Raw genomic sequence first — 57,671 nt, 5'->3', positions numbered from 1 at the left:
GTCGGCGGAGGCCCGTACGGCCGCCCCCACACGGGTGCGGGTGAGCACCCACGTACCGAACGCCGCGAGCAGCACGGCCATGAGGATGAAGCAGAGCCGGTACGCGGGGTACCGGTGACCCAGCAGCGTCACCGAGGAGTCGAGCGCCTCGGGGACGCGTACCGGCAGGTCGTCGGCCCCGAAGAACTCGATCAGCAGATTGCCGCCGATCAGGGCCAGTCCGAACGTCAGCAGTGCTTGCGCGAGATGCCCACGACGGGCCAGGGGAATCGTGGCCGCGGACAGACCGGCACCGGCGGCGGCAGCCGCCGCGGTTCCGGCCGCGAGTCCGACGGCGAGACCGCCCCAGGTCCCGTCGCTCAACTCGGCACCGGTATAGGCACCGATCGCGTACAACGTGCCGTGCGAAAGGTTCAGTACGCCCGCGGTGCCGAAGGCGAGACTCAGGCCGGCGGCGACGACGAACAGCAGCAGCCCGTAGGCCACCCCGTCCACCGCCGGCACAAAGTGGGCATCAAGGAGATCCATTTCAGCTGCCGAGCGTCGCCAGGTCCTGGACCATGACGTTGGCCAGCTGGTCACCGTCCTTGCGCACCTGGCGCAGGTACCACTGCTGCACCGGCGAGTGCGCCTTGTCGCCGAACTCCCAGGCGCCGCGCGGGCTGTCGATCTGGCCGAGACCGCCGATGGCCTTGTTGATGGTCTCCGGCGTCACCTCGCCCTTCTCGCCGGCGTCCGCGATCGCCAGGTCCAGCACGGCGGCCGCGTCGTACGAGGCCATCGCGAAGGTCGTCGGCTGGGTGTCGTGCTTGGCGGTCCAGTCGGCGGCGAACTTGCGGTTGGCCTCGTTGTCGAGGTCGGCCGCGTAGTTCAGGACCGAGTAGACGTCCTTCGCCGCGTCGCCCTGCGCCTGGAGGACACTGCCCTCGGTGACGAAGGCCGTGTACAGCGGCAGATCGGCGACGTCGGACTGCGCGTACTGCTTGGCGAAGTCGATCGCGGCCTTACCGGCGTAGAAGCAGTAGACCGCCTTCGCGTCCGTCTTCGCGATGTCCGCGAAGTACGGCATGAAGTTGGTGGTCTTCGGGAACGGCGTCCACTTGGTCTCGCCGTCCGGGTTGGCGAGCTTGCCGCCGACCTTCTTGAACTCCTCGGTGAAGCCGCGCAGTTCGTCGTAGCCACCCTGGTAGTCGGGGCCGATCGCGTAGACCGGGCCGTCCACCTTCTCCTTGATGTAAGGGGCGATGGCCTTGCCGGGCTCGTCGGAGAGGAAGCTGGTCGTCCAGACGTACTTCATGTCCTTGACCGGCGGGCGGGCGTTCGACCCGAGCAGCGGGATCTTCGCCTGGTTGATCAGCGGCAGCACCGCGTTGACCGAACCGCCGCCGACGAGACCGGTCAGCGCGTCGACCTTGTCCTTCTTGATCAGCTTGGTGGCCGCGGGTACCGCGGTGGGCGGACCGTCGCCCTCGTCGGCCACGACCAGCTCGGCCTTCCGGCCGCCCAGCTTGTTGTCATGGGTGGCCAGGTACAGCTCGAAGCCCTTGCGCAGCTCCGTGCCGACCGCCTCGTACGTACCTGACAGCGACGCCACCAGGCCGATCTTCACTGTGTCGTCGCCGGCGCCGCTGTCGCTGCTGCACCCGGTGACGGCTGCCAGACCGAGTGCGATGGCGGCTGCGCCGACCGGCCGGACTCTGCGGCGGCCTCGCGGGAGGGATATGTCGAAGAACATTGAGGGCTCTCATCGGGAGGAATGAAAAAACGGACGGAATCGAGCGGGCGGAACACGTACGGCGGAAGAACCGGACGATGGGGCTTGGACGACCCGGACGTCAGCGCGAGGGCTGGACGTTCGCGTCGCCGCGTACCTGGGGAGTCAGGGAGTCGCCGACCTGGTTGATCAGTTCGGACATCATGTAGCTGACCTCGCCGATGTCCGCGTCCCTGGTGGTCGTCACCAGCAAGGACGCGCCGCTCGACACGGCCATCGAGAACATGTAGCCGCCCTCCATGGCGGTCAGGCTGTGCTCGACGGGATCGGTGTTGGTCAACTGGGCGGCCGCGGAGAGCAGGTTGACGACACCCGACGCGATGGCGGCGAGCCGGTCGGCGTCGTCACGCTCCACCCCGGTGTAGGCCAGCGCCAGTCCGTCCACGGACACGGCTATCGCCTGCGTGACCTCCGGAATACGTCCGGCGAAGCCGCTCAGGATCCAGCTGAGGTCGGTGGGTGAGGTCGTCATTTTTTGCTCCGTTGGGTGTCGTCGTCAGTGGCGGAGCGCCCGCGGTGGCTCGTGCTCCTGTTGATCCCCTGTGCGTAGGCCGCGAGGACGTCTGAGACTTGCCGGGAGTCCCGGCGGCGGGCCGGCTTGGGTGCCCCGCCGGATCGCTGGTCGGCGCCGTCGCGCTTGCCCAGCTTGGGCCACTGCTGCGGCGTGTTGCGCTGCCGCAGCGGCAGTCCCGAGGAACTGACTCCGGCGATCCGGGAGACCGGCTCGGCGTGGACGGGGTGCTGGGACGGCTTGTTGGCGCGCTCGCGCTCGTCGCCCTGGGGGTTGCCCCTGGCGTCGCCGCGTGAACTCCCCGGACCCCGCGAGTCGGTCGACCCGTTGGATCCCTGAGACCCGCCGCCGGGGGCGGCCCCGGCTCCGGCCGGGCTGTAGTCGCCCGCGCCGACGGTCTGCCGGCGGCCGAGCTGTCCGGGCGCGGTGATCGGGCGCGGTGCCTCGTACCGCACACCGGGACGCTCCCCGGGCGCGCCCTGCGCGGGCGGCGTCGTCTCCTTCGGAGCCGGCGCCAGCACGTTGGCCGGCAGGGTGACCTCGGCGATCGTGCCGGGACCTGACGAGTCGCGCAGCTCGACGACGATGCCGTGCCGGGCGGCGAGCCGCGCCACCACGTGCAGACCCATGGAACGCACGTCGCCGATGCCGGACTTCGGCTCCAGCAGACCCTTGTTGAGGGTGGCGCGCCGTTCGGCGGTGATGCCGACGCCCTCGTCGACGATCTGTACGACCGCACGGTCCCAGAGCCGCCAGACCGCGACCCCGACCTGCTTGTCCGGGGGCGAGAAGCGCGTGGCGTTGTCGAGGAGTTCGGCCAGGATGTGCGCGACGTCGTGGACCACGCGGGCCGCGATGCCGATGCCCGACTCGATGACACCGAGCGAGACCCGGTCGAATCGCTCGATCTGCTGCGCGGCGGCCACGATCACCGTCGAACAGGAGATGTCCGCGGACCGGACCCGGCCGTGGCCGTAACCACCCAGCACCAGAAGGTTGTTGGTGTTGCGCTCCATGCGGATCGCGAGGTGGTCGAGCGCGAAAAGGATCTTCATGCGCTCGGGGTCGGCCTCGTCGCGCTGCACCGCGTCCAGCTCGGACACCATGACGGTGGTCAACTGGGCGCCCCTGCGGGCGACACCGACCAGCGTCTCGGCGAACTGCTCGTGGATGTGGGCCTGTTGGGCGGCCAGACGTACGGCCTCGTGGTGGACGGCGTTGAACGCCTCACCGACCTCGCCGATCTCGTCCAGACCCGTGGTCTTCACCGGGTTGCCGGACCGTTCGGCGACCTGCTCGGGCGTGGCACCGCTGAGCGCACCGGGTTGTGACAGGTCCGTCATCACCCGGGGCAGACCCGTGTGGGCCACCTCGTGGGCGGCGTTGCGCAGATCCCGCAGTCGGCGGATCATCACGCGGCCGAGCCGGACGGCGACGACGACGGCACCGATGAGCGTGAGCAGCACCAGCGTCACCTCGCCGCCGGCCAGCCAGGCGAGCGTGGTGCGCGTCTCGGTGACCGTGCCGAGCACGGAGTCGTCGATGCGCTTCTCGACCGAGCGCAGCAGGGTCAGCCGGTCGGCCGACGCCTTCTGCCACTCCTCGGACTTGACGGTGAGTTCCTGGTCGGGCGCGGTGCGGCCCACCTCGTCCTCGAGCCGGCGCGCCTCCAGGGCCTTCGTGCCCGAGAGCGTGCGCTCCAGCCAGGTCCGCCACTGCTGCGGGCCCAGGTCGAACAGCACGCTGGTCGCCTCGGTGTAACCGAGCCTGGTGGCGTCGAAGGTCCGCTTGGAGGCCTGGGTGAAGCCACCCGTGGCCTGCGCCCTCATCACCGCGACCTGCTGCTGGCCGATGTGCTCGGAGGCCCGCGACAGCGCCGCGGCGGCACGGATCCGGTCGGCCACGTCGGAGTCCACGCCGTCGGCCTGCGCGATTCCGTCGCGATAGTCGATGAGGTCGGCGATCACGATTCGGTAGCCGAAGGTCAGCGCGGTGACAGTGCTTCCTCCGGAGCGCACCTGGGCGCGCAGGGAGGGCAATTCATCGATGAATTGGTCGATACGGTCCAGAGCGCGCTGCGCGTTGCCCGGTACGGACGACAGGCTTCCGCGCTGAGAACGGAATTTGGCGACACTCTTGTCCGTCGCGTTGGAACTTTCGCGGAACGCGTCCGTATCTCCTTGAGTGGAGACCAGTGCGGTCGCGGACGCTCGCTCGCGCTGCAGATGGTGGGTCAACTCGCTGACGGACGAGGCGACATCGACCATGGCAGTGAGCCGGTTGGCCTGGAGCGCCTGGTTGGTCGCGGGAGCGAGGGCCAGCACCGCGAAGGTGACGGCCACTACGAGAGGCACGGTGACCAGCAGGACAAGGCGACGATTGATTTTCACTGCGCGGCTCCATCGCCGGAACCGGTGCTGAGTATCGGTGACACGCAGATACCTATTAACGGGTTGGGGGGTGTCGGTGGGGATCGCGAGTAGAACGTGTGCAACGTTACGGAAGGGACTGGCGAGGCCCCCGTGGCGCGGCTTGATCCTATGCTGTAGCACCTCGTTGCGGACGCGTTCATCCGCGAAAAATGACGGTGCCCAAGCGGCCACGAACGATCCAACTCGGCCCGAAAACAGCGCAGAAGAGGCCCGCGGATCCGTAAGCGGAATCAACGAATCGTTTCAACTCCGCACCCCTCGCCCCAGCCCACCGGCATATGACCGCCCCCCTCCGGACGGCCACCGGAATGTCCGCCACCGCGCTCCGGCGTGGCGACTTGACTGAAGCCCCAACTTCCGGAATGTCATTGCGGAAGGGGAAGATCACAGGGGTTTCAACTGGCGTCTAGGGGGCGGCATTTCGGTCGCCCGGGGACAAGCCGCAGTGGCCATGTGCCGCGCGGGTGAGGCGAGTTGGGGGTTCGCGCGAGGGCTCCGCGGGGCAGAACCGGTCGACTCCGGCGTCGCGGGAAGGGGGAAAACAAGACTGTCCTGATCGGTGTTTCCACTGGCCCCGAAGGTCTGTCCGCAATCGGTCATGGCGGGATCCGAACGCACGCGTCCGGCTCCGGAAGCCATCATTCCGCGAGGAGATCGCGTGGAGAAGCCGTGTGCGACCTGAGAGTGAATCAGTGCGAAGTGTGGAGTGACGTAAGTCACGTTACATCTGGCGGAGTTTGAGGAGTCCGCCCAAAGCCCCACCGCAGCTCATACGGTGACAACACCGGGCGTTCGGCCCGCCACGGGGCGGCGCCGAGAGGTGACGGAGGCGAGAGGCCCGACCGGCGACGCGCGGCACGGCCGAGGAGGGCGACGGCTCACGAGGGGGGGCACCCCGGACGGACGGGCGGCCTCCGGCGAACGGCATCCGCCCGACGCGCGCGGCACCTCACCGGGGCGCGACGCGCCCGGCGCCGGTCACGGAGAGTCGCCGGGCATGACAAAAGACCCCCTGATCCGGCGTCTCGCCTGATCAGAGGGTCTTTATGGCACCTGAACCACGGTGCCCCCGGCAGGATTCGAACCTGCGCACCCGGCTCCGGAGGCCGATGCTCTATCCCCTGAGCTACGGGGGCGTGTCGCCGTGGACCTTGGCGACAGGTGAAACCCTACCAGCCCTCATGGGGTCGTCGTGAACAGGTATTTGGCGTGGTGGGGGCGAGCGGGGCGGCGGCCACGCGTCCCCCGCGCGAGGGGGGAACTGGGGAAAACCCGGACGCGGCCCGGGAGGCGGACCTACTCTCAAGTTGTGTCAGGCGTGTCAGGCCGAGTGCTCGTTGTCGACGACAACAGGGTCATCCGGCAGTTGATCAGGGTCAACCTGGAGCTGGAGGGCTTCGAGGTCGTGACCGCGGCCGATGGTGCCGAGTGTCTGGACGTCGTCCACCAGGTCAGGCCCGATGTGATCACCCTCGACGTCGTCATGCCGCGCCTCGACGGGATCCGTACCGCCGCCCGGCTGCGCGCCGATCCGATGACCTCGCACCTGCCCGTCGCGATCATCAGCGCCTGTACGCGGTACGAGGTGGAGACCGGGATCGCCGCCGGCGTGGACGCCTTCCTCGCCAAGCCGTTCGAGCCGGCCGAGCTCGTCAGGGTCGTCCGCCAGCTGATGCGCCGGGAGGGCCCGCCGTCCTTGGACGGCAGGCATGAAGTCGGGCGTGCGGGCAGCACGCCCCGAAGCGCACGCGGCTGACGCGCACGGCCGGTACACGGCCGGCGCACGCCGCCCGTGCGCGCCTGTGCCGCGAGCCCGTGCGCGCCTCCGCGGAGCGGGAGACGGCGCGATCCCCTGGGACCTGGGGTGTTGCCCGTATCGCGAAACCGGTTCGCGAAGACGCCCCCCTCCTCCCATACGCTTGTCCCGTGACCCCCGCCGACCTCTCCCGAACCGTGCTGCACGCCGTGCGCCGCGCGGTCGACGAGGGCGTACTCGTCGGGCCCGTACCGGAGAGCGTCCAGGTCGGGCGCCCCGGACCGGGAGGCAGCGGCGACTACGCGACCTCGGTGGCGCTACGGCTCGCGGGCCCCGCCCGGCGCACGCCCCGCGACGTCGCCGAGATCCTCCGTACCGAGATCCTGCGCCGCTCGCCGGAGCTCTCCCGCGTCGACGTCACCGGACCGGGCTTCCTGAACTTCACGCTCGCCCCCGCCGGCCGTACCGCCCCCGTCCGGGCCGTCCTCGACGCCGGGATCCGCTACGGATACGGGGACACCCTCGCCGGCACCACCGTGGTCCTCGCCCCCGCCGGTGAACCGCGCGCGGCCGTCCTGACCGAGACCGTCCTGCGGCTGCTGCGCGCGCAGGGCGCCGACGCCCGCACCGGCGACGACGCCACGGAGTATCTGCCGGTACGGCCGGTGCCCGCCGCCCTCGCGGGCGACCTCTTCGCCCGCCTCGGGCCGGACGCCGCCCGCTGGGGCCTGCTGCGGCCCGCCGCCCACGACCGGCCCCTGACCGGCGACGGCCTTCTCGTACAGCACGAGAGCAACCCCCTGTTCACGGTGCGGTACGCCCACGCCCGTACCCGCGCCCTCGTCCGCAACGCCGCGGCCCTCGGCATCCCGGGGGACGGCGGCGCGGCGGAGGCCGTCGAACCGGAAGCCCACGCGCTTGTCGACAGCATCGGCGACCACCCCGGCGTACTCGCCGCCGCCGCCCGTCTGCGTGCCCCCGACCGGGTCGCCCGCCATCTCGAACGCACCGCGGAGGCGTTCCTGCACTTCCAGGAGACCTGCCGCCCGCTGCCCGTCGGCGACGAGAAACCCTCGGCCGCCCACCGGTCCCGGCTCGCACTCGCCGAAGCCGCCGGGACGGTGCTGGCCGGTGGCCTCACCCTCCTCGGCGTCGACGCGCCCGAACATCTCTGATGCGGTCCGCCAGTCGGCCGCATCCGACGCACATGAGAGAGCAATAAGACGATGAGCCGTTCCGCCCACCCCGCCGGTCCCCGCTACGGCGACGTGCACACCGAGGGCCACTACTCCCCGCCGCCCGCCGACCTCAACACGCTGGACGACAAGATCTGGTCGCGCACCGTGGGGCGCGACGAGGACGGTGTGGCCACCGTCGCCGGGCTGCCGGTGACCCGCCTCGCCGAGGAGTTCGGCACCCCCGCGTACTTCCTCGACGAGGCCGACTTCCGGGCCCGCTGCCGCGCCTGGACGGACGCCTTCGGCAAGGACGCCGACGTCTTCTACGCGGGTAAGGCGTTCCTGTCCCGGGCCGTCGTCCACTGGCTCAAGGAGGAGGGGCTCAACCTCGACGTCTGCTCCGGCGGCGAGCTGGCCACCGCGCTCGACGCCGGCATGCCCCCCGAGCGCATCGCGCTGCACGGCAACAACAAGTCCGTGCACGAGATCGAGCGGGCCGTCTCCGCGGGCGTCGGGCGTATCGTCCTCGACTCATTCCAGGAGATGGTGCGCGTCGCGCACATCGCGCAGAGCCTGGGCCGGGTCCAGCCCGTGCAGATCCGGGTCACGGTCGGCGTCGAGGCGCACACCCACGAGTTCATCGCCACCGCGCACGAGGACCAGAAGTTCGGCATCGCCCTCGCCGACGGACAGGCGGCCGAGGCCGTCCGCCGGGCGCTGAAGCTCGACGGCATCGAACTCATCGGCATCCACTCCCACATCGGCTCGCAGATCTTCGACATGGCGGGTTTCGAGGTCTCGGCGCGCCGCGTCGTCGGACTGCTGGCCGAGATCCGCGACGAGCACGGCGTCGAACTCCCGGAGATCGACCTCGGCGGCGGCCTCGGCATCGCGTACACCCCCGAGGACGACCCGCGCGAGCCGCACGACATCGCCAAGTCCCTCACCGCGATCGTCACCCGTGAGTGTGAGTCCGCCGGACTGCGCACCCCCCGGATCTCGGTCGAACCCGGCCGCGCGATCGTCGGCCCGACCGCCTTCACCCTCTACGAGGTCGGCACCATCAAGCCGCTGGAGGGGCTGCGGACGTACGTGAGCGTCGACGGCGGCATGTCGGACAACATCCGTACCGCGCTGTACGACGCCGAGTACAGCGTCGCGCTCGTCTCCCGCCGCTCCGACGCCGAGCCGATGCTGTCGCGGGTCGTCGGCAAGCACTGCGAGAGCGGTGACATCGTCGTACGCGACGCGTTCCTGCCCGCCGACCTGGCGCCGGGGGACCTGATCGCGGTCCCCGCCACCGGGGCGTACTGCCGCTCCATGGCGAGCAACTACAACCACGCGCTGCGCCCGCCGGTCGTCGCCGTCAAGGACGGCAGCGCGCGGGTGATCGTCCGGCGCGAGACGGAGGAGGATCTCCTCCGGCTCGATGTCGGCTAGCCGCATCGAAAGCTGAGATTGGCGTCTCGCATGACGGACGGAGGGTAGAAACTTCCGTCCGGTGCGTGAAACTGGTCCACAATCGCCAGGAGAGGGAATCGAGGTCGCATGATGCGTACGCGTCCGCTGAAGGTGGCGCTGCTGGGCTGTGGGGTCGTCGGCTCAGAGGTGGCGCGCATCATGGCGACGCACGCCGACGATCTGGCCGCGCGGATCGGCGCGCCCCTGGAACTCGCCGGGGTCGCCGTCCGCCGTCCCTCCAAGGTGCGCGAGGGCATAGACCCCGCGCTGATCACCACGGACGCGACGGCGCTGGTCAAACGGGGCGACATCGACGTCGTCGTCGAGGTCATCGGCGGCATCGAGCCCGCCCGCACGCTGATCACCACCGCCTTCGAGCACGGCGCGTCCGTCGTCTCGGCCAACAAGGCGCTGCTCGCCGAGGACGGCGCGACGCTCTTCGCGGCGGCCGAGAAGCACGGCAGGGACCTCTACTACGAGGCCGCCGTCGCCGGTGCCATCCCGCTGCTGCGGCCACTGCGGGAATCCCTCGCGGGCGACAAGGTGAACCGGGTGCTCGGCATCGTCAACGGCACCACGAACTTCATCCTCGACCGGATGGACTCCTCGGGCGCCGGTTACTCGGAGGCGCTCGACGAGGCGACGGCGCTCGGTTACGCGGAGGCCGACCCGACCGCCGACGTCGAGGGCTTCGACGCCGCCGCGAAGGCCGCGATCCTCGCCGGGATCGCCTTCCACACCCGCGTACGCCTCGACGACGTCCACCGCGAGGGACTGACCGAGGTCACCGCCGCCGACATCGCGTCCGCGCGGCGCATGGGCTGCACCGTCAAGCTCCTCGCCATCTGCGAGCGCGCCGCCGACGGCAGGTCGGTCACCGCGCGCGTCCATCCCGCGATGATCCCGCTCAGCCACCCGCTCGCCTCCGTGCGCGAGGCCTACAACGCGGTCTTCGTGGAGGCCGAGGCGGCCGGACAGCTGATGTTCTACGGCCCCGGGGCCGGCGGCCCGCCCACCGCGTCCGCGGTGCTCGGCGACCTCGTCGCGGTGTGCCGCAACAGGATCGGCGAGTCGACCGGACCGGGTGAATCCGCCTACACGCGGCTGCCGGTGAGCTCGATGGCCGAAGTCGTGACGCGCTATCACATCAGCCTCGACGTGGCCGACAAACCGGGTGTACTGGCCCAGGTCGCCACCGTCTTCGCCGAGCACGACGTGTCCATCGACACCGTGCGTCAGCAGGGCCGGCTGGACAGTGAAGGACTGGGCGGCGAGGCATCCCTCGTCGTCGTCACCCACCGCGCGCCCGACGCCGCCCTCTCGGGCACCGTCGAAGCGCTGCGCAAGCTCGACACCGTGCGCGGTGTCGCCAGCATCATGCGTGTTGAAGGGGAGTAAGGGACCCATGACGACCCAACGCAACAGCGGCCCGGCCGCGGACGGTGCCCGGCGGGGCACCCACCAGTGGCGCGGCATCATCGAGGAGTACCGCGACCGGCTGCCGGTCACGGACACGACCCCGGTGGTCACGCTCCGCGAGGGCGGTACGCCGCTGGTCCCCGCCCAGGTCCTGTCCGAAGTCACGGGCTGCGAGGTGCACCTCAAGGTCGAGGGCGCCAACCCGACCGGGTCGTTCAAGGACCGCGGGATGACGCTGGCCATCACGCACGCCAAGGAGGCGGGCGCCCAGGCCGTCATCTGCGCGTCCACCGGCAACACCTCGGCGTCGGCCGCCGCCTACGCGGTACGGGCCGGCATGGTCTGCGCGGTCCTGGTGCCGCAGGGCAAGATCGCGCTGGGCAAGATGGGCCAGGCGCTGGTGCACGGCGCGAAGATCCTCCAGGTCGACGGGAACTTCGACGACTGTCTGACGCTGGCGCGCGGGCTGTCCGACAACTACCCGGTGGCGCTGGTCAATTCGGTGAATCCGTCCCGTATCGAGGGTCAGAAGACCGCGGCCTTCGAGATCGTGGACGCGCTCGGCGACGCCCCCGACGTCCATGTGCTGCCCGTCGGCAACGCGGGCAACATCACGGCGTACTGGAAGGGCTACACGGAGTACGCCGCCGACGGCCCCGCGACCCGCACACCGCGCATGTGGGGCTTCCAGGCGTCCGGTTCGGCGCCGATCGTGCGCGGCGAGGTCGTGAAGGACCCGCACACCGTGGCCACCGCGATCCGGATCGGCAATCCGGCGTCCTGGCAGCAGGCGCTCGCCGCCAGGGACGACTCGGGCGGCTTCATCGACGAGGTGACGGACCGACAGATCCTGCGCGCCTACCGGCTGTTGGCCGCGCAGGAGGGTGTCTTCGTCGAGCCCGCGTCGGCCGCGTCCGTCGCCGGTCTGCTCAAGGCGGCGGAGGAGGGCAAGGTCGACCGCGGCCTGCGGATCGTCTGCACGGTCACCGGGAACGGGCTCAAGGACCCGGACTGGGCGGTCGCGGGAGCGCCCCAGCCGGTCACCGTGCCCGTGGACGCGGTGACGGCGGCGGAGCGCCTCGGACTCGCGTGAGCCGCCGCGCGGCCCGGTGAGACCCCCGCCGGTCTGCGGGGCCCGCACAAAGCGCACCAAGACCCTGCATAGGCGCACAGGAAGCCACGCGACACGCATCGTGCGCCTCCTGTGCGCCCTATGTCGCGACAGAACCTTCCTTCGATAGGCTGTACCCGACCCGCCCCGCCGCATATGCCGCGGTGTTGTTGCCCTCGTGGCCGTCGGGTGTTTCCGTACCTCGCCGAAACCCCGCAGTCTCGCAGCCTCGTCTCCCGTTCCGCCTTCCTCGCAGTCACACAAGGAGAGTCGTCTAAGCGATGGCCGGTCCCGCTTTCCGCGCCGCCGCCGTGCGGGTGCGCGTCCCCGCCACCAGCGCCAACCTAGGGCCGGGATTCGACGCCTTCGGCCTGTCGTTGGGGCTCTACGACGACGTGGTCGTACGCGTCGCCGACGCCGGCCTGCACGTCGACATCGCCGGCGAGGGCGCCGAGACACTGCCCCGCGACGAGAACCACCTGCTCGTACGGTCCCTGCGCACCGCCTTCGACCTGCTCGGCGGCCAGCCGCGCGGCCTGGAGGTCGTCTGCGCCAACCGCATCCCGCACGGCCGCGGCCTGGGCTCCTCCTCCGCCGCGATCTGCGCCGGGATCGTCGCCGCGCGCGCCGTGACGATAGGCGGCGACGCCAGGCTCGACGAAACAGCGCTGCTGGAGCTCGCCACCGAGATCGAGGGCCACCCGGACAACGTGGCGGCCTGTCTGCTCGGCGGATTCACCCTCGCCTGGACCGACGGGGGAGCGGCGCGGGCCATCCGGATGGAGGTCGCCGACTCCGTGGTTCCCGTGGTGTTCGTACCCGACCGGCCCGTCCTGACCGAGACCGCGCGCGGGCTGCTCCCACGCTCCGTCCCCCATGTGGACGCGAGTTTCAACGCGGGCCGGGCGGCCCTGCTCGTAGAGGCCCTGACCAGGCGTTCCGACCTGCTGTTCGCGGCCACCGACGACCGGCTCCACCAGGAGTACCGCGCTCCCGCGATGCCGCGGAGCGTGGAGCTCGTGAACCGGCTGCGCGCGGACGGCGTCCCCGCGGTCATCTCCGGCGCGGGCCCCACGGTCCTGGCGCTGACCGACGACAGTGCGGCCGACAAGGTCGCACGGCTGGCCGGCGAGGGCTGGGCGGCGCACAGGCTCGGCCTCGACGGCACGGGAGCGAGTGTTCTGCCGCTGGGTTCTCAGTGACGGTGGATTGCCGGTGAGTGAGAGGGGGAATGTTTGTTGGAGCCGGTAGTGTTAACCTCAAGTCTGCACCCGAAGTCTTTGTGGCTCGGTGCTTCGCGTCCCCATTCGGGACCACCATTCTTCCGGGAGCCTCCCCAACTGCCTGAGCAGCCTGCCTGAGCAGTTTTGAGCACGCCCCGGAACCGGCACGACACCCCTCGCTATGTCCAGGAGTGGGCCGAGCAGGGGGACCTCGGGCCGGACCCATTGCACGTACGCAAGTCTTCCGCCGTACCCGGCGGGACCATCGCCCCGACTGTGGCCGGTGATCGACACGATCACAACCCGCGGTCGGACAGCACAACCGGTCGCCGAGCCAGAAGGCCGACGTCCGCTCCAGGGAAGGACCCTTCGTGAGCGACACCACCGATCTGATGGGCGTGACTGCCGACAACAGCGTCGACACGACCGCGCCCGCCGAAGGTGCTGCCACTGGCACCACCTCACGGCGCCGCCGCTCCGGCACCGGCCTCGACGGCATGGTCCTGGCCGAGCTGCAGCAGGTCGCGTCCGGCCTCGGCATCAGGGGCACCGCGCGGATGCGCAAGAGCCAGTTGATCGAGGTCATCAAGGAGGCGCAGGGCGGCGGTTCGTCCGCCCCGAAGAGCGCCGAGACGGCCGGCGGCGACGCCGAGGCGAAGCCCAAGCGGCGCGCCACCTCCAAGGCCCGTACGGGCGACGCGGCCCCGGCCGCCGACGCCCCCGCCGGCAAGGCGGCGGACACGTCCGCCGACCAGGCCCCGGCCGCGGCGGCGAAGGCCGGCAAGGCCGACGCGCAGATCGACATCCCGGGCCAGCCGGCCAGCGACGACCAGCCCGTGGGCGAGCGTCGTCGGCGCAGGGCCACCGCGCAGGCGGGCAGCCCGGACACCAAGACCGAGAGCCGCGCCGAGTCGGGCACCGACACCGTCGTGGACGAGCGCCCCGACACCAAGGCCGAGGCCGCCGTGTCCGCCTCCGACCGCACCGACGCCGACGGACGCCGCGGCGACCGCCAGGAGCGCGGCCAGCGGGGCGAGCGTGGCGACCGGGACCGCGGGGAGCGCGGCGACCGGCAGAGCCGCCAGCGTGAGCGCCGCGGCAAGGGTGACGACCAGCAGGGCGGTGGCGGCCAGCAGACCGGCGGTCAGCGCCAGCAGCGCCAGGGCCAGGGCCAGGGCGGCGGTCAGAACCAGGGCAACGGGCCGCAGGACGACTTCGACGACGAGGCGGGCGGCCGGCGCGGCCGGCGCGGCCGGTACCGCGACAGGCGGGGCCGTCGTGGCCGCGAGGAGTTCGGTGGCGGCGGCGAGCCGCAGGTGGCCGACGACGACGTGCTGATCCCCGTCGCGGGCATCCTCGACATCCTCGACAACTACGCGTTCATCCGGACCTCCGGCTATCTGCCGGGCCCGAACGACGTGTACGTGTCGCTCGCCCAGGTCCGTAAGAACGGCCTGCGCAAGGGTGACCACGTCACCGGCGCGGTGCGCCAGCCCAAGGACGGCGAGCGCCGCGAGAAGTTCAACGCGCTGGTGCGCCTGGACTCGGCGAACGGCATGGCGGCCGAATCGGGCCGCGGGCGGCCGGAGTTCCAGAAGCTCACCCCGCTCTACCCGCAGGACCGGCTCCGGCTGGAGACCGACCCGGGTGTGCTGACGACGCGGATCATCGACCTCGTCGCGCCGATCGGCAAGGGCCAGCGTGGTCTGATCGTGGCCCCGCCGAAGACCGGCAAGACCATGATCCTCCAGGCCATCGCCAACGCGATCACGGTCAACAGCCCCGAGTGCCACCTGATGGTCGTCCTCGTCGACGAGCGTCCGGAAGAGGTCACCGACATGCAGCGCTCGGTGAAGGGCGAGGTCATCTCCTCGACCTTCGACCGGCCCGCCGAGGACCACACCACCGTCGCCGAGCTGGCCATCGAGCGCGCCAAGCGCCTCGTGGAGCTGGGTCACGACGTGGTCGTCCTGCTGGACTCCATCACCCGTCTGGGCCGTGCGTACAACCTCGCCGCCCCGGCCTCCGGACGCATCCTGTCCGGTGGTGTCGACTCGACGGCGCTCTACCCGCCGAAGCGCTTCTTCGGTGCGGCGCGCAACATCGAGGACGGCGGTTCGCTGACCATCCTGGCCACCGCGCTCGTCGAGACCGGCTCGCGCATGGACGAGGTGATCTTCGAGGAGTTCAAGGGCACCGGCAACATGGAGCTCAAGCTCGACCGGAAGCTCTCGGACAAGCGCATCTTCCCGGCGGTGGACGTCGACGCGTCCTCCACCCGTAAGGAAGAGATCCTGCTCGGCAGCGACGAGCTCGCCGTGGTCTGGAAGCTGCGCCGGGTGCTGCACGCACTCGACCAGCAGCAGGCGATCGAGTTGCTTCTGGACAAAATGAAGAAGACGAAGTCGAACGCGGAGTTCCTGCTCCAGATTCAGAAGACGACTCCGTCGCCCGGGAACGGCAACGACTGACACGTTGTTTCGGGAAATTCCGTCCCGATTGTTCAACTTGCCGATGGATCCGCCCCGTTACTCCGGTGACGGGGCGGATTTCTGCCTGTAATATCCGATCAGCCGTTCCATCCCCCCACACGGCGCCAAACCAATTCCCTTGCATAGTGGGAGATTTGCGTGCGTGTGTCGCGTCAGGGCCGACCGGTCCGGAAAATGCGAAGACTGATTGCCGCCGGTGCGGCGACCCTCGCCATGCTCGCCGGCGGACTGGTGGCCACCGCCCAGGCCGCCGACGGCGGCGGCGAGACGTTCCTGCCGCCCAAGGGCGCCGAGGTCGTCAGTTCCAAGGAAGCCTCGCCCCGAATCATCGGCGGCACGAACACCTCCATCAGCAGCGCCCCCTGGATGGTGCAGCTGCTTTTCGAGTTCGACAACGACGGACTCTTCTACTTCACCTGCGGCGGCACACTCGTCGCGCCGAACAAGGTTCTTACGGCGGCGCACTGCGTCACCGACGAGAACGGCAAAGCGCTCGACATGGTCGGCCACGGCATGATTCTGGCCGGCACCGCCAAGCTCGCCGGCGGTCCCAACGACGAAGGCACCGCGGTCACCATCAGCCGCTCGTACTTCGCCGGTTCGTACAACGCGGCCGAGATCGACAACGACATCGCGCTGCTCACCCTCTCCAAGCCGCTGACCAACACCCCGGCGCAGCCCGCGTCGTACGGTGACACCGCCCGGTACGCGGCCGGCACCACCGCCACCACCTACGGCTGGGGCATGATCGGGTCCAACCCGGACTTCGATCCGCTGTCCGACACCCTCCAGCGCGTGGAGCAGCCGCTGCGCTCGGACGCCGAGTGCACGGAGAACCTCGACAGCGCGGTCAACACCCCCGGCGCCTACAAGCCCGGTCATATGATCTGCGCCGGCGAGGGCGGCACAGGCGACAACTCGACGGGCAAGGCGACCTGCCCCGGCGACTCGGGCAGTCCGATGATGGTGAGCGGCCGGATCATCGGCATCACCTCGTGGGGACCCGCCACCCCCTCCGAGTACTGCAACCTGCCGGGTACGTACGACGCGTACACCAAGGTCTCGACGTACATGCCGGCGATCCAGCCGCGCATCGCCGACAGCAACTTCAGCCGTGACCACCGGGCCGACCCGTGGGCCCGTACCACCTCGGACGGCAAGGCCTACACGTTCACCTCCACCGGTGAGAAGCTCGCCGCCCGCAAGGCGTTCACCGGCACCTTCAGCGCGTACAACCTGGTCGTCCAGACCGACCTGAACAGGGACGGCTACCAGGACCTCGTCGCCCGGGGCGGCTCCGGCGACGTGTACTGGCTGCACCGCTCGGCGAGCAGCGCCACCTATGTCAAGACCAAGATCTTCTCCGCCTGGAACACCTTCCGCGCCATCGTCACCCCCGGCGATGTCAACGGTGACGGCAAGCCCGACCTGCTCGCGGTCGCCTCCACCGGACAGCTCCGGCTCTACCCGGGCCAGGGCAACGGCAAGTTCAGCGCCTCCACCGCGGTCGGCACCGGCTACCAGGCCTACAACCAGGTACGCGGCCAGGGCGACCTGACCAACGACGGGAAGGCCGACCTGCTCGTCCGCCGCGGCGGCACGAACGCCCTCTTCCTGGTCAAGGGCACCGGCAAGTCCACCGCCCCGTTCGAGGCACCCGTCCAGGTCCGCCCCGACTGGTCGCTCTACAACCTCATCGTCACCCCGGGTGATGTGAACGGTGACGGCAAGGCCGACGTCCTCGTCCGTACGACCGGCGGCACCCTGTCGCTGCTCAAGGGCACGGGCAAGGCCACATCCGAGATCTTCGCCACACCGGTGAGCCTCGGAACCGGCTGGAACAGCTACTACTCGATCGCGTGAAACCCCAGGTGAGGGCCTGACCGGTCACTCACCGTCGCCGCTTCACCCTGTGGCCCCCGCTCCGGCGGGGGCCACAGCCCATTGTGCGACGCTGCCAACTGACCCGCACCACCGGGCCACGGAAAGAGGCCGTGCCTGAACGCCGTGACAGGGGGTAGCCGCACACGCCACGAGGCCGACGGCGGGGCGACGAGAGCTGAGGAGCACATGAGCGGTCAGAGCAGGGGCGGACGAATACGCGCGACCGGATCGCGCCGCAAGAGGCCCGGCGCGCGCCGCCGCGTCACGACCCTGGCCGCGTGGGCGGCCGCCGCCCTGGTCCTTGTCGGCGGATCCGGTCTCGGATACGCGTACTTCAAGCTCAACGGCAACATCCAGGGCGTCGACATCAACGCCAGCCTCGGCACCGACCGCCCCGTGAACGTCGACAACGGCTCGATGGACATCCTCGTACTCGGCTCCGACTCGCGCTCCGGCGCCAACTCCTCGTACGGCCGGGACGAGGGCGGGGCCCGCTCGGACACCGCGATGATCGTGCACGTCAACGAGGGCCACAGGACGGCCAGTGTGGTCTCCGTACCGCGCGACACGATCGTCGAGCGCCCCGACTGCGAGGACGACGAGGGCGTCACCGCGGACGGCGCACGGCGCGCCATGTTCAACACGGCGTACGAGGTCGGCGGCCCGGCCTGCGCGGTGAAGACTGTCGAGAAGATGTCCGGCATCCGCATGGACCACTACATCGAGGTCGACTTCACCGGGTTCACCAAGCTCATCGACGATCTCGGCGGCGTGAAGATCACCACCACCGAGGCCATCGACGACTCCAAGAGCGGACTGGAGCTCGCACCCGGCACCCACACCCTCGACGGCGAACAGTCGCTCGGCCTCGTCAGGACCCGCAAGAGCGTCGGCGACGGCAGTGACCTGGGCCGGATCCAGCTCCAGCAGGCCTTCGTCAAGGCGCTGATCACCCAGATCAAGGAGATCGGACTGCTCAGCAGCCCCAAGAAGCTCTACGACATCGGCGACAGCGCGACCCGCGCGATCACCCCCGACTCCGAGCTGGACACGGTCAAGGAGCTCGCCTCCTTCGCCGGCGGTCTGAAGAGCCTGGGGTCCGAGGACGTCGACATGATCACGCTGCCCGTCCAGTACGACCCGGCGGACCCGAACCGCGTCGTACCGCTGGAGAAGGCGTCCGAAAAGGTCTGGACCGCGCTCCGGGCTGACAGGCCGATACCGGCGTCGGCGACGGAGGACTCCGCGGGCGACAAGGGCGACGCGTCCCACGTGGTCACGGGCGGATGACGGCGCGCACGGGCCCGCCGGCGGACGGCGCCCCGGCGGAATAGATCCGGGACCACCCCGGTTTTGGAGATACGGCCGGTCCTGGCAGACTGGTCCGTCGGCCCCGGTTCACGTACGAGCATCCGCGCGTGCGACCCGGCGCCTCCTCGCCCGGCGAGGACGTTCCCTAGGAGACACCTTGAAGCGCGACATCCACCCCACGTACGTCGAGACCCAGGTCAGCTGTACCTGCGGTGCGTCGTTCACCACTCGCAGCACGATCGAATCGGGCACGGTCCGTGCCGAAATCTGCTCCGAGTGCCACCCGTTCTACACGGGCAAGCAGAAGATCCTCGACACCGGTGGCCGTGTGGCCCGCTTCGAGGCCCGCTTCGGCAAGGCTGCCGCCGGCTCCGCCAACAAGTAGCGAGCCAACTGCGCCGGTTCTCGGCGCCCCTGCCCTGGGGCGCCGAGACCGGCGCTTTGCCGTCCCGCAGCACCTTCGCGCAGCACCCACGTACGCAACCCAGGAGCCCCCGAATGTTCGAGGCGGTCGAGGAACTGGTCGGCGAGCACGCCGACCTGGAGAAGAAGCTCGCCGACCCGTCGGTCCACACGGACCAGGCGCACGCCCGCAAGCTCAACAAGCGGTACGCCGAACTGACCCCGATCATCGGGACGTACGGCGCCTGGAAGCGGACCGGGGACGACATCGAGACCGCCCGTGAGTTCGCGGCCGACCCCACCGACGCGTCGGCCGGCGAATTCGCCGCCGAGGTCAAGGTGCTGGAGAAGCAGCGCGACGAACTGACGGAGAAGCTCCGTCTGCTGCTCGTCCCGCGCGACCCCAGCGACGACAAGGACGTCATCCTGGAGATCAAGGCGGGCGCGGGCGGCGACGAGTCGGCGCTCTTCGCCGGGGACCTTCTGCGGATGTACCTGCGGTACGCCGAGCGCGTGGGCTGGAAGACCGAGATCATCGACGCCACCGAGTCCGAACTGGGCGGCTACAAGGACGTCCAGGTCGCCGTGAAGACCAAGGGCGGCAACGGGGCCACCGAGCCGGGACAGGGCGTCTGGGCGCGGCTGAAGTACGAGGGCGGCGTGCACCGCGTGCAGCGGGTGCCGTCCACCGAGTCGCAGGGCCGGATCCACACCTCGGCGGCCGGTGTCCTCGTGACGCCGGAGGCGGAGGAGGTCGACGTGGAGATCCTCGCCAACGACCTGCGTATCGACGTCTACCGCTCCTCGGGCCCCGGCGGCCAGTCCGTCAACACGACGGACTCAGCCGTCCGGATCACGCATCTGCCCACCGGAGTCGTCGCCTCCTGCCAGAACGAGAAGAGCCAGCTCCAGAACAAGGAGCAGGCCATGCGTATCCTGCGCTCGCGGCTGCTCGCCGCGGCACAGGAGGAGGCGGAGAAGAACGCGGCGGACGTCCGGCGCAGCCAGGTGCGTACCGTCGACCGGTCCGAGAAGATCCGTACGTACAACTTCCCGGAAAACCGGATCTCGGACCACCGGGTCGGCTTCAAGGCGTACAACTTGGACCAAGTGCTCGACGGTGAGCTGGCGGCAGTGATCCAGGCCTGCGTCGACGCCGACTCGGCGGCGAAGCTCGCGGCCGCCTGAGCCGTCACGTCACGTCCCTACCGATCACGTCCCCTCCCCGTCCACGTCTCAGGAGGAACCAGCGTGCAGCCACCTTCTGGGGGGCCCAGCGACTCATCGCGGCTCCGTCGCGGGCCCGCCCCCCGCAGTCTGCTGCTTGCCGAGGTGGCCCAGGCCACCCAGCGGCTGGCCGACGCGGGCGTGCCGTCGCCGCGGTTCGACGCGGAGGAACTCGCCGCGTTCGTGCACGGCGTCAAGCGCGGAGAGCTGCACAGCGTCGTGGACGAGGAGTTCGACGCCCGCTACTGGGAGACCGTCGCGCGCCGTGAGGCCCGCGAGCCGCTCCAGCACATCACCGGGCGGGTCTTCTTCCGGTATCTGGAACTCCAGGTCGGGCCAGGGGTGTTCGTGCCCAGGCCGGAGACCGAGTCCGTCGTCGGCTGGGCCATAGACGCGGTCCGCGCGATGGATGTCGTCGAGCCGCTGATCGTCGATCTCTGCTCGGGATCCGGCGCGATCGCGCTCGCCATGGCACAGGAGGTGCCGCGCTCGCGTGTGCACGCCGTGGAGCTGTCCGAGGACGCCCTCACCTGGACGCGGCGCAACGCCGAGGGGTCCAGGGTCACCGTGCACCGCGGAGACGCTCTGACGGCCCTCCCGGACTTCGACGGCCAGGTCGATCTGGTCATCTCCAATCCGCCGTACATCCCGCTCACGGAGTGGGAGTACGTGGCACCCGAGGCCCGCGACCACGACCCGGAGATGGCGCTCTTCTCCGGTGAGGACGGGCTGGACACGATCCGGGGCATCGAACGCACCGCGCACCGACTGCTGCGCCCCGGCGGCCTCGTGGTCGTGGAGCACGCGGACACCCAGGGCGGGCAGGTCCCGTGGATCTTCAGCGAGGAGGCCGGCTGGGCGGACGCGGCCGACCACCCGGACCTGAACAAGCGCCCGCGCTTCGCGACGGCACGCAAGGCCATGCCGTGAACACCGGAACGCGTACGAGTGAGCCGAAGGGGCGCGCCCCGGAGGCGAACCGAGTCTCAAAAACACAGAAGAGAGAGGGCCGTTAGATGGCACGGCGATACGACTGCAACGACGCGACCGACCGTACGACCGGTCTGCGTGAAGCCGCGTCCGCCGTCCGTCGCGGCGAGCTCGTCGTCCTGCCCACCGACACCGTCTACGGGCTCGGCGCCGACGCCTTCAGCACCGAGGCCGTCGCCGACCTCCTCGACGCCAAGGGCCGCGGCCGCAACATGCCCACGCCCGTGCTCATCGGCTCCCCGAACACCCTGCACGGCCTGGTCACGGACTTCTCCGAGCAGGCGTGGGAGCTCGTCGACGCGTTCTGGCCCGGCGCGCTCACGCTCGTCGCCAAGCACCAGCCCTCGCTCCAGTGGGACCTCGGCGACACCCGTGGCACCGTCGCGATCCGGATGCCTCTGCACCCCGTCGCGATCGAGCTGCTGACCGAGGTCGGTCCGATGGCCGTCTCCAGCGCCAACCTGACCGGACATCCCGCGCCGGAGGACTGTGACGCGGCGCAGGAGATGCTCGCGGACGCCGTGTCGGTCTATCTCGACGGGGGCCCGACACCGGGCATCGTTCCGTCGTCGATCGTCGACGTGACCGGCAAGGTCCCGCTGCTGCTGCGCGCGGGCGCCGTCGACGCCGACGAGCTCCGCAAGGTCGTACCCGACCTCGAGGTGGCCAATTGACCGCCCCTGAGGGGCGTGGCATAGCGGGACTTCCCGACACCTTCCGCATCCTCCACGTCAGCACCGGCAACGTGTGCCGCTCGCCCATCACCGAGCGGCTGAACCGGCATGCCCTGAGCGACCGCCTCGGCGAGCGGCTCACGGGCGGGCTCATCGTGGAGAGCGCGGGCACCTGGGGACACGAGGGGGCCTCGATGGAGGCCAACGCGGAGGCCGTCCTGGCGGATTTCGGCGCGGACCCGTCCGGCTTCGTCGGGCGGGAGCTGCTGGACGAGCACGTGATCCGCGCGGACCTGGTGCTCACGGCGACGCGTGACCACCGGGCGCAGGTCATCTCGATGGGGCACTCGGCGGGGCTGCGGACCTTCACGCTGAAGGAGTTCACGCGGCTCGTACGGGCCATAGACCCGGCGACGCTGCCCGACCCCCTCGACGAGGGCGTGGTCGAGCGCGCCCGTGCGCTGGTGCGTGCGGCCGCGGCTCTACGCGGGTGGCTCCTGGCCCCCAACGCGGAGGCGGACGAGGTCTACGACCCGTACGGGGCCCCCATCACCTTCTTCCGTTCCATCGGCGACGAGATCCACCAGGCTCTCGATCCGGTGGTGACGGCGCTCACGGGCGTGCCGACCCGGCACTGATCCCGCGTCGCTCGCGCACCGTTGAACACGCGCGACACACGGTGAGAAATTCGGCGGGGGATATGGTGAGACGAATTTGTGCAACCGACGCGCCGCCGTGTATGTCCTTCATCATGTGGCTACACGCATTCCAACGGTCCTCCCGCAGCGAGCTAGTGTGTGTGCCTCAGATGGCCGGCGATTTCTGTGGGGCAGCCTGTGCGTGATTACCTGCTGACGCTCTGCGTGACGGCCGCGGTGACTTATCTGCTGACCGGTCCGGTGCGGAAGTTCGCCATCGCGATCGGTGCGATGCCCGCGATCCGCGCCCGCGACGTGCACCGCGAACCGACACCGCGTCTCGGCGGAATCGCCATGTTCTTCGGCCTGTGCGCCGGACTGCTGGTCGCCAGCAACCTGGAGAATCTCAGCGGGGTCTTCGAGCGGTCGAACGAGCCGCGCGCGCTGCTCTCCGGTGCCGCGCTGATCTGGCTGATCGGCGTCCTGGACGACAAGTTCGAGATCGACGCCCTCATCAAGCTCGGCGGCCAGATGATCGCCGCGGGCGTGATGGTGATGCAGGGTCTGACCATCCTGTGGATCCCGGTGCCGGGCGTCGGGACCGTCGCGCTGACGTCCTGGCAGGGCACGCTCCTCACCGTCGCCCTGGTCGTGATCACGATCAACGCGGTCAACTTCGTCGACGGACTCGACGGTCTGGCCTCGGGCATGGTCTGCATCGCCGCGGCGGCGTTCTTCCTGTACGCGTACCGGATCTGGTACGGGTACGGCATCGAGGCCGCCGCCCCCGCCACCCTCTTCGCCGCGATCCTGATGGGCATGGGCATCGGCTTCCTGCCGCACAACATGCATCCGGCCCGGATCTTCATGGGTGACTCGGGCTCGATGCTGATCGGTCTGGTGCTCGCGACGGGCGCCATCTCCGTGACGGGCCAGGTCGACCCGGACGCCCTGAAGATCTACGCGGACGGGTCGACCCGTGAGGCGACCCACGCCGCGCTGCCGGTCTTCATCCCGCTGCTGCTGCCGCTGACGATCATCGCGATCCCGGTCGCCGACCTCGTTCTCGCGATCGTGCGCCGCACCTGGAACGGCCAGTCGCCGTTCGCCGCCGACCGCGGCCATCTCCACCACCGGCTGCTGGAGATCGGGCACTCGCACAGCAGGGCCGTACTGATCATGTACTTCTGGTCGGCGCTGATCGCCTTCGGCGTGGTCCTGTACTCGGTCCACTCCTCGTCCACGATGTCCACGATGTGGATCGTGCTGGCGGTCGTCGCGCTGAGCGCCCTGGGACTGCTGCTCCTGCTGCTGCCCCGCTTCACACCGCGCACCCCGCGCTGGGCCGAGGCCGTCGTGCCGCCCCGCTACCGGCGCCGTAAGCGGAACGGTCAGGCGGAGTCGGCGGCGGAGGCCGGCGAGGCCGCTGAGGCGGCCCACGAGGAGCCCGGGCCGCGGGAGAGCCGGCCGGGCGCCGGATCACAGGTGCCTCACGATTCCCGGCCGGCCGAGGACGTACAGCCGGCCGACGGCGACCCGGCGGGCGAGCCCGCTCCGGTCCCGGCGGGCGTCAACGGTGCTACCGCGATCGGGCCGCGATCTCGGTTCTCCGACCGGCGCAAGGCGGATTCCTCGTACTGAGAACTACCTCAACAGGCCCCATTACCAGACAAGACGGCGTGTTGTACGGCTCACACGCGCAGATTCGTCCTCATGTGTGACGGTCAGCACACCTTCATGGTAAAGACCTCATCAAATAGTTTGTGATACCGTTCACGAGACCCGGCGCCAGAGCCGAAGGACCGTAGTGCGACGGTCCGTTGGCCCGAGAATCCAACTCTCGGACCGGGCCTACGCTCGTCCATGAGGACACCATCTGCCCCACCCAGCAAGCGGAGCTGCCGCCATGCCCTCGAACGACGTCCGGACCCTCCTCCAGGCCGCCGTACCCACCGCTGCCGTCGGCGTAGTCGCCACGGTGGTCAGTGGTGTGGTCGCGGGCGGGAAGGGGGCGCTGGGTGCCGGTGTGGCCGCGGTGGTGGTGACCGTCTTCATGGGGATCGGTCTCATCGTGCTGCAGCGCACGGCGAGGTCGCTGCCGCATCTGTTCCAGGGGATGGGCCTGCTGCTCTACACGACCCAAGTGCTGGCGCTCTTCGTCTTCATGGCGGCTTTCAAGGACACCTCACTGTTCAACCCCAAGGCGTTCGCGCTGACGTTGGTGATCGCGACTCTCGCGTGGATCGCGGCCCAGGCCCGTGCTCATATGAAGGCGAAGATCCTTTACATCGAGCCGGAGAAGACGGGCACGTCGGCGTGAGAGGTAGGGGCGGGATAAGTGCGAGTTCGAGATCCTGCTATCGTCCGGTTCCAACTGCGGCATCGAGGGCGCGGGCTCCCCAGCTGACGCCTGCTCTTACGACGCGAGGCTCGGAGCAGCCCGGTCGCCGTTCCCACATCCGAACCACCAGTCCAGTGCCGAACCGCGGCTTCCCGCCGCGCCGACACAACGAGGTTGCCGTACCTATGCGCCATGTTGAAGGAGCCCGCGGTGAGTGCTGACCCGACGCAGGTGCTCGCCTTCGAGACCGACTGCCACATCTTCGAGGGCTGTGGCTTCCCGGCCCCCGGCCTGCATTCGTTCCTGTTCAAGCCGCTCGTGGGCGACGGGGACAGCGACTTGTACTTCAACAAGCCGATGCTGCTGGCGCTTCTCGGCTCGATCGTCATCATCGCTTTCTTCTGGGCCGCGTTCCACAAGCCCAAGGTTGTCCCGGGCAAGCTTCAGATGGTCGCCGAGGCGGGCTACGACTTCATCCGGCGCGGAGTCGTCTACGAGACGATCGGCAAGCGCGAGGGCGAGAAGTACGTCCCCCTCATCGTCTCGATCTTCTTCTTCGTCTGGATGATGAACCTCTGGTCGATCATTCCGGTCGCCCAGTTCCCGGTGACGTCGATCATCGCCTACCCCCTCGGTCTGGCACTCATCGTCTATGTGCTGTGGGTCTCCCTGACCTTCAAGCGCCACGGCTTCGTGGGTGCCTTCAAGAACTTCACCGGTTACGACAAGTCGCTCGGCCCGGTGCTGCCGCTGGCCATGCTGATCGAGTTCTTCTCGAACCTGCTGGTCCGCCCGTTCACGCACGCGGTGCGACTGTTCGCGAACATGTTCGCGGGCCACACGCTGCTGCTGCTCTTCACCATCGCGAGCTGGTATCTGCTCAACGGGATCGGGATCGCCTACGCCGGCGTCTCGTTCGTGATGGTGCTCGTGATGACGGTCTTCGAGCTGTTCATCCAGGCAGTTCAGGCTTACGTCTTCGTCCTCCTGACCTGCAGCTACATCCAGGGCGCGCTCGCCGAGCACCACTGAGCGCCCTCCCCGTCGCACCCCCTGAGTTGTCCGATGGCCAACCCCCATCGGTCCGAGAAAGAAAAGGAAGAACTGGCATGTCTCAGTCTCTTGCCGCCGTTGAAGGTTCGCTCAGCTCCGTCGGTTACGGCCTCGCCGCGATCGGCCCCGGCGTCGGCGTCGGCATCATCTTCGGTAACGGCACCCAGGCCCTCGCCCGTCAGCCCGAGGCCGCCGGTCTGATCCGCGCCAACCAGATCCTCGGTTTCGCGTTCTGTGAGGCGCTCGCCCTCATCGGCCTCGTCATGCCGTTCGTCTACTAAGACGGACCACGACGATCAGGTTTCTTAAAGGAAAGGCACTGATGTGAACCCTCTGGTTCAGCTCGCGGCCGAGGAGGAGCAGAACCCGCTCATCCCGCCGATTCCCGAGCTCGTCATCGGCCTGCTCGCTTTTGTCATCGTCTTCGGCCTGCTCGCGTGGAAGCTTCTCCCGAACATCAACAAGGTTCTGGACGAGCGCCGTGAGGCCATCGAAGGCGGCATGGAGAAGGCGGAAGCCGCCAAGACCGAGGCGCAGAGCGTCCTGGAGCAGTACAAGGCCCAGCTCGCCGAGGCGCGTCACGAGGCGGCCCGTCTCCGTCAGGAGGCGACCGAGCAGGGTGCCGTCATCATCCAGGAGATGAAGGCGGAGGGGCAGCGGCAGCGCGAGGAGATCGTCGCCGCGGGCCACGCCCAGATCGAGGCCGACCGCAAGGCGGCCGCCTCGGCGCTGCGACGTGACGTGGGCAAGCTCGCCACGGACCTCGCCGGCAAGCTCGTCGGTGAGTCCCTGGAGGACAGTGCCCGGCAGAGCCGCACCATCGACCGCTTCCTCGACGAACTCGAGGACGGCGCGTCGACCGCGGAGGCAGCACGATGAACGGGGCGAGCCGCGCGGCTCTGGCCGCCGCACGCGAGCGTCTCGACGCGCTGACCGACAACACGTCGGTCGACGCGTCGAAGCTCGCCGAGGAGCTCACCGCCGTCACCGCGCTGCTCCACCGCGAGGTGTCGCTGCGCCGGGTCCTGACCGACCCCGCACGGTCCGGCGAGTCCAAGGCCGACCTGGTCGGCGGACTGCTGCGCGGACAGGTCGGCGGCGAGAGCTCCGACCTGGTCGCAGGCATGGTGCGGTCCCGCTGGTCGCAGCCGCGTGACCTGGTTGACTCGGTGGAGGAGCTGGCGGCCGTCGCCGAGCTCACCGCCGCGCAGCGGGCCGGCGGGCTCGACGAGGTGGAGGACGAGGTGTTCCGGTTCGGCCGGATCGTCGAGTCCAGCACCACACTGCGGGCCGCGCTGACCGATCAGGCGGCGACGGTGTCGGCGAAGACGGAGCTCCTGACCACGCTGCTCGGCGGCCGGGCCAACCCGAGCACCGAGCGTCTGGTCGTGCGCCTCGTCACACACCCCCGTGCACGTAGCCTGGAAGCGGGGCTCCAGACTCTCTCACGGCTCGCCGCGGCGCGCCGGGACCGGCTGGTGGCCGTCGTCACGACGGCGGTGCCCCTCACCGAGGGCCAGAAGCAGCGCCTCGGCGCGGCTCTGACCAGGCTGTACGGTCACCCGATGCATCTGAACCTCGACGTGGACCCCGAGGTCCTCGGCGGAGTCTCGGTCCGCGTCGGCGACGAGGTCGTCAACGGCACGGTCGCGGAGCGTCTCGAAGAGGCGGAACGGCGGCTCGCCGGCTGAGGGCCGACGGTCGGTCTTCGATACCCGATTACAGACACACATACCGAGACCAAGAACTGCGGCCCGGTTGGGCCGTGCAGAAATTGCAGAAGATTCCTGGGGGTCGCCCCCAGACCCCCATAGAACTTCGGGCCCAACAAGGAGAGCAGGGAATCCAGATGGCGGAGCTCACGATCCGGCCGGAGGAGATCCGGGATGCGCTGGAGAACTTTGTCCAGTCGTACAAGCCGGACGCGGCCTCGCGCGAGGAGGTCGGTACGGTCAGCGTTGCCGGTGACGGCATCGCGAAGGTCGAGGGTCTGCCCTCGGCCATGGCGAACGAACTGCTGAAGTTCGAGGACGGGACCCTCGGTCTCGCCCTGAACCTGGAGGAGCGCGAGATCGGCGCGGTCGTCCTCGGTGAGTTCAGCGGTATCGAGGAGGGTCAGCCGGTCACCCGTACCGGCGAGGTGCTCTCCGTCGGCGTCGGCGAGGGTTACCTCGGCCGTGTCGTCGACCCGCTCGGTGCCCCGATCGACGGCCTCGGCGAGATCGCGACCGACGGCCGCCGCGCCCTGGAGCTCCAGGCTCCGGGCGTCATGGTCCGTAAGTCGGTGCACGAGCCGATGCAGACCGGCTACAAGGCCGTCGACTCGATGGTGCCGATCGGCCGCGGCCAGCGTCAGCTGATCATCGGCGACCGCCAGACCGGCAAGACCGCCCTGGCCGTCGACACCATCATCAACCAGCGCGACAACTGGCGCTCGGGCGACGTGAACAAGCAGGTCCGCTGCATCTACGTCGCCATCGGCCAGAAGGGCTCCACCATCGCGTCCGTACGCGGTGCCCTGGAGGAGGCCGGCGCGCTCGAGTACACGACGATCGTCGCCGCCCCGGCGTCCGACCCGGCGGGCTTCAAGTACCTGGCCCCGTACACCGGTTCGGCCATCGGCCAGCACTGGATGTACCAGGGCAAGCACGTCCTGATCATCTTCGACGACCTGTCGAAGCAGGCCGACGCCTACCGCGCCGTCTCGCTGCTGCTGCGCCGCCCGCCGGGCCGTGAGGCCTACCCGGGCGACGTCTTCTACCTGCACTCGCGTCTGCTGGAGCGCTGCGCCAAGCTCTCCGACGACATGGGCGCCGGTTCGATGACGGGCCTGCCCATCGTCGAGACCAAGGCGAACGACGTGTCGGCGTTCATTCCGACCAACGTCATCTCCATCACCGACGGCCAGTGCTTCCTGGAGTCCGACCTGTTCAACGCCGGCCAGCGGCCCGCGCTGAACGTCGGTATCTCGGTCTCCCGAGTCGGTGGCTCCGCCCAGCACCGGGCCATGCGCCAGGTGTCCGGCCGTCTCCGCGTGGACCTCGCCCAGTACCGCGAGCTGGAGGCGTTCGCCGCCTTCGGTTCCGACCTGGACGCCGCGTCGAAGGCCTCGCTCCAGCGTGGTCAGCGCATGGTCGAGCTGCTGAAGCAGCCGCAGTACGCGCCGTACCCCGTCGAGGAGCAGGTCGTCTCGATCTTCGCCGGTACCACCGGAAGGATGGACGACGTCCCGGTCGAGGACATCAGCCGCTTCGAGAGCGAGCTGCTGGAGCACCTGCGCCGCGAGCGCAAGGAGCTGCTGACCAGCATCGCCGAGGGCGGCAAGATGTCGGACGACACGGTCGAGTCCATCGGTGACGCCATCGCCAACTTCAAGAAGCAGTTCGAGACCTCGGACGGCAAGCTTCTGGGCGACGACGCCCCGTCCGGCGTCAACGTCTCCAAGTGACGACGGAAGGGACCTGACTCATGGGAGCCCAGCTCCGGGTCTACAAGCGTCGCATCAAATCCGTCACCGCGACCAAGAAGATCACCAAGGCGATGGAGATGATCGCCGCCTCGCGGATCGTCAAGGCGCAGCGCCAGGTGACGGCCTCGACACCGTACGCGACCGAGCTCACCCGCGCGGTCACGGCGGTGGCGACCGGATCCAACACGAAGCACCCTCTGACCACGGAGGTCGAGGCGCCGGTACGGGCCGCGGTCCTGCTCATCACGAGCGACCGCGGACTGGCGGGCGGCTACTCCTCCAACGCCATCAAGGCGGCGGAGCGGCTCACCGAGCGGCTCAGGAGCGAGGGCAAGGAGGTCGACACGTACATCGTCGGCCGCAAGGGTGTCGCCTACTACGGCTTCCGTGAGCGCAAGGTCACGGACTCGTGGACCGGCTTCACCGACAGTCCGACCTACGCGGACGCGAAGAAGGTCGCCGGACCGCTGATCGAGGCGGTCCAGCGGGACACGGCGGACGGCGGCGTGGACGAACTCCACATCGTCTTCACCGAGTTCTTCTCGATGCTGACGCAGACGCCGGTGGAGAACCGGCTGCTGCCCCTCTCCCTCGCCGACACGGCGGAGGAAGGGGACGACGACAAGGCGGACTCGGCGAAGAAGGACGAGATCCTTCCGCTGTTCGACTTCGAGCCGTCGGCGGAGGACGTCCTCGACGCCCTCCTGCCGCGCTACGTCGAGAGCCGTATCTACAACGCGCTGCTCCAGGCCGCCGCCTCCAAGCACGCGGCCACCCGCCGCGCGATGAAGTCGGCGACCGACAACGCCGGGGACCTCATCAAGAGTCTCTCCCGGCTTGCCAACGCGGCCCGCCAGGCCGAAATCACCCAGGAAATCAGCGAGATCGTCGGTGGCTCCAGTGCCCTGGCCGACGCGACCGCGGGGAGTGAAAAGTAATGACGACCACAGTTGAGGCGGCCACCCCGGGAAGCACGGCCACGGGCCGCGTGTCCCGGGTCATCGGCCCGGTCGTCGACGTGGAGTTCCCCGTCGACGCGATGCCGGAGATCTACAACGCACTGCACGTCGAGGTGGCCGACCCGGCCGAGGACGGCAAGAAGAAGACGCTGACGCTCGAAGTCGCCCAGCACCTGGGTGACGGAGTCGTACGCGCCATCTCGATGCAGCCGACCGACGGTCTGGTCCGCCAGGCCGTGGTGACGGACACCGGCTCCGGCATCTCGGTGCCCGTCGGTGACGTGACCAAGGGCAAGGTGTTCAACACCCTCGGCCAGATCCTGAACGACCCGGACGGCGAGGCTCAGATCACCGAGCGCTGGCCGATCCACCGCAAGGCCCCGGCCTTCGACCAGCTCGAGTCCAAGACCGAGATGTTCGAGACCGGCCTGAAGGTCGTCGACCTGCTGACCCCGTACGTCAAGGGCGGCAAGATCGGTCTCTTCGGTGGAGCGGGCGTCGGCAAGACGGTCCTCATCCAGGAAATGATCATGCGTGTGGCGAAGCTGCACGACGGTGTTTCCGTGTTCGCCGGTGTCGGTGAGCGCACCCGTGAGGGCAACGACCTCATCGACGAGATGACCGAGTCGGGCGTTCTGGACAAGACCGCGCTGGTCTTCGGCCAGATGGACGAGCCGCCGGGCACCCGTCTGCGGGTCGCCCTGTCCGCCCTGACCATGGCGGAGTACTTCCGCGATGTGCAGAAGCAGGACGTGCTGCTCTTCATCGACAACATCTTCCGCTTCACCCAGGCCGGTTCCGAGGTCTCCACGCTGCTCGGCCGTATGCCGTCCGCGGTGGGTTACCAGCCGACCCTGGCGGACGAGATGGGTGTGCTCCAGGAGCGCATCACCTCGACCCGTGGTCACTCGATCACCTCGATGCAGGCGATCTACGTGCCGGCGGACGACCTGACCGACCCGGCCCCGGCCACGACCTTCGCGCACCTCGACGCGACGACCGTGCTGTCGCGTCCGATCTCGGAGAAGGGCATCTACCCGGCGGTCGACCCGCTGGACTCGACGTCCCGCATCCTGGACCCGCGTTACATCTCGCAGGCGCACTACGACGCGGCCAGCCGCGTCAAGGGAATCCTGCAGAAGAACAAGGACCTCCAGGACATCATCGCGATCCTCGGTATCGACGAGCTGGGCGAGGAGGACAAGCTCATCGTCCACCGCGCCCGTCGTGTCGAGCGCTTCCTGTCGCAGAACACCCACGCCGCCAAGCAGTTCACCGGCCTGGACGGATCCGACGTGCCGCTCGACGAGTCGATCTCCGCGTTCAACGCGATCTGCGACGGGGATTACGACCACTTCCCCGAGCAGGCGTTCTTCATGTGCGGTGGTATCGACGACCTGAAGGCGAAGGCCAAGGAGCTCGGCATCTCCTGAGTCCCCGGACTCGACGGCGGGGGGCGGTCCCGTACCGCCCCCCGCCGAACCGCCGAACGTGAACCCCATAGAATCTAGACCGACACCCGGCGACCAAGCCGGGTGGTGACCCGAGGAGCCACCCTTGGCTGCTGAGCTGCACGTCGAGCTGGTCGCCGCGGACCGTAGTGTCTGGTCCGGCGAGGCCACCCTGGTCGTCGCGCGCACCACCTCCGGCGACATCGGCGTCATGCCCGGTCACCAGCCGCTGCTCGGTGTGCTGGAATCGGGCCCCGTGACCATCCGTACGACCGACGGCGGAACGGTCGTCGCCGCTGTGCACGGCGGTTTCCTCTCGTTCGCCGACAACAAGCTTTCGCTGCTCGCGGAGATCGCCGAGCTGGCGGACGAGATCGACGCCCAGCGTGCCGAGCGCGCGCTTGAGCGTGCGAAGTCCGACGACGACGACGCCGCCGAGCGGCGCGCCGATGTCCGGCTTCGCGCTGTGGCGGTGCGTTGACGCACCGCTTCTGGAATTACCCTCAGCCGCGGCCCGTTCTGGAGTCATCCGGACCGGGTCGCGGCTGAGGCGATGCGGAAGCAGTTTCTGTTGGTTCGTGCGGGTTACTCGATAGGCGAGGAGGTCGGTACAGATGGTCCTCGCTCTGCTTGTCTGTGGACTGGTCGTCGTGCTGGTTGCGGTGGGGCTCTTCGTCTTCGGGCTGCGCCGGCGGCTGATCCAGCGGTCCGGCGGGACCTTCGACTGTTCGCTGCGCTGGAACGTGGCGGAGGAGCCGGACACGACCGGCAAGGGCTGGGTGTACGGCGTCGCCCGCTACAGCGGCGACCGGATCAACTGGTTTCGGGTCTTCTCCTACGCGCCGAGGCCCCGTCGCAGCCTTGAGCGCTCGGCCATCGAGGTGCGCGCCCGGCGCGCCCCCGAGGGCGAGGAGGAACTGGCGCTGCTCTCCGACTCCGTCGTGCTCGGCTGTGTCCACAACGGGACGCGCCTGGAGCTGGCGATGAGCGAGGACGCGCTGACCGGCTTCCTCGCCTGGCTGGAGGCGGCGCCGCCCGGCCAGCGGGTGAATGTGGCCTGAGCCTTCGAGATCCTGAGCTTTCGGGACCCTGAGCCTTCCGGGGCTTTCGGGGCGGTACGGACAACGACGAGGGGGACGGTGCCGGTGGGCACCGTCCCCCTCGCCCTATGAGCGGTGTGCTACCGCAGACCGTTGCTGATCGCGGTCACCAGTTCGCCGTTCGCGGTGTCACCGGTGAAGTCCCAGAAGAACGCTCCGCCGAGGCCCTGGCTCTTCGCCCAGGTCATCTTCGAGGCGATCGTCGCCGGGGTGTCGTAGCTCCACCAGTTGCTGCCGCACTTCGCGTACGCGGTGCCGCCGACGGTGCCGGTGACCGGGCAGGTGTTCTTGAGGACCTTGTAGTCCTCGATGCCCGCCTCGTACGTGCCGGGCGCCGCGCCCGTCGCGCTGCCGCCCGGAGCGGCCTGCGTGACGCCGGTCCAGCCGCGTCCGTAGAAGCCGATGCCGAGGAGCAGCTTCTTGGCCGGTACGCCCTGCGCCTTGTACTTGGCGATCGCGTCGGCCGAGTTGAAGCCGGCCTGCGGGATGCCCGGGTACGAGGTGAGCGGGGAGTGCGGGGCCGTGGGGCCCTGCGCGGCGAAGGCGCCGAAGAAGTCGTACGTCATGACGTTGAGCCAGTTCATGTACTGCGAGGCGCCGGCGTAGTCGGTGGCGTCGATCTTGCCGCCGCTGGAGGCATCGGCGGTGACCGCCGCGGTGACCAGGTAGTTGGCACCGAACTTGGCCCGCATGGCCTGCATCATGTTCTTCATGGCCGCGGGACCGCTGGTGTCACAGCTCAGACCGCAGGAGTTCGGGTACTCCCAGTCCAGGTCGATGCCGTCGAAGACATCGGCCCAGCGCGGGTCCTCGACCAGGTCGTAGCAGGACTGCGCGAAGGCGGCCGGGTTCTTCACCGCGTCACCGAAGCCGCCGGACCAGGTCCAGCCGCCGAAGGACCAGAGGACCTTGATGTTCGGGTTGGCGGCCTTGAGCTTGCGCAGCTGGTTGAAGTTGCCGCGCAGCGGCTGGTCCCAGGTGTCGGCGACGCCGTCGACGGACTGGTCGGCGGTGTACGCCTTGTCGTAGGCGGCGTAGCTGTCACCGATGGTGCACTTGCCGCCCTGGACGTTGCCGAACGAGTAGTTGATGTGGGTGATCTTCGAGGCGCTGCCGGAGGTCACCACGTTCTTGACGTGGTAGTTGCGGTCGTAGACGCCCCACTCGGTGAAGTAGCCGAGCTTGACCTGGTCGCCGGGCGGGGTGCCCGGGTCCGTGCCGCCGCCGGTGGTCCTGACGGCGACCGAGCCGCTGACCGGTCCGGTCTGGTCGGCCGTGTCACGCGCCTGGACGCTGTACGAGTAGCTGGTGCCCGCGGTCAGGCCGGTGTTCGTGTATGTCGTACCGGTGACCGTGGCGATCTTCGTACCGTCCCGCAGGACGTCGTAGTTCTTGATGCCCTTGTCGTCGGTGGCGGCGCTCCAGCTGAGCTTCGCCGACGTGTTCGTGATCTCGCTCGCGGTGGGCGTGCCCGGGGCGGTGGGGGCCGAGTCGCCCGGGACGCTGCCGCCGTCGCAGGAGAGGCCGTTGAGCTTGCAGTTGGCCGGGGAGCCGGAGCCCGAGCCGGTGCCGTTGAAGCCGAAGGTGACCGAGGCGCCCGGGTTGAGGGTGCCGTTCCAGCCCACGTTCTTGGCGGTCCAGTGGTTGGTGCCGCTCTTGGTGACCGTGGCGTCCCAGGCGGAGCCGACGCCGGTGCCGGCGGGGAAGTCCCACTCGACGGTCCAGGAGGTGAGGGTCGTGGTGCCGGTGTTCTTCACCGTCCACGAGCCCTCGAAGCCGGTGCCCCAGTCGGACTTCTTGGTGTACGTGGCGGTCGCCGATGTGGCGGCCTCGGCGGGGGAGGCCAGGCCGACCATGGCGGCGAGGGGGAGGAGGAGTGCGGTCAGCGCCGCGACGGATCTGGATCTGAATCTGGTTCTTCGGACGGACGTCTTCGTGCTCAAGGGGTACTCCTCGAGTGAGTTCGGAGCAGTTCGGGGATGGTCCGGGTGGTCCGTGAGACCCGACTTTCGCGACAGCTCGCGCACTAGTCAGTGGCGTGAGAGTAAGGAGGTCTGGACCAATCGTCAATAGGTCCAGACCAAAGGCGCGGCCGGTTGGTATGCCACCTGGTACGTCCCCCGACCGGGGTCCGTTCAGATCCCCAACTCTTGCGCCAGCAGGCCCGCTTGCACCCGGCTGCGCAGGTCAAGCTTGCCCAGCAGCCTGCTCACATGCGTCTTGACCGTCGCCTCCGCCATGTTGAGCCGTACCGCGATCTCGGCGTTCGACAGCCCGTCGCCCAGACTCGACAGCACCTCCCGCTCGCGGCGGGTGAGCACGTCCAGGACGGAGGGATCCGGTGCGTCCGGCGACGGTACGGTCCTGGGCGAGGCGAACTCCGCGATCAGCCGGCGCGTCACGGCGGGCGCGATCAGCCCCTCGCCGCTCGCCACCGTCCGCACCGCGTCGATCAGGTCCTTCGCCTCGGTGTTCTTCAGCAGAAACCCGGACGCCCCGGCGCGCAGCGCGCCGAAGACGTACTCGTCGAGGTCGAACGTCGTCAGGACGAGCACGTCGGCCAGCTTCTCGCCGACCACCTGCCGGGTCGCCGACACCCCGTCGAGCCGGGGCATCTGCACATCCATCAGCACCAGGTCCGGGCGGAGTTCACGGGCCAGCCGGACGGCCTCCTCGCCGTCCCCCGCCTCGCCGACGACCTCGATCTCCGGCGAGCTGCGCAGGATCAGCACCAGCCCCGCGCGTACCGCCGACTGGTCCTCGGCCACCAGAACCCGGATCGTCATGAGGCGCCGCCCCTCTCCTCGACGGGCAATTCCGCCCGTACCCGCCAGATCTTCGTGCCGGCGGCGTCGTCCGCCGTGACCGGTCCCGCCTCGAACTCGCCGTTCAGCAGCGCGACACGCTCGCGCATCCCGACCAGCCCGGCGCCGGAGCCCGGCGCGCGGGGGCCCGGCCGGTCGCCGTACGGGCTGACGACCTCGACGCGCAGAGCGCGCCGCGAGCGATCCAGTGACACCGTCACCAGGCCCCGCGGCCCGTGCTTGAGGGCGTTGGTCAGCGATTCCTGGACGATGCGGTACGCGGCCATCTCGACCGGCGCGGGCAGCGGTGCGTCCCCGCCCCGCCGGTCCTCCAGCGCGAAAGTCAGCCCGCTGGACGAGCCGTTCGTCCGCGCCTGCTCCACGAGCGAGTCGAGCGCCCTCAGTGTCGGCGCCGGGACCGGGTCCCGGTCCTCGCCGACGTCCCGCAGCAGCCCGATCAGCCGTCGCATCTCGGCCAGTCCCGCGACGCTGTTCTCACGGATCACCGCCAGCGCGTCCTTCGTGGTCCGCGCGTCGTCGAGGGAGAGCGCGGCGGTGGAGTGGATCGCGATGGCCGACAGATGGTTGGCGACCATGTCGTGCAGCTCCCGTGCCATCCGGGCGCGCTCGGCCGTCACGGCCTGCGTGCGGTCCATCTCCGCCAGCAGCGCGGTCTGTTCGGCCCGCAGCCGGGCGGCCTCGGCGGCGTCCCGGTGGTCGCGCACCAGCACACCGGTGAAGGCCGGGGCGATACCGATCGCCGCGGCGATCACCCCGAGCAGCAGTCCCTCGGGAGAGCGCAGCCGGCTCAGGGCAGCGACGGTGAGGACGACCGTGAGCAGCACCGTGCCCCAGGGGATACGACGGGCGGCGGACGGGCTGCCGTAGAGCACCGCCGCGTACACGATGTCCGTGAACATGGCGATCGTGGCCACACTGCCCAGCGTGAACTGGTCGGCGACCAGGGCCAAGGTGGCGACGAGCAGGGCCGTGAGGGGCGCGCTCCGGCGTACCAGCTCCGTCAGTGAGATGGCGACGAGAGGCACCAGCACCCACGGTCCGGGCAGTCCGCGGCCGCCCTGGGTGTGCAGTCCGAGCGCCCACAGCAGGACACCGCCCAGCAGGCCGGCGGCCGAGATCAGGACGTCCTCGCGGTGCGGGCGGGGAAAGGCGGTCACCCCACCATCAAACACGGCGCCGTGGACCGGCACCTCCACGTACCGGCCGAGGTGGCGGTACATCGAAGGATGCAGTCACGGTTCGTCACTGCCGACGACGATCGGCGCCCGGACGGGCGGGAGGCTTGGAGTGAGCCGGAAGGGGGCTGTCGTGATCGTCACGCTGATCATCATCTGCGAGGTCGGATTCTGGGTACTGCTGGGCCTTGGCCTCTCCTTGCGCTACTTCGCCGGAATGCGGCGCACGTCGGTCGCGGTGCTGCTGTGCGAACCGCTGCTGGAGGTCCTGCTGCTTGTCGTGACCGCGATCGACCTCAAGAACGGCGCCGAACCCGACTGGAAGCACGGGCTCGCGGCGGTCTACATCGGATTCTCGGTGGCCCTCGGTCCGGAGCTGATCAGGTGGGCCGACGCGCGCTTCGCCCACCGCTTCGCCGACGGCCCGCCGCCGGTGCGGCCGCCGAAGTACGGCAAGGCGCGCGCGGTCCACGAGTGGAAGACCGCGGCCCGCTGGATCGTGGCGTCGGCCATCGCCGTCGTTCTGCTCCAGGCCGCGGTCTGGTACGTCGGCCCGGAGGGGGAGATCGGCTCACTGCGGATGTGGCAGCAGAAGATGATTTTCCTGATCGGCATCAATCTGGTGTGGGCCACCAGCTACACGCTCTTCCCGAAGAAGGACCCGGGCGGGCCCGCCCCGGTGGGGGAGTCCAGGTCCTACAGCGACACGCCCTAGGGTCTGTCGTGCCGGGCGGCTAGCGCTCGCCGCCCGGCACCCACAGCACGTCTCCGACCTCCTTGTTGGCCACCCTGGCCAGGATGAACAGAAGGTCGGAGAGCCGGTTGAGATACGTCGCCGTCAGCGGGTTCATGGTCTCCCCGTGCGTCTCGAACGCCGTCCACGTCGAGCGCTCCGCGCGCCGTACGACGGTGCACGCCTGGTGCAGCAGCGCCGCCCCCGCCGTACCGCCCGGCAGGATGAAGCTCCGCAGCTTCTCGACCTCCTCCAGGAAGAGGTCGCAGTCCGACTCCAGCTTGTCGATGTACGGCTGCTCGACCCGCAGCGGCGGGTACTCCGGTGCCTCGACGACCGGGGTGGAGAGGTCGGCGCCGACGTCGAAGAGGTCGTTCTGCACCCGGACGAGGACCTTCACGATGTCGTCTCTGAGCTGTCCCAGCGCGATCGCCGTACCGATGACGGCGTTCGCCTCGTTGGCGTCGGCGTAGGCGCCGATCCGCGGATCGGTCTTGGCGGTACGGCTCATGTCGCCGAGCGCCGTGGTGCCCTTGTCGCCGGTGCGGGTGTAGATACGCGTCAGATTGACCATGGGCCCAGCCTAGGCGTCGAGCGGGCCCTCGGTGGGCGGCGCGGTCAGGCGCCGGCCCCGCGGAACACCCGGGTGCCGACCGTCGTCGACAGCAGCGCGAGGGCCGCCGCCACCAGCGCGCCGTACAGCATCGCGCCGCTCGCGTAGTCGCCCACGTAACCCGCCCGTACGGCGTCCACCAGGTACCGCAGCGGCACGATGTGCGACAGCGTGTCCAGCCAGCCCGGCGCCAGCGTCATCGGCAGCACCAGTCCGGACAGCAGCATCACCGGCATCGTCAACGCGTTGATGACGGGACCGAACTCCTGCGGTGTGGAGACCTTCATCGCCAGCGCGTACGAGAGCGAGGCCAGCGCCGCTGCCAGGACGGCGACGAAGACGAACCCGATGAGGATCCCGCCCAGCGGTGCCCGCAGCCCCATCGCCACCGCGGCGAGGACCAGCAGCACGGACTGGAAGACGAAGAGCGCCGCGTCGCGCAGCACTCTCCCCAGGAGCAGGGCGAGCCGGCTCACCGGCGTCACCCGCATGCGTTCGAGGACCCCGGTCTGCTTCTCGACGAGTATCGCGAAGCCCGCGAACGAGGCACCGAGCAGGGCGAGTTGGAGCAGCAGCCCGGGGACCAGGATCTGCCAGGAGTCCGTCTTCCCGCCGAGCGGGAGATCGGTCAGCAGGGGTCCGAAGAAGAACAGGAACAGCAGCGGCATCAGGACGCCGAAGAGGATCTGGAACTTGGAGCGCAGGGTCTGACGGGCGTACCGACCGAAGACCAGCGCGGTGTCCGGGACCAGGGACGAGGGGAGCGGGGACACGGCGGGAGCCTCCTAGACGGCTACGGGAAGGGTGTCGTCCGGCGCGGGGGCGCGCCCGGTGATCGCGAGGAAGGCGGACTGGAGCGAGGCGCCGGGGGAGCCGCCGTACGTCCGCTTCAGCTCGGCGGGTGTGCCCTCGGCCGCCACCACGCCCCGGTCGACGACCACCAGCCGGTCGGAGAGTTCGTCGGCCTCGTCGAGGTAGTGCGTGGTGAGGAAGACGGTCGTGCCGTGCTCCTCGCGGATCCGGCGGACCAGGTCCCACAGACCGGCCCTGCTGCCGGGATCGAGGCCGGTGGTCGGCTCGTCCAGGAACAGCACCTCGGGGCGGTGGGTCAGCCCCATCGCGATGTCCAGGCGCCGGCGCTGGCCGCCGGAGAGCGCCGCGCACTTGCGGTCGAGCAGCTCTGACAGATCGAGTTCGTACGCCAACTCCTCGGCGCGGAGGGCGGCTTCGGCCTTCGTCAGCCGGTAGAGCCGGGCCTGGGTGACCAGTTCCTCGCGTACGGAGACGTACGGGTCGACGCCGCCGGCCTGCGCCACGTAACCGATCCTGCGCCGCACCCGCGCGGGCTCCCGGGCGAGGTCGAACCCGGCGACCGTCGCCGCGCCGCCGGTGGGCGCCAGCAGTGTCGTGAGCATCCGCAGCGTGGTGGTCTTGCCCGCCCCGTTGGGACCGAGGAAGCCGAGGATCTCCCCGGCCCGCACGGTCAGGTCGATGCCGCGCACCGCCTCGACGGTGCCCTGCTTCGTGGAGAAGGACCGGGCGAGCCCGGCTGTACTGATGATTGCCATGGCCCCAGAAAAACAGAGTCACTTAAATTTTGCAACGACCCCAAAAATGCAGTGACTCAAGCAGGATGCCGGCGCGGGCGGCCGGTGCGATCCGCGTTCTACAGTGAGGGGCATGTCCGAAGGGCTCAGGGAGCGCAAGAAGCGCCAGACCAGGCAGTACATCTCCGATGTCGCCACCCATCTGTTCATCGAGCGCGGCTTCGACGCGGTGACCATCGCCGAGGTCGCCGAGGCCTCGGACGTCTCCGTCAACACGGTCTACAACTACTTCTCGACGAAGGAAGACCTCTTCCTCGACCGCAGCAGGGGCATCGTCGACCGGCTCTCCCGGTTCGTACGCGCGCGCGACGCCGGCGAGTCGGCCGCCGACGCGGTCCTGCGCGAACTGCGGGAACTGACCGAGACCGTGTCGCCCACCATCGGACTGCACAGCGGATACGACCGCTTCATGAAGGTCGTCCGGGAATCGCACTCACTCCAGTCCCGCCTCCTCTCCATCCAGCAGGAGGTTCTGGACAACCTGGAGCGGACGCTCCGCGGGGAGACCGGAGCCGACGCCGCCGACACCCTGCCCACCCTGGTGGCCGGTCAGCTCGCCTGGGCCCACGGGACGCTCATGGCGTTCGTCGCCCGCCGCATGCTCGAAGGCCGGACCGTCGAGGAGACCTCGCGGGAAGCCCTCGCACTGCTGGACGACATCGAGGAAGTGCTGGGTGAAAAGGTGCTCAAGTACGCGGTACGGCAAGGCTGATGAGCCCTGTCGGCACGCCTGCGGATGTGATGTCCGTCATGTGAGACGTGACGCGCATCTCTTCGTCACCACAGCGCAGCTCACGACCGATAGCCTCCGGCAGAGAAGGAATGTAAAGCGCGTGTTAAGCCGCGCGTGGGTCCGCAGCGGAAATCAAGGGGTACGTCGTGGCCAGGAAGCTCGCCGTCATCGGGGCCGGACTCATGGGGTCCGGAATCGCGCAGGTCTCGGCCCAGGCCGGCTGGGACGTCGTGCTGCGAGATGTGACCGACGAGGCCCTGACCCGTGGCAGGGAAGCGATCCGCGCCAGTTACGCCAAGTTCGTCACCAAGGGCAAGCTTGAGGAGGCGGACGCGGACGCCGCGCTCGCCCGGATCACCACGACCACCGACCTGGACGCCGCGGCCGACGCCGACATCGTCGTCGAGGCCGTCTTCGAGAAGCTCGACATCAAGCACGAGATCTTCCGGACCCTCGACAAGCTCGTACGCGACGACACCGTCCTCGCCTCCAACACCTCGGCCATCCCGATCACCAAGATCGCCGCGGCGACGCAGCGCCCCGAACGGGTCGTGGGCGCGCACTTCTTCTCGCCCGTACCGATGATGAACCTCTGCGAACTGGTACGCGGCTACAAGACAAGCGACGAAACCCTCGCCACCACACGGGAGTTCGCCGAATCCGTCGGCAAGACCTGCATCGTCGTCAACCGTGACGTCGCGGGCTTCGTCACCACCCGTCTGATCACCGCCCTCGTCGTCGAGGCCGCCAGGCTCCAGGAGTCCGGCGTCGCGACGGCCGAGGACATCGACATCGCGTGCAAGCTCGGCTTCGGGCACGCCATGGGGCCGCTCGCCACCGCCGACCTCACGGGCATCGACATCCTGCTGCACGCCGCTGACAACATCTACACCGAGTCGCAGGACGAGAAGTTCGCGGCGCCCGAGCTGATGCGCCGGATGGTGGACGCGGGTGACATCGGGCGCAAGAGCGGGCAGGGCTTCTACAAGCACTGACCGCGTTCGGTGGGCACCGGGCCACATCGACCGCTGAGCCCTCACTCCACCGGGTGAATTCGGTATCAGTTCGCTCACGGACGGCAACTTCCTCGGCCGCGCGGCTGTCAGTTGTTGCACAAAGACATTGCACGAACACAGAGAAGACCGACGCGGAGCACGTAAGCATTCGGGGAGAGCGTATGTACATCAGGGGCGACCACGCCGAGCTGGTCGTCGAGGGCCGCCTCGACGTCCGCAGCGCGGCGGACGCCCGTACGGTCCTGCACACGGCCGTCGACGACGGAGCCGGCGACCTCGTGCTCGATCTGACCGGACTGGATTCCTGGGACGCCACGGGCCTCGGCGTCATCATGGGCGCGCACCGGCGGGCCGGCCGCTGCGGTCGCAGACTCGTACTGCGCGGTGTGCCCGCGCAGATGCAGCGCCTTCTGGTGGCCACCCGGCTGCACCGCATCCTCGCCATCGAGGGCGGCATCGCAGCAGAATCGCTTCCGCGCGTCTGACCCTTCCGAACCGACCGGCCCTCCGGCAGCGCCCGCGGAGCCACGTCGCATCCGCGGAGCCACGCACAATCCTCACGAGACCGTGACGTCTCGGACGAGGCGGCACCCCGCCTGTTCCTGGATACTGTGCGGAGGTTTAGGGTTTCGGCCGTCGGCCGACCCACACGGCGGGCACCGGACCAGAAGTGACAACGGGGTGTGCGAGGCCGGGAGAGCAACCGCACGCCACGATCTGGGGGGCTTTGACGATGAACCCGACCGACCCGACCCACCCGACCCACCCGACGGACCCAGGTCCCGACGGGGCCGGTCCCACGGGCACCGGTACCGGTCGCGCGGGCACCGGGCGCGCCGAGGACGGCTCCGCCGAAGCCGCCGACCGGCCGAGCCCGTGGCTGACGCACCCGACACCCGCGCGCACCGTCGAGCTGATCTCGGGCGACTTCCTGATCACCGTCAACCCGGTCGACGGCAGCGAGATCGAGCCGTGCCCGCCGGGGTCGCAGCCGCCCGCCCCCGTCAGGCTCGACGCCGACGAGCGCGCCGAGCAGCGCCGCGCCGGGCGTCCGCCGATACCGTCCGGCCCCGGCGCCCCGCCGCTCCCGCTGCTGGAGCGTCAGGGGGAGCGCGAACAACTCGTCGCGCTGCTCGGACGCGGGCACTCCGTACGGCTCACCGGGTCGGCGGGCTCCGGCCGTACCGCACTCGTCGAGGCCGTCGCCGCCGACTGCGAGGACCTCGCGCCGGACGGCGTCGTACGGCTCTCCGGCCACCACCGCACCGTCACCGAGCTGCTGTACGAGCTGTACGCGGCGGTCTACCGGTCCGTGCTGCACCGCCCGGACCGCGCGGGCCTGTTGGGCCTGGTCCGCGGTATCGGCGCGATCGTCGTCGTCGACGACCTCGAATTCGGCGGCGAGCCGCTGGACGAACTCCTGGAGGCCGCGCCCGAATGCGCCTTCCTCCTCGCCGTCACGCCCGACGTGGACGCCCCCATCTCGCGCTCGCGCCTCGAAGAGGTCCTGCTCGGCGGGCTCGGCCGCGGCGCCTCGCTCGATCTGCTGGAGCGCGCGACGGGGCGCCCGCTGACCGACGAGGAGGCGAACTGGGCCGGGGACCTCTGGTTCGAGTCCGAGGGACTGCCGCAGCGCTTCGTCCAGGCCGCCGCGCTGCTGCGCGGACGTGACCGGCTGCGCGCCGACTCCGAGGCGTACGAGGCGGACGGGGTCTTCGTCCATGAGCTGGCCGACCCCCCGTACGGCCAAGGGCAGGACCGGGACGACCTGTTCGCGGACGACGGGCTGACCGCCGACGGGTACGACATCCCGCTGCCGACTCTCGGCGAGGGCGCCGCGCCGGCGGTGCTGCTCGCCTCCCGGCTCTCCGAGGCCGCGCGTGAGACGTTGCGGTTCGCCGTCGCGCTCGGCGGTGAGGTCCCGCACCAGGCCCATCTCCCGGCCCTGGTGGGCGACACCCACGCCGACGCCGCCATCGGCGAACTGATGGTCGCCGGTCTGCTCTCACCCGTCGGCACGCGCTACCGGCTCGCCGCCGGCGCGCTCGCCCAACTGGAGGCGCAGGGGTACGGCGACGAGGCCACGTCCCGCGCGCACGTCGCCGTCCAGCACTTCACCTGGTGGGCCGGCCATCCCTCGGTCACCCCGCGCCGGGCCTCGGCCGAGGCGGACTCGCTGCTCGCGGCGATGACACCGCTGGTGTCCAGCGGCGAGGCGGGGCACGCGAGCGCCGCCGTCCTGCTGGCCAGGGGAGCGGCGCCCGCGTTCATGGCGGGACTGCACTGGGGCGCCTGGGAGCGCGCGCTGCGGATCGGCCAGGAGGCGGCGAGGATCGCCGGAGAGGTCGCCGAAGAGGCTTATTTCCACCACGAGTTGGGGATTCTCGCGCTCTGCGTCGGAAGCCTGGACCGGGCCCGCGCCGAACTGGAGACCTCGATCGGCATGCGCGGGGCGGTGGCGGACAAGCGCGGCACGGTGTCCGGGCGCAGGGCGCTGGCCCTGGTCAGCGACCGCGAGAACGGGAACACGGCGGTCGTCCCCTACCACCGGGCCGACGACGAACTGCCGGTCTCGCCGCCGCGCGGCGTGTCGATGGTCGTGCCCGTGGCCAACCCGGCGTCGCCGGACGACCGGATGACGCTGGTGACCCGGCGCGACGACACTCCGGTCACGGCGGCGCCCACCGGAGCGTCGTCCGCCCGCCGACGCCGCCCCGTGCTGGGCGGCGCGCGGCGCAACCTGGTCGCGGCCGGGGCGGGGGCCGTACTCGCCGCCGTACTGGGCACCGTCGTGACACTCGGGGCGTCGGGCAACGACAGCTCGCCCACGGACCGGGTCCAGACGGACCATTCGACGGACGACGACGACGGCACCGCCGGATACGACAGCGGGACGCCGACGGACGAGAGCACGGAGAGGCCGGCGAAACCGGGCGGGGTCCCCGTCAACAACGGTTCGGACGCGCCGACGCCGAGCACGAGCGGCGGTTCGCAGTCCACCGGCCCGGGCAGCACCCCGTCCGACGGCCCGTCCAAGCCGGACGACGACCCGGACCCCTCCGACCCGGACCCGACGAAGACCAGCCCCTCGCCGACGAAGACGACCACGCCTCCGCCGTCGACTCCGACGTCACCCCCTCCGTCGACTCCGACGTCGCCCCCGCCGTCATCCACCCCGGAGGAGCCGCGGCCCCCGGAGCCCCCCGAGTCGGCGACGGTGGGAATCCCGGCGGAACCGACATCCGTGTCCCCGTCGGACTCCCCGGACACCACCCCGTCGGTGATCTGACAGGACCGGCCCCGGGCTCATGGGCAGAGATAGAACAGCTCGGGGTCGCCCTCGTCGAGACCGTGGAGCATGCCGACCGGGCTCCATCCGGCCCGCCGGAGCAGCCGCAGCATCGGCTGGTTGGAGACATTGGTCGAGGTGAACAGCTTCGGGGCCGTGCACGAGTCGGCCGCGTCGTCCAGCAGCCGGCGCCCAACTCCCCTGCCACGGGCCGCCGGTGCCACCGTCAGCATGGTGACGAAGCCCTGCTCGAAGAAGGTGTATTCGACGACGCTGTAGCCGAGCGGCCCGGAAGCGTCCTCGGCGACGGTCGCCACCCCTTCCCGGCACCACCGCCTGATACTCGCCCGCCGCCCCTCGTCCCCTCCGCGCGCGAGAACGTCGACCTCGGTCAACGCCTCCGCGTCCGTCTCCCTCGCGGGGCGCGTCCGGCTTCCCATACCAGGACCCTTCTCGATGGGATCTTGAGACCACGAGCGGCCCGTGGCAGGCTCAAGCCGCATGATCGATGAGTTCGCGAAGGACAACCTGTACGGGAGACTGCGGCGCGACCGCAAGGCGCTGCTCTGGAAACTCGACGGCTTGTCCGAATACGACGCCCGCCGGCCTTTGACAGCGACCGGGACCAACCTGCTCGGTCTGGTCAAACACGTGGCCACCGTCGAGGCCAGGTACTTCGGCGAGGTCTTCGACCGCCCTTCCCCGGAACCGCTGCCCCGCTGGCAGGACTCCGACGGCAGCGATCTGTGGGCGACGGAGGACGAGACCCGCGATCAGATCGTCGGGTTCTACCGGCGCACGTGGGAGCACTCCGACGCCACGATCAACGGGCTTCCCCTCGACGCCCCCGGCCAGGTGCCGTGGTGGCCGGAGCCTCATGCCGGCACGAACCTGTTCGCCGTCATGGTCCATGTCCTCGGCGAGTCCGTCCGGCACACCGGGCACGCCGATATCCTGCGCGAGGGCCTGGACGGCCGGACCGGGTTGCGCGCCGAACACGAGACGCGGATCGGCGAGGAAGCCCGAGCCGCCCACTGGGCGAAGGTCGAGCGGGCCGCCAGGTCGGCCGCACCAGTCGAGGCTCAGAGGTTGTCCGGGCGCTGATCCGTCGAAGCGTCCGGTTCCCGGTGGACTCCGACGACCACCCTCAGAACAGCCGCAGTTTGTCGTCCTCGATGCCCCGCAGCGCGTCGTAGTCCAGCACCACGCATCCGATGCCCCGGTCCGTCGCCAGCACACGGGCCTGGGGTTTGATCTCCTGGGCGGCGAACAGGCCCCGCACCGGGGAGAGATGGGGGTCGCGGTTCAACAGGTCGAGGTAGCGCGTCAGTTGTTCCACGCCGTCGATGTCGCCGCGACGTTTGATCTCGATCGCGACCGTCGCGCCGTCCGCGTCGCGGCACAGGATGTCCACCGGGCCGATGGCGGTGGGGTATTCGCGGCGGATCAGGCTGTAGCCGTCGCCGAGTGTCTCGATGCGGTCGGCGAGAAGCTCCTGGAGGTGTGCTTCCACGCCATCCTTGATCAGGCCGGGATCGACACCGAGTTCGTGTGACGAGTCATGGAGGATTTCCTCCATCGTGATGATCAGTTTCTCGCCCGCTTTGTTCACGACCGTCCATACTCCGACATCGTCGCCGGTGCCCTCTTTGAGAGTGCACGGCGGGGACATCCAGTTGAGCGGTTTGTACGCCCTGTCGTCCGCGTGGATCGACACGCTCCCGTCAGCTTTGACCAGGATCAGACGGGGAGCGATGGGCAGGTGGGCGGTGAGCCGGCCCGCGTAGTCGACGGAGCAGCGGGCGATGACGAGACGCATGGTCCGCAACGCTACTCGACTGGCGCCGTTCATCGCGATTCGCCCCCCAAGCCCCTTTCGTTTGTGGCCGGTTGTGTTCCCATTCGCCTGGTGCGGTCCGGACAGCACGCATAACGTGGATGCAGGAGGTCGCCGGTCGTGCACGCTGCGTCGTCGTCTCCCCCTTCCCTGCCCGTAAGGCCCCGCTTTGGTGGGGTCGCGAGAGGAGAACCCATGTCGCTCGACGTCTCACCGGCACTGTTGGAGCAGGCCGAGCGAGGCGAGGTCGACGAAGCCGAATTCGTCGACTGCGTCCGGACCTCCCTGCCCTTCGCGTGGGAGATGATCAGCTCCTTGGTGGCTCAGCTGAAGGTGGACGGCGGAGAGTTCGCCGACAACCAGACGCCGCCGCCGGACGAGCAGGCACGTGGTCAGCTGCTGCGCGCACTCGCCAGTGACGCCATCCGCGGTGCGCTCCAGCGCCACTTCGGGGTACGGCTGGCCTTCCAGAACTGTCACCGGGTCGCGGTGTTCCCGCTCGACTCCTCGGTCGACGAGAGGCTCGCCCGCTTCACTTCCATCCGGGGTCAGCTGCTCAACCAGTCCCCGACGCTGCGGGACTGCTGACGGCTCCGGTCTGGCGGCGGATTCCTGGGCCGACACAGGGATCCGCCGGACGACCGGCGTGAGTTCGGCCGCGCCGCCTCAGAGCCGGGGCAGCACCTCGGCCCCTATTCTCCGGACGTTCTCCTCCGTGGCCACCAGGTCCCCGGAGCCCTCGACGAGCAGTGCGAAGCGTGTGATTCCGGTTCGTTCCGCCGTGGCCGCGAGGCGGTCGGCGGCGAGCCGGGGAGGCCCCACCGGATGCAGCCCGCACAGCAGTTCCGTGTACCCGACGGGATCGCGCATGGACCTGTGCCTGCCGTCCACCGTCACATGGGCGTCGAGCCCCTGCCTCAGCCAGCCGGGCATGGCCTTCACCAGCGTCTCGGTCGCCTCCGTGGGGCTGTCCGCGATCTGCGCCACCCCCGCGGACACGTGCCCGACGCCGGCCGCCTCCTCGGGAGTGTGGCCGGCGGCGATGGCGTACGTCCGCCACAGGGCCACCATCTCGGCCTTCTCCTCGTCCCCGCAGTGCATCCCCAGCAGCATCGGCAGTCCGCGCTCGGCCGCCAGCCGCACGCTCTTCGCGGACGTGCACGCCACGACCACCTCGGGTCCGCCGGCGCCCCCGATCAACTCGTCCGTCCTTGGTACGACGGGGACTTCACGGAACCGGAAGCGCTCGCCGTCCGCCGACACCCGCGGCTCGCGCAGCCACCGCAGCAGCAGATCGAGCGACTCGGGGAAGTCCCGTTCGTACGCCTGGAGACCCGATCCGAAGACCTCCAGGTCGACCCAGGGCCCGCCCCGGCCCACGCCGAGTGAGAACCGCCCGCCGGAGAGCAGGTGCAGCAGCGCCGCCTGCTCGCCCAGGGCCACCGGATGCGTGTTCGGCAACACACTGACCGCCGTACCCACCCGTATGCGCCGGGTACGTCCGAGAAGCAGTCCGGCCAGTGTCACGGCCGACGGGCAGGTGCCGTACGGCACGAAGTGGTGCTCGGCAAGCCAGACCGAGTCCAGTCCGGACTCCTCGCCGACCTCCGCCGTGCGCACCGCCCGGTGCAGTGCTTCCCCCTGGCCCTGGCCCGGGAACTGGGCGGCCAGTACAAAAGCTCCAACTCGCATCGCCTTCTGCCTCCTTGCGGCTGACGCGGCTCCCCCCTGCTGGCATTAACGTCTGACACGTGCCATGGGCACGGGCGCCACCGAAGTTGTTGCGATTGTCCGCTAACTGCCCCGTGCGGGTGCCACCGTCTCACGCCGTGCCGCCATGGCTCCGGCGGAGCGGCCCGTACGCTGGAGGGGAACAGTGCTGTCTGCCCCGTGAGGTGTCATGTGTCCCCGCGCCGCAACCGCCCCCGAGGCGGCGAGCCCCCGACCGACCACGCCGGTGAGGCGTCGGACCGGTACGGCGGCTTTCAGCGGACCGAGTCCTGGCAGGGCGAGGAGTGGGCGGTCCGGCAGGTGGCCGGCGCGAGCGCCGCGGGAAAGCGGTACCGGTGCCCCGGCTGCGACCAGGAGATCCCCTCCAGTGTGCCGCACGTGGTGGCGTGGCCCGAGTACGGCGGCGTGGACGACCGGCGGCACTGGCACAAGGCGTGCTGGAACGCGAAGGACCGCCGCACCACGCGGGTGCAGCGGTCCCGCAACGCGCCGAAGTTCTGAGCCGGGCCGATGCCGGGCCTGACGTACGGGCCCGACGGCGGCCCCGGTGACGGCGCGGCCAACCGCCCTACACGTCGCGGCGGTTGAGCGCGAAGAAGGCGAAGCCCATCACCGCGGCCGTGGCGGCCGCCGCGATGAACACCGGGTCCCAGCCGTTCGGACCCGACCCGGTCATCGAGACGTCGTAGAGCACCGAGATCTGGCTGGGGATCGAGTATTCGAAGAGTGCCTCCTGCACGTCGACCAGTGACGACGAGAACATGAACATCGCCATCACCAGCGGCAGCAGCACCACCCCGATCATGAGGGTGATCGCGCCCGCGGAGTGCCGGATGAGCGAGCCGACGGCCAGCGACAGCAGGCCCAGCAGCGCCATGAACAGGCCCACACCGAGAGTGGCCCGCACCCACTCCTGACCGGTGGCCGCGCGGCCGTCGAGCATGGCCACCTGGATGGCGCCCACCAGGGCCGCCGTCACCGTCGTGATCGTCAGGACGAGCAGGAAGAAGACGATCGACTTCGCCGCCAGCACCCGGCCCCGGCTGGGGCAGGCGGTCAGGGTGGTGCGGATCATGCCCGTGCCGTACTCGGACGCGATCGTCAGCACGCCGAGGGTGATCACACAGATCGACCCCAGCAGCACACCGAAGAAGCCCAGCGGCAGCGCCGAGTCCGCGCCGAGAGCGGCCTCCGAAAGGGAGACACCCCAGGCCACGAGCACGCCGACGCCCACCATCAGGACGACCATGACGCCGAGTGTCCACATGGTCGAACGGACCGAACGGATCTTGGTCCACTCCGAGGCCACCGCGTCACCGAGGGTGGCCCGGCGGACCGGGATCGGCGAGACGTACGACCCGAGGGGCTGCCCGCCCTGCCAGATCGGGGCCTGCTGTTCGTACGGGGCGGTCATCGGGCGTCCTCGGTGGTCTCGGTCTTCGCGTCGGACTCGTCCGGTTTCGCGGTCCTGTCCGGCTTCTCGTCGCTCACGTGCTTGACGAGATCGGCGGCGCTCGCCGGCGCGGGTCCGGCGGTCACCGGCGCCGGTGCGGTGGCCGCGGCCTTCAGGGGAGGCACCGGCGGGGCCACTGGCGCCTGGGCGGGAGCCTGCGCGGGCGCCTGCGCGGGCGGCGGCCCGTCCGACGCGTACGGGTTCTCCCCGGGCGGCGGCGGGGCGTACCAGCCCTGCGTCGGCACCTCCGGCACGACCGGAGGCTCGTACAGCTGGCCTCCGTAGCCCGGCTGCGGCGGCGGCGCGAAACCGGCGAGCTGGTCGGCCGTCGACCGGTAGTCCACGGCGTTCTGCGTCAGCCGCATGTACGCCTCCTCCAGCGAAGCCTGGTGCGGGGAGAGTTCCCACAGCCGTACGTCCGACTCGTGCGCCAGATCGCTGATGCGCGGGAGCGGCAGCCCGGTGACCCGCAGCGCGCCGTCCCGCTCGGACAGCACCTGGCCGCCCGCCTCGCCGAGCGCGGCGACCAGCTTCTCGCGGGCCCCGGGATCGGTGTCCGCGGGGCGGACCCGGGCGAAGTCCGCCGAGTTGTGCGAGATGAAGTCCCTGACGCTCATGTCGGAGAGGAGCTGCCCGCGCCCGATCACGATCAGATGCTCGGCGGTCACGGCCATCTCGCTCATCAGGTGCGAGGAGACGAAGACCGTACGGCCCTCGGACGCGAGCTGCTTCATCAGATTGCGGACCCAGAGGATGCCCTCGGGGTCGAGACCGTTCACCGGCTCGTCGAAGAGCAGCACCTGCGGGTCGCCGAGCAGCGCGGCGGCGATGCCGAGGCGCTGGCCCATACCGAGCGAGAAGCCGCTGGAGCGGCGCCGCGCCACCTCCTGGAGGCCGACCACGCCCAGTACCTCGTCGACCCGGGCCGCCGGGATGCCGGAGAGCTGCGCGAGCGAGAGCAGATGGTTGCGCGCGCTGCGCCCGCCGTGCACGGCCTTGGCGTCCAGCAGCGCGCCGACCTGGCGGGGCGCGTTGGGAAGCTCCCGGAAGGGATGGCCGCCGACCGTCACATGGCCGGCGGTCGGCTGGTCGAGGCCGAGGATCATCCGCATCGTGGTGGACTTGCCGGAGCCGTTGGGGCCCAGGAACCCGGTGACGGTACCGGGCCTGACCTGGAAGGAAAGGTTGTACACGGCCGTCTTGGCGCCGTAGCGCTTCGTCAGGCCGACTGCCTCGATCATTCTCCAGCCCCATCGACAGTTCTGTCTGGTGGTCGGGGCAGTGGCCGCTTCGGACCGAAGGCCCCCGTAAGAGTTAGGAGGATATCCGGGCCTTGACGGTTCCGGCCAAGCCGCCGCGATCGGGGCCTGTCGCCGGAAAAGCTACGCGTCGCGCTTCTTCAGCACGAGATAGCCGCCGATCAGCGCGGCGACGACCCACAGCGCCATGATCCCCATGCCTTCCCACGGGCTGTACGGAGCCCGGTCGGAGTTCAGCGCGTCGGGAATCACCTGCATGATCTTGGCGCCCGCCTGGTCGGGGAAGTACTGGGCGACGTCCTTCGCCTTCGGTACGGAGGCGAGGATCTGCGAGACCAGGAAGAAGAACGGCATCAGGATGCCGAGCGACAGCATCGAGCTGCGCAGCATCGTCGCGACGCCCATCGAGAAGAGGGCGATCAGGCCCATGTAGAGACCGCTGCCGATGACCGCGCGCAGCACGTGCGGCTCACCGATGGTCGTCCCGTGGTCGCCCAGCGCCGCCTGGCCGAGGAAGAACGAGACGAAGCCCGTGATGAACCCGACGATCAGGGCCAGCATCCCGGCGACGAAGATCTTGCTGAAGATGAAGGTGCCCCGCTGCGGTACGGCGGCGAGCGAGGTGCGGATCATGCCCGAGCTGTACTCCGAGCCGACGACCAGGACACCGAAGACCACCATCGCCAGCTGGCCGAGGATCATCCCCGAGAAGCTCACGAAGGTCGGGTCGAAGGTGGTGCGCTCGGCCTCCGACAGATCGTCGAAGGTCGTGCTGAACAGCAGGGACAGAGCGAAGCCCATGGCCACGGTCACGAGGAACGCGATGGCGAGGGTCCAGATCGTGGAGGCGACCGTACGGATCTTGGTCCACTCGGACTGGAGGACAGCTGGTACCGATGCCATGGGTCAGGCTCCCTTGCCCTTGTCGCCGTGCTGTCCCCACTGGGGACCCGGGGCCGCGGGGCCGCCCGTCGGGGCCGTGCCGCCACCTGAATGTGCGTGGTACTCCACCGACTCGGCCGTCATCTGCATGAACGCGTCCTCCAGCGAGGCGCGTTGGGAGCTCAGCTCGTGCAGGACGACGTTGTGGCGCGCGGCCAGCTCACCGATCTCCTCGGAGCTGGAGCCGTCGATCTCCAGCGTGCCGTCGTCGGCCTCGACGACGGTGAAGCCGCCCTCGGACAGCGCGTCGAGCATCTGCTCCCGCTGCGGGGAGCGGAGCCGTACGAAGCTGCGCGAGTTCTGCTGGATGAAGTCGGCCATGGAGGTGTTCGCGAGGAGCTTTCCCTGGCCGATCACGATCAGGTGCTCGGCGGTGAGCGCCATTTCACTCATGAGATGGCTGGAGACGAAGATCGTCCGGCCTTGGCCCGCGAGGGTTTTCATCAGATTACGAATCCAGTGAATGCCCTCCGGGTCCAGACCATTCACCGGCTCGTCGAACATCAGGATCTCGGGATCACCGAGCAACGCGGCGGCGATGCCCAGCCGTTGTCCCATACCGAGGGAGAAGCCTTTCGACTTCTGCTTGGCGACGGCCGTCAGACCGACGGTGTCGAGGACCTCGTTGACCCGGCTCACCGGGATGCGGTTGCTCTGGGCGAGACAGAGGAGATTGTTGTACGCGCTGCGCCCGCCGTGCATGGCCTTCGCGTCGAGGAGAGCGCCGATGTACTTCACGGGCTCTTCGAGCTCGCGGTAGTGCTTCCCGTCGATCCGGACCGAGCCGCCGGTCGGAATGTCCAGGTCGAGCATCATCCGCATGGTGGTCGACTTACCGGCTCCGTTCGGTCCCAGAAATCCCGTCACCACTCCGGGCCTGACCTGGAAGGAGAGGTGATCGACCGCGATTTTTTTCCCGAAACGTTTCGTGAGCCCCTCGACCTCGATCATGCGGACAACCTATGGGTGCGCAAAGCCCCCCGCCACTCCACTGGCGGGGGGCTTGCACGATCGTTACTTACGGAACGGAGCCGTCTACCGGCCGTACACCGGCCGTCCACGACGACCCGGACCGCGCCGGTGACCGAACTCGGCGACCGCCCCCAGGCGGTCACCGCCACGCCCTAGCGCGACTGCTGCGCCGGGACCCCGCGCGAGATCGGCTCGTCCTCGGCCGGCGTACCCGCCGCGGCGACGGCCGCACCGGTCAGCGTGGCCAGCATCTCGCGGACGTTGGTCAGCTGGGCGTTGATCGAGTCGCGGCGGTTGGTGAGCGCCGCCAGCTCGCGCTCCGATTCGCTGCGGATCCGGTCGGCCTTGGCGTTCGCGTCGGCGACGATGTCCTCCGCCTGGCGCTGCGCGGTCTCGACCGTCTGACGCGCGCGGCGCTCCGCGTCCGTACGGAGCTTCTCCGCCTCCAGACGCAGCTGCTCGGCGCGGTGCTCGATCTCCGCCAGACGCTTCTCGGCCTTCGCCTGACGCGAGGCCAGGTCACGCTCGGACTGCTCACGCCGCTTGGCGAGGTTCGTCTCGAAGTCCGCAGCGGCCTGGGCGGCCTTGGCGCGGGTCTCCTCGAAGAGCGCGTCCGCCTCCTCGCGCTTCTGCTGCGCGTCCTTCTGCGCCTCGGAGCGCAGGGTCGAGGCCTCGCCCTTCGCCTTCTCGACGATACGGACGCCCTCGTCCTCGGCCTTCGCCTTGCGCTCGGCGGAGAACGCCTCGGCGTCGTTCCTGACCTGCTGGGCCGCCGACTCGGCGAGCTCGCGGTGCTGTTCGGCCGCGCGACGGGCCTCTTCGCGCAGGTCCTTCGCCTCCTCCTCGGCGAGGCGGAGGATCTTCTCAACGCGCGCTCCCAGGCCGGCGTACGACGGCTCCGCGTCGGTGACCTGGGCCTGAGCGTTCTGCGTTTCGAGGTGGAGCTCCTCGATTCGCTTTTCCAGTGCAGTGATCCGTGCGAGAGCGCTGTCACGGTCGGCGACGAGTTTGGTAATGCGGTCATCCACCTGACCGCGGTCGTAACCACGCCGCACGAGCTCGAAGCCGAATGGGGAGGAAGTGTCGCTCATGGGGTTCCTGTCGAATGAGACCGGTGAGGTGATAGGGGGAATCCTAGGGGCCAAAGCGGCGTGTCATCGAGCGGATGCCGGTTTGATCTGGAGAATGTCCAGCCTTTCGGGTGGCTAACTGTCCGACGGCTTGCCACCCGAACGGGTTACACCCGCTGCCGCACCCGCCTTGACGCTACTCCCGCCGGACCCGCCGCCGGACCCCGACTTGGCACTCGCGCCCGGAGTCTCGAAGGACTCCAGCGCCTCCAGTACGTCCTGGACACGCGAGATCTCGGTCTGGATGTCCTCGCGCCTGCGCACGAGGACGTCGAGTTCCCGTCTGCCCTCCTCGACCATCCGTGCGGCCTCGGCCTCGGCGTCGGCGCGGAACTTCTCGCCCTCGCGGGTCAGTTCGGCCTTCTTCTGCTCCGCTTCCTTCAGCAGCGCCTCGGCCCGCTTCACCGCCGCGATCCGGACCTTGCTGGCCTCCGAACCGGCCTCCGCCACCAGGGCCTTGGCCTTCCGCTCGGCATCCTCCTGCTGTTCGGTGGCCGCCTTGACCAGCTTGTCGACACGTTCGCCGGCGTTCTTCATCTGCTCGGCCGTCTCCCGGCGCGCCCGCTCGTGGAGTTGATCGATCTCGCCCTCGACCCGCGCCCGCAACTCCTCGGTGCGCTCCCGGATGGCGGTGGCGTCCCGGCGGGCCCCGACGAGCAGTTCGTCGGCGTCCGTACGGGCCTTCTCCACCAGGGAGTTGCCCTCGACCGTCGCGTCCGCCTTGAGCCGTGCCGCCTCCGAGCGCGCGGCGCCCACCATCGTGTCGGCCTGTGCCTCGGCCTCGGTGGCGGCGCGCAACGCCTCCTCCTGGGCCTTGTTGATGAGCTGGTCGGCCTGCTCGGCCGCGTCGGCACGACGCTTGGACGCGTTCGCCCGGGCGTCGTCGAGCAGCCGGTCCGACTCCGTGATCGCCTCGCTGACGGTCCGTTCGGCCGATGCCTCGGCGTCCGCCCTGATCTGCGCGGCCTCCGCGCGGAGCCGTTCGGCCGCCTGCTGGGCCGAGTTGACGGTCTCGGCGGCCTCGGCGCGCATCAGCTCCGACTCGCTCGTCGCCTCGCCGATGAGCCGGTCCGCCTGCTCCGCGGCGTCGCCCCGGATGCGGTTGGCGTCGTCGCGCGCCTCCTGGCGGGCGCGGGACGCGTCCTGCTCGGCGGCGGCCAGCGAGTCCGACGCCTCGGTCCGTACCCGCTGCGCGTAGTCGGCGCTCTCCGCGCGCAGCCGCTCGGCCTCGGCGACCGCCTCGCCGACGGTGCGCTCGGCGAGCACCTGGGCGGCGTTCGTCTCCTCCTGGGCGCGGGTACGCAGCCGTGCCGCGTCCTCCGAGGCACGCTCGCGCTCCGCGTACGCGTCGGCGCGGACCCGGTCGGCCTCCTCCTGCGCCTCCGACTTCGTCCGCTCCGCGGCGTGTTCGGCGGCGGAACGCAGTCCGGCGATCTCCTGCTCGGCCTGGTCGTGCAGCCCGGAGACCGCGTCCCGGACCTGCTGCGCGGTCTGTTCGGCCGCCGACACCATCTCGGTGGCGCGGAGGTCGGCCTCCTCGACCAGCCGCGCGGCCTCGGTCTGTGCCTCGTCGACCCGCTTACGGGCGGAGGCCAGCAGCTCCTCGCTCTGTTCGCGGGCCCGCTCGCGCTCCTGGTCCGCCTCCGTACGGGCGGCGCTCAGCAGCTCCTCGGCCTCGCGGCGGCGGCGCGTCGCCTCCTCCTGGGCGGCGTCGAGCGCCTCGGCCGCCTCGGTGCCCACGCGCTCGGCCGCGGCGGCGGCCTCGGCGCGCAGCCGGTCCGCGCTGTCCTGGGCCTCGGACTTGATCCGCTCGGCCTCCTGGGTGGCCTCGTCCCGCAGCCGTACGGCGGTCGACTCGCCCTCCGCGCGGGAGCGCCCGGCGTCCTCCGCGGCCTCGTCCCGCAGCCGCTCGGCCTCCCTCTCGGCCTGGGCCTGGAGCGTACGCAGCCGCTCGGCGGACTCCGCGCGCAGCCGCTCCGTCTCCTCGGCGGCCTCGCGGCGGATCCGCTCGCTCTCGGCACGGGCGTCGGTCAGGGCCGACTCGGCGCCGCTCAGGCGCTGTTCGGCCTCGGTGTGCAGCCGGGTCAGCTCGTCGGAGGCCTCGGACTTGCGGGCCTCGACACCGCGCTCGGTCTCCTCGCGCAGCTCGACCGCGGCCCGCTCGGCGGCGGTCTTGACCGCCTCGGCCTGCTCCTCGCCCTCCGCGCGCAGCCGGTCCGCCTCGGCCCGGGTGCGCTCCAGGGTCTCCTCGGCCTGCTTGCGCAGCGTCGTGGCGCGCTCGATGGCTTCCGTACGGACCCGCTCGCTGTCCGTGGACGCGGTGGCGCGCATCTCGTCGGCGTCGGCGCGGGCCTTGGTCAGCAGCTCCTCGGCGGTGCTGGCCGCCTCCTCGATCTGCTGGACGGCCTCGCGGCGCGCCTCGCTCCGGATGCGCTCGCCCTCGGCGACGGCCTCCGAGCGCAGCGTCTCGGCCTCGCCGCGCAGCCGGCGCGCCTCCTCCTGGAGCTCGACCGTCTTGGCTCGGTACTCCTTGGTGTCGTCCTTGGCCGCGCCCTTGAGCTGGTCGGCCTGCTCGGCGGCCTCGCCGCGCAGCCGGTCCGCCTCGGCCTCGGCCTCGCGGCGGATCCGGTCGGCCTCCTCGCTCGCCGCGCGGGTGGTGGCCCTGGCGTCGTCGGAGGCCTTGGTGAGGACCTCCTCGGCGGTACGGGCCGCCTTGGCGAGCTGGGCCGCGGAGTCCTCGGAGGCCGCCGTACGGGCCTTCTCGGCGGCCTCGGCGACCATCTTCTCGGCCTCGGCGCGGGCGTCGGCGAGCGCCTGCTCGGCCTCCGCCTTCAGCGCCTCGGACTCCTTCGTCGCCTCGCCGACGAGCCGGGCGATCTCGGACTTGGCGGTACGGGTGCGCTGCTCGTACTGGGTCTCGGCGCCGGCCAGCCGCTTGACCGCGGTCTCCTTGGCCTCGGCGACCATCTTCTCGGCCTCGGCGCGCGCCTCGCGCAGCCGCTCGTCCGCCTCCTGTATGCGCGCTTCGGCGGACCGGCTCAGCTCGCCGGCCTGCTGGCGCGCCTGGTCGGACTCGGCCGTCGTCGCCGAACGGAGCTGCTCCGCGTGGCTGGTGGCCTCCTGCGCCTGCGTGGACGCGGCGTTGAGCAGCCGCTCGGCGTCCTTGCGGGCCCGCTGCAGAATCGCTTCCGCCTCGGCACGGGCGGTCTCGGCCTCGGAGCCGAGCCTGCGGCGGGCCTCCTCGGTGACCCGGGTGGCCTCGGCGCGGGCGGCGGCCAGGGACTTCTCTGCCTCGGCGCGTGACTCGTCCAGCAGCCTGCGGGCCTGTGTCTCCGTACGGGCGCGCAACTGCTCGGCCCAGGCGACGTTCTCGTTGACGTGCGACTCGACGGTCTGGCGGCGTTCGGCCAGCTCCTGGTCGAGCCGCTGGCGGCGCTGCACGGCCTCGGCGTGCAGTTCGGCCTGGAGCCTGGCCTGGTGCTCGGCGTGCTCCTGGAGGA

Annotated in this window: 52 protein-coding genes and 1 tRNA gene (2 of these 53 only partly in view); 33 read left to right on the top strand and 20 right to left on the bottom strand. The window is 70.0% G+C overall.

Features of this window, described 5'->3' with window-relative positions:
* The 5 genes from IEY79_RS01975 to IEY79_RS01955 all read right to left on the bottom strand — a co-directional run.
* Window positions 1–528: the 5' portion of a branched-chain amino acid ABC transporter permease gene (locus tag IEY79_RS01975; RefSeq protein WP_189105462.1), read on the bottom strand. It extends 1,563 nt beyond the left edge of the window; only the first 528 of its 2,091 coding nucleotides appear in the window; it begins with the start codon at window positions 526–528; its stop codon lies off the left edge, out of view.
* A 1-nt stretch (window position 529) separates the two neighbouring features.
* The gene (locus IEY79_RS01970; protein ID WP_189105461.1) at window positions 530–1,735 is read right to left on the bottom strand and encodes an ABC transporter substrate-binding protein; all 1,206 of its coding nucleotides are present in this window, start codon (window positions 1,733–1,735) and stop codon (window positions 530–532) included.
* A gap of 100 nt (window positions 1,736–1,835) precedes the next feature.
* Entirely contained in the window at window positions 1,836–2,246 is a 411-nt protein-coding gene (locus tag IEY79_RS01965; RefSeq protein ID WP_189105460.1) for a roadblock/LC7 domain-containing protein, read from the bottom strand.
* Complete coding sequence (locus IEY79_RS01960; RefSeq protein ID WP_189105459.1) at window positions 2,243–4,675, bottom strand: sensor histidine kinase; 2,433 nt, start codon at window positions 4,673–4,675, stop codon at window positions 2,243–2,245. The genes IEY79_RS01965 and IEY79_RS01960 overlap by 4 nt, the downstream gene beginning before the upstream one ends.
* A 1,106-nt stretch (window positions 4,676–5,781) precedes the next feature.
* Window positions 5,782–5,853, bottom strand: a tRNA-Arg gene (locus tag IEY79_RS01955).
* Between the two features lie 182 nt (window positions 5,854–6,035).
* Between IEY79_RS01955 and IEY79_RS01950 the strand changes: the two genes are divergently transcribed.
* From IEY79_RS01950 to IEY79_RS01830, 25 genes are all read left to right on the top strand, one after another.
* Window positions 6,036–6,473 (top strand): response regulator, encoded by a 438-nt coding sequence (locus tag IEY79_RS01950; RefSeq protein ID WP_229700582.1) that lies wholly within the window; start codon window positions 6,036–6,038, stop codon window positions 6,471–6,473.
* Window positions 6,474–6,643: 170 nt separating this feature from the next.
* Window positions 6,644–7,648, top strand: a complete 1,005-nt coding sequence (gene nrtL, locus IEY79_RS01945) for an ArgS-related anticodon-binding protein NrtL (RefSeq protein WP_189105458.1) — start codon at window positions 6,644–6,646, stop codon at window positions 7,646–7,648.
* 51 nt (window positions 7,649–7,699) lie between these two features.
* Window positions 7,700–9,091, top strand: a complete 1,392-nt coding sequence (lysA, locus tag IEY79_RS01940; protein WP_189105457.1) for a diaminopimelate decarboxylase — start codon at window positions 7,700–7,702, stop codon at window positions 9,089–9,091.
* Window positions 9,092–9,199: 108 nt separating this feature from the next.
* On the top strand, window positions 9,200–10,510 hold the full coding sequence (locus IEY79_RS01935; RefSeq protein ID WP_189105456.1) for a homoserine dehydrogenase: 1,311 nt from the start codon (window positions 9,200–9,202) through the stop codon (window positions 10,508–10,510).
* A gap of 7 nt (window positions 10,511–10,517) precedes the next feature.
* Entirely contained in the window at window positions 10,518–11,624 is a 1,107-nt protein-coding gene (gene thrC / locus IEY79_RS01930; protein WP_189105455.1) for a threonine synthase, read from the top strand.
* Window positions 11,625–11,923: 299 nt separating this feature from the next.
* The gene (gene thrB, locus IEY79_RS01925; RefSeq protein ID WP_189105454.1) at window positions 11,924–12,844 is read left to right on the top strand and encodes a homoserine kinase; all 921 of its coding nucleotides are present in this window, start codon (window positions 11,924–11,926) and stop codon (window positions 12,842–12,844) included.
* Window positions 12,845–13,236: 392 nt separating this feature from the next.
* Entirely contained in the window at window positions 13,237–15,336 is a 2,100-nt protein-coding gene (rho, locus tag IEY79_RS01920; RefSeq protein WP_189105453.1) for a transcription termination factor Rho, read from the top strand.
* 195 nt (window positions 15,337–15,531) lie between these two features.
* The gene (locus IEY79_RS01915) at window positions 15,532–17,220 is read left to right on the top strand and encodes a trypsin-like serine protease (RefSeq protein ID WP_189105452.1); all 1,689 of its coding nucleotides are present in this window, start codon (window positions 15,532–15,534) and stop codon (window positions 17,218–17,220) included.
* Window positions 17,221–17,427: 207 nt separating this feature from the next.
* Window positions 17,428–18,531, top strand: coding sequence for an LCP family protein (locus IEY79_RS01910; protein ID WP_189105451.1), 1,104 nt, complete (start codon window positions 17,428–17,430; stop codon window positions 18,529–18,531).
* A 178-nt stretch (window positions 18,532–18,709) separates the two neighbouring features.
* Window positions 18,710–18,937 (top strand): 50S ribosomal protein L31, encoded by a 228-nt coding sequence (rpmE, locus tag IEY79_RS01905; protein WP_189105450.1) that lies wholly within the window; start codon window positions 18,710–18,712, stop codon window positions 18,935–18,937.
* 113 nt (window positions 18,938–19,050) lie between these two features.
* Window positions 19,051–20,142, top strand: coding sequence for a peptide chain release factor 1 (prfA, locus tag IEY79_RS01900; RefSeq protein WP_189105449.1), 1,092 nt, complete (start codon window positions 19,051–19,053; stop codon window positions 20,140–20,142).
* A gap of 129 nt (window positions 20,143–20,271) precedes the next feature.
* Window positions 20,272–21,111, top strand: a complete 840-nt coding sequence (gene prmC / locus IEY79_RS01895) for a peptide chain release factor N(5)-glutamine methyltransferase (protein WP_189105624.1) — start codon at window positions 20,272–20,274, stop codon at window positions 21,109–21,111.
* An 86-nt stretch (window positions 21,112–21,197) separates the two neighbouring features.
* Window positions 21,198–21,845 carry an L-threonylcarbamoyladenylate synthase gene (locus IEY79_RS01890; RefSeq protein WP_189105448.1) on the top strand — a complete coding sequence of 216 codons (648 nt, stop codon included), beginning with the start codon at window positions 21,198–21,200 and terminating at the stop codon, window positions 21,843–21,845.
* The gene (locus IEY79_RS01885) at window positions 21,842–22,483 is read left to right on the top strand and encodes an arsenate reductase/protein-tyrosine-phosphatase family protein (protein ID WP_023538645.1); all 642 of its coding nucleotides are present in this window, start codon (window positions 21,842–21,844) and stop codon (window positions 22,481–22,483) included. The genes IEY79_RS01890 and IEY79_RS01885 overlap by 4 nt, the downstream gene beginning before the upstream one ends.
* A 198-nt stretch (window positions 22,484–22,681) precedes the next feature.
* Window positions 22,682–24,124: an MraY family glycosyltransferase gene (locus IEY79_RS01880; RefSeq protein ID WP_189105447.1), complete on the top strand. Its 1,443-nt coding sequence runs from the start codon at window positions 22,682–22,684 to the stop codon at window positions 24,122–24,124.
* Window positions 24,125–24,389: 265 nt separating this feature from the next.
* A complete protein-coding gene (locus tag IEY79_RS01875) occupies window positions 24,390–24,803 on the top strand; it encodes a Cg1360 family ATP-synthase-associated protein (RefSeq protein ID WP_189105446.1) in 414 nt (137 codons plus the stop codon).
* Window positions 24,804–25,019: 216 nt separating this feature from the next.
* Complete coding sequence (gene atpB, locus IEY79_RS01870) at window positions 25,020–25,856, top strand: F0F1 ATP synthase subunit A (protein WP_189105623.1); 837 nt, start codon at window positions 25,020–25,022, stop codon at window positions 25,854–25,856.
* A gap of 77 nt (window positions 25,857–25,933) precedes the next feature.
* The gene (gene atpE, locus IEY79_RS01865) at window positions 25,934–26,158 is read left to right on the top strand and encodes an ATP synthase F0 subunit C (RefSeq protein ID WP_189105445.1); all 225 of its coding nucleotides are present in this window, start codon (window positions 25,934–25,936) and stop codon (window positions 26,156–26,158) included.
* A 43-nt stretch (window positions 26,159–26,201) separates the two neighbouring features.
* The gene (locus tag IEY79_RS01860) at window positions 26,202–26,756 is read left to right on the top strand and encodes a F0F1 ATP synthase subunit B (RefSeq protein WP_189105444.1); all 555 of its coding nucleotides are present in this window, start codon (window positions 26,202–26,204) and stop codon (window positions 26,754–26,756) included.
* The gene (locus IEY79_RS01855) at window positions 26,753–27,568 is read left to right on the top strand and encodes a F0F1 ATP synthase subunit delta (protein ID WP_189105443.1); all 816 of its coding nucleotides are present in this window, start codon (window positions 26,753–26,755) and stop codon (window positions 27,566–27,568) included. Before IEY79_RS01860 ends, IEY79_RS01855 begins: the two co-directional genes overlap by 4 nt.
* 158 nt (window positions 27,569–27,726) lie before the next feature.
* Window positions 27,727–29,325 carry a F0F1 ATP synthase subunit alpha gene (gene atpA, locus IEY79_RS01850; protein ID WP_189105442.1) on the top strand — a complete coding sequence of 533 codons (1,599 nt, stop codon included), beginning with the start codon at window positions 27,727–27,729 and terminating at the stop codon, window positions 29,323–29,325.
* Between the two features lie 20 nt (window positions 29,326–29,345).
* The gene (locus IEY79_RS01845; protein ID WP_189105441.1) at window positions 29,346–30,284 is read left to right on the top strand and encodes a F0F1 ATP synthase subunit gamma; all 939 of its coding nucleotides are present in this window, start codon (window positions 29,346–29,348) and stop codon (window positions 30,282–30,284) included.
* Complete coding sequence (gene atpD, locus IEY79_RS01840) at window positions 30,284–31,738, top strand: F0F1 ATP synthase subunit beta (protein WP_189105440.1); 1,455 nt, start codon at window positions 30,284–30,286, stop codon at window positions 31,736–31,738. Before IEY79_RS01845 ends, atpD begins: the two co-directional genes overlap by 1 nt.
* A gap of 124 nt (window positions 31,739–31,862) precedes the next feature.
* Window positions 31,863–32,237 carry a F0F1 ATP synthase subunit epsilon gene (locus IEY79_RS01835; protein WP_189105439.1) on the top strand — a complete coding sequence of 125 codons (375 nt, stop codon included), beginning with the start codon at window positions 31,863–31,865 and terminating at the stop codon, window positions 32,235–32,237.
* Window positions 32,238–32,370: 133 nt separating this feature from the next.
* The gene (locus tag IEY79_RS01830) at window positions 32,371–32,817 is read left to right on the top strand and encodes a DUF2550 domain-containing protein (protein WP_189105438.1); all 447 of its coding nucleotides are present in this window, start codon (window positions 32,371–32,373) and stop codon (window positions 32,815–32,817) included.
* Between the two features lie 119 nt (window positions 32,818–32,936).
* On the opposite strand, the gene IEY79_RS01825 is transcribed toward IEY79_RS01830, so the two are convergent.
* The 3 genes from IEY79_RS01825 to IEY79_RS01815 all read right to left on the bottom strand — a co-directional run bounded on the left by IEY79_RS01825 (window position 32,937) and on the right by IEY79_RS01815 (window position 36,838).
* Window positions 32,937–34,799: a glycosyl hydrolase family 18 protein gene (locus IEY79_RS01825; protein ID WP_373292437.1), complete on the bottom strand. Its 1,863-nt coding sequence runs from the start codon at window positions 34,797–34,799 to the stop codon at window positions 32,937–32,939.
* Window positions 34,800–34,991: 192 nt separating this feature from the next.
* Window positions 34,992–35,642: a response regulator gene (locus IEY79_RS01820; protein ID WP_189105437.1), complete on the bottom strand. Its 651-nt coding sequence runs from the start codon at window positions 35,640–35,642 to the stop codon at window positions 34,992–34,994.
* The gene (locus IEY79_RS01815; RefSeq protein WP_229700559.1) at window positions 35,639–36,838 is read right to left on the bottom strand and encodes a sensor histidine kinase; all 1,200 of its coding nucleotides are present in this window, start codon (window positions 36,836–36,838) and stop codon (window positions 35,639–35,641) included. Before IEY79_RS01815 ends, IEY79_RS01820 begins: the two co-directional genes overlap by 4 nt.
* A gap of 151 nt (window positions 36,839–36,989) precedes the next feature.
* Here IEY79_RS01815 and IEY79_RS01810 point away from each other — a divergent pair, with 151 nt between their 5' ends.
* Window positions 36,990–37,571 carry a hypothetical protein gene (locus tag IEY79_RS01810; protein WP_189105435.1) on the top strand — a complete coding sequence of 194 codons (582 nt, stop codon included), beginning with the start codon at window positions 36,990–36,992 and terminating at the stop codon, window positions 37,569–37,571.
* Window positions 37,572–37,590: 19 nt separating this feature from the next.
* On the opposite strand, the gene IEY79_RS01805 is transcribed toward IEY79_RS01810, so the two are convergent.
* The 3 genes from IEY79_RS01805 to IEY79_RS01795 are packed head-to-tail and all read right to left on the bottom strand — an operon-like array spanning window position 37,591 to window position 39,770.
* Complete coding sequence (locus IEY79_RS01805; protein ID WP_189105434.1) at window positions 37,591–38,163, bottom strand: cob(I)yrinic acid a,c-diamide adenosyltransferase; 573 nt, start codon at window positions 38,161–38,163, stop codon at window positions 37,591–37,593.
* A gap of 44 nt (window positions 38,164–38,207) precedes the next feature.
* Entirely contained in the window at window positions 38,208–38,975 is a 768-nt protein-coding gene (locus tag IEY79_RS01800) for an ABC transporter permease (protein ID WP_229700558.1), read from the bottom strand.
* A 12-nt stretch (window positions 38,976–38,987) separates the two neighbouring features.
* On the bottom strand, window positions 38,988–39,770 hold the full coding sequence (locus tag IEY79_RS01795; protein WP_189105433.1) for an ABC transporter ATP-binding protein: 783 nt from the start codon (window positions 39,768–39,770) through the stop codon (window positions 38,988–38,990).
* Window positions 39,771–39,882: 112 nt separating this feature from the next.
* Here IEY79_RS01795 and IEY79_RS01790 point away from each other — a divergent pair, with 112 nt between their 5' ends.
* The 4 genes from IEY79_RS01790 (at window position 39,883) to IEY79_RS01775 (ending at window position 44,847) form a co-directional block, all read left to right on the top strand.
* Window positions 39,883–40,521 carry a TetR/AcrR family transcriptional regulator gene (locus IEY79_RS01790; RefSeq protein ID WP_189105432.1) on the top strand — a complete coding sequence of 213 codons (639 nt, stop codon included), beginning with the start codon at window positions 39,883–39,885 and terminating at the stop codon, window positions 40,519–40,521.
* Window positions 40,522–40,688: 167 nt separating this feature from the next.
* Entirely contained in the window at window positions 40,689–41,537 is an 849-nt protein-coding gene (locus tag IEY79_RS01785) for a 3-hydroxyacyl-CoA dehydrogenase family protein (protein WP_189105431.1), read from the top strand.
* 182 nt (window positions 41,538–41,719) lie between these two features.
* Window positions 41,720–42,043, top strand: coding sequence for an STAS domain-containing protein (locus IEY79_RS01780; RefSeq protein WP_189105430.1), 324 nt, complete (start codon window positions 41,720–41,722; stop codon window positions 42,041–42,043).
* A 248-nt stretch (window positions 42,044–42,291) separates the two neighbouring features.
* Complete coding sequence (locus tag IEY79_RS01775; protein ID WP_189105429.1) at window positions 42,292–44,847, top strand: ATP-binding protein; 2,556 nt, start codon at window positions 42,292–42,294, stop codon at window positions 44,845–44,847.
* Between the two features lie 17 nt (window positions 44,848–44,864).
* Here IEY79_RS01775 and IEY79_RS01770 read toward each other — a convergent pair whose 3' ends face one another.
* Window positions 44,865–45,287 (bottom strand): GNAT family N-acetyltransferase, encoded by a 423-nt coding sequence (locus IEY79_RS01770; RefSeq protein WP_189105428.1) that lies wholly within the window; start codon window positions 45,285–45,287, stop codon window positions 44,865–44,867.
* A gap of 61 nt (window positions 45,288–45,348) precedes the next feature.
* On the opposite strand from IEY79_RS01770, the gene IEY79_RS01765 reads away from it, so the two are divergent.
* A complete protein-coding gene (locus tag IEY79_RS01765; protein ID WP_189105427.1) occupies window positions 45,349–45,951 on the top strand; it encodes a DinB family protein in 603 nt (200 codons plus the stop codon).
* Window positions 45,952–45,994: 43 nt separating this feature from the next.
* Here IEY79_RS01765 and nucS read toward each other — a convergent pair whose 3' ends face one another.
* The gene (nucS, locus tag IEY79_RS01760) at window positions 45,995–46,666 is read right to left on the bottom strand and encodes an endonuclease NucS (protein ID WP_189105426.1); all 672 of its coding nucleotides are present in this window, start codon (window positions 46,664–46,666) and stop codon (window positions 45,995–45,997) included.
* Window positions 46,667–46,879: 213 nt separating this feature from the next.
* Between nucS and IEY79_RS01755 the strand changes: the two genes are divergently transcribed.
* Window positions 46,880–47,272 carry an SCO5389 family protein gene (locus IEY79_RS01755; RefSeq protein WP_189105425.1) on the top strand — a complete coding sequence of 131 codons (393 nt, stop codon included), beginning with the start codon at window positions 46,880–46,882 and terminating at the stop codon, window positions 47,270–47,272.
* A gap of 78 nt (window positions 47,273–47,350) precedes the next feature.
* On the opposite strand, the gene IEY79_RS01750 is transcribed toward IEY79_RS01755, so the two are convergent.
* Entirely contained in the window at window positions 47,351–48,376 is a 1,026-nt protein-coding gene (locus tag IEY79_RS01750) for an LLM class flavin-dependent oxidoreductase (protein ID WP_189105424.1), read from the bottom strand.
* Between the two features lie 210 nt (window positions 48,377–48,586).
* Here IEY79_RS01750 and IEY79_RS01745 point away from each other — a divergent pair, with 210 nt between their 5' ends.
* Window positions 48,587–48,916 (top strand): Rv1322 family protein, encoded by a 330-nt coding sequence (locus tag IEY79_RS01745; RefSeq protein ID WP_189105423.1) that lies wholly within the window; start codon window positions 48,587–48,589, stop codon window positions 48,914–48,916.
* A 67-nt stretch (window positions 48,917–48,983) separates the two neighbouring features.
* Here IEY79_RS01745 and IEY79_RS01740 read toward each other — a convergent pair whose 3' ends face one another.
* From IEY79_RS01740 to scy, 6 genes are all read right to left on the bottom strand, one after another.
* The gene (locus IEY79_RS01740; RefSeq protein WP_189105422.1) at window positions 48,984–49,829 is read right to left on the bottom strand and encodes an ABC transporter permease; all 846 of its coding nucleotides are present in this window, start codon (window positions 49,827–49,829) and stop codon (window positions 48,984–48,986) included.
* Entirely contained in the window at window positions 49,826–51,109 is a 1,284-nt protein-coding gene (locus IEY79_RS01735) for an ATP-binding cassette domain-containing protein (protein ID WP_189105421.1), read from the bottom strand. The genes IEY79_RS01740 and IEY79_RS01735 overlap by 4 nt, the downstream gene beginning before the upstream one ends.
* A gap of 141 nt (window positions 51,110–51,250) precedes the next feature.
* A complete protein-coding gene (locus IEY79_RS01730) occupies window positions 51,251–52,030 on the bottom strand; it encodes an ABC transporter permease (RefSeq protein WP_189105420.1) in 780 nt (259 codons plus the stop codon).
* 3 nt (window positions 52,031–52,033) lie between these two features.
* A complete protein-coding gene (locus tag IEY79_RS01725) occupies window positions 52,034–53,020 on the bottom strand; it encodes an ATP-binding cassette domain-containing protein (RefSeq protein ID WP_189105419.1) in 987 nt (328 codons plus the stop codon).
* A 173-nt stretch (window positions 53,021–53,193) separates the two neighbouring features.
* On the bottom strand, window positions 53,194–54,132 hold the full coding sequence (locus IEY79_RS01720; protein WP_189105418.1) for a coiled-coil domain-containing protein: 939 nt from the start codon (window positions 54,130–54,132) through the stop codon (window positions 53,194–53,196).
* Between the two features lie 114 nt (window positions 54,133–54,246).
* Window positions 54,247–57,671, bottom strand: partial view of a polarized growth protein Scy gene (scy, locus tag IEY79_RS01715; RefSeq protein ID WP_189105417.1) — the 3' portion only. It continues 316 nt past the right edge of the window; 3,425 of the gene's 3,741 nt are visible here — the last part of the coding sequence; its start codon lies beyond the right edge, outside the window — the gene reads right to left on this strand; its stop codon occupies window positions 54,247–54,249.

This window comes from Streptomyces camponoticapitis, from assembly GCF_014646115.1.
Lineage (GTDB): Bacteria > Actinomycetota > Actinomycetes > Streptomycetales > Streptomycetaceae > Streptomyces > Streptomyces camponoticapitis.
Note: the sequence above shows the minus strand (reverse complement) of the source record. Positions and strands in the feature narration are given on the sequence as shown.

Coding starts and splice junctions, on each gene's coding strand:
- IEY79_RS01970 (WP_189105461.1), bottom strand. CDS start 1,735: ATGTTCTTCGACATATCCCTCCCGCGAGGCCGCCGCAGAGTCCGGCCG.
- IEY79_RS01965 (WP_189105460.1), bottom strand. CDS start 2,246: ATGACGACCTCACCCACCGACCTCAGCTGGATCCTGAGCGGCTTCGCC.
- lysA (WP_189105457.1), top strand. CDS start 7,700: ATGAGCCGTTCCGCCCACCCCGCCGGTCCCCGCTACGGCGACGTGCAC.
- IEY79_RS01935 (WP_189105456.1), top strand. CDS start 9,200: ATGATGCGTACGCGTCCGCTGAAGGTGGCGCTGCTGGGCTGTGGGGTC.
- thrC (WP_189105455.1), top strand. CDS start 10,518: ATGACGACCCAACGCAACAGCGGCCCGGCCGCGGACGGTGCCCGGCGG.
- thrB (WP_189105454.1), top strand. CDS start 11,924: ATGGCCGGTCCCGCTTTCCGCGCCGCCGCCGTGCGGGTGCGCGTCCCC.
- IEY79_RS01915 (WP_189105452.1), top strand. CDS start 15,532: ATGCGAAGACTGATTGCCGCCGGTGCGGCGACCCTCGCCATGCTCGCC.
- IEY79_RS01910 (WP_189105451.1), top strand. CDS start 17,428: ATGAGCGGTCAGAGCAGGGGCGGACGAATACGCGCGACCGGATCGCGC.
- prfA (WP_189105449.1), top strand. CDS start 19,051: ATGTTCGAGGCGGTCGAGGAACTGGTCGGCGAGCACGCCGACCTGGAG.
- IEY79_RS01890 (WP_189105448.1), top strand. CDS start 21,198: ATGGCACGGCGATACGACTGCAACGACGCGACCGACCGTACGACCGGT.
- IEY79_RS01875 (WP_189105446.1), top strand. CDS start 24,390: ATGCCCTCGAACGACGTCCGGACCCTCCTCCAGGCCGCCGTACCCACC.
- atpE (WP_189105445.1), top strand. CDS start 25,934: ATGTCTCAGTCTCTTGCCGCCGTTGAAGGTTCGCTCAGCTCCGTCGGT.
- IEY79_RS01855 (WP_189105443.1), top strand. CDS start 26,753: ATGAACGGGGCGAGCCGCGCGGCTCTGGCCGCCGCACGCGAGCGTCTC.
- atpA (WP_189105442.1), top strand. CDS start 27,727: ATGGCGGAGCTCACGATCCGGCCGGAGGAGATCCGGGATGCGCTGGAG.
- IEY79_RS01845 (WP_189105441.1), top strand. CDS start 29,346: ATGGGAGCCCAGCTCCGGGTCTACAAGCGTCGCATCAAATCCGTCACC.
- atpD (WP_189105440.1), top strand. CDS start 30,284: ATGACGACCACAGTTGAGGCGGCCACCCCGGGAAGCACGGCCACGGGC.
- IEY79_RS01830 (WP_189105438.1), top strand. CDS start 32,371: ATGGTCCTCGCTCTGCTTGTCTGTGGACTGGTCGTCGTGCTGGTTGCG.
- IEY79_RS01820 (WP_189105437.1), bottom strand. CDS start 35,642: ATGACGATCCGGGTTCTGGTGGCCGAGGACCAGTCGGCGGTACGCGCG.
- IEY79_RS01805 (WP_189105434.1), bottom strand. CDS start 38,163: ATGGTCAATCTGACGCGTATCTACACCCGCACCGGCGACAAGGGCACC.
- IEY79_RS01795 (WP_189105433.1), bottom strand. CDS start 39,770: ATGGCAATCATCAGTACAGCCGGGCTCGCCCGGTCCTTCTCCACGAAG.
- IEY79_RS01790 (WP_189105432.1), top strand. CDS start 39,883: ATGTCCGAAGGGCTCAGGGAGCGCAAGAAGCGCCAGACCAGGCAGTAC.
- IEY79_RS01780 (WP_189105430.1), top strand. CDS start 41,720: ATGTACATCAGGGGCGACCACGCCGAGCTGGTCGTCGAGGGCCGCCTC.
- IEY79_RS01775 (WP_189105429.1), top strand. CDS start 42,292: ATGAACCCGACCGACCCGACCCACCCGACCCACCCGACGGACCCAGGT.
- IEY79_RS01770 (WP_189105428.1), bottom strand. CDS start 45,287: ATGGGAAGCCGGACGCGCCCCGCGAGGGAGACGGACGCGGAGGCGTTG.
- IEY79_RS01765 (WP_189105427.1), top strand. CDS start 45,349: ATGATCGATGAGTTCGCGAAGGACAACCTGTACGGGAGACTGCGGCGC.
- nucS (WP_189105426.1), bottom strand. CDS start 46,666: ATGCGTCTCGTCATCGCCCGCTGCTCCGTCGACTACGCGGGCCGGCTC.
- IEY79_RS01755 (WP_189105425.1), top strand. CDS start 46,880: ATGTCGCTCGACGTCTCACCGGCACTGTTGGAGCAGGCCGAGCGAGGC.
- IEY79_RS01750 (WP_189105424.1), bottom strand. CDS start 48,376: ATGCGAGTTGGAGCTTTTGTACTGGCCGCCCAGTTCCCGGGCCAGGGC.
- IEY79_RS01740 (WP_189105422.1), bottom strand. CDS start 49,829: ATGACCGCCCCGTACGAACAGCAGGCCCCGATCTGGCAGGGCGGGCAG.
- IEY79_RS01735 (WP_189105421.1), bottom strand. CDS start 51,109: ATGATCGAGGCAGTCGGCCTGACGAAGCGCTACGGCGCCAAGACGGCC.
- IEY79_RS01730 (WP_189105420.1), bottom strand. CDS start 52,030: ATGGCATCGGTACCAGCTGTCCTCCAGTCCGAGTGGACCAAGATCCGT.
- IEY79_RS01725 (WP_189105419.1), bottom strand. CDS start 53,020: ATGATCGAGGTCGAGGGGCTCACGAAACGTTTCGGGAAAAAAATCGCG.
- IEY79_RS01720 (WP_189105418.1), bottom strand. CDS start 54,132: ATGAGCGACACTTCCTCCCCATTCGGCTTCGAGCTCGTGCGGCGTGGT.